This is a genomic window from Candidatus Phyllobacterium onerii, assembly GCF_028331445.1.
Classification (GTDB): domain Bacteria; phylum Pseudomonadota; class Alphaproteobacteria; order Rhizobiales; family Rhizobiaceae; genus Phyllobacterium; species Phyllobacterium onerii.
This window is the reverse complement of sequence record NZ_JAQMHX010000001.1, coordinates 1-56,059: the sequence shown is the minus strand read 5'-3', so window position 1 is coordinate 56,059 and position 56,059 is coordinate 1. Positions and strand designations below refer to the sequence as shown.

The following is a 56,059-nucleotide window of genomic DNA, read 5'->3' as shown; positions in this document are numbered from 1 at the left end:
ATTCACTGATGATAGGCTGCCATGCGGAGGCACTCTCCGACCAATTCACGCTCGACAAAGCCGAACTTGAAGACGGGCGCTGGTTCTCTCGCGAGGAAGTTGTCGCGATGCTCGATCGCAGCCATCCTGACGGGCTGATGACCCCGCCGCCAGGCGCCATCGCTGCGCACCTCATTCGCAGTTGGGTCCAGAGCGGAGTCTAGGTTCTATTCTTCTTTGCTCTGCGCACTGCGGAAAGTCGTATCGGCGGGATAGACACCGAGGATCCGCACTTCCTTGGAGAAGAATTCCAGCTCGTCCAGCGCATGCGCCACGTTCTTGTCGTCTGGATGGCCCTCGATGTCGGCATAAAACTGCGTTGCAGTGAACTTGCCATCGATCTGATAGCTTTCGAGCTTCGTCATGTTGACCATGTTGGTGGCAAAACCGCCCATCGCCTTGTAAAGCGCGGCAGGAACATTTCGAACGCGGAAGACGAAGGTGGTCATCATGAGTTCGTCGGACCTACGCGGCGCCCACTTCTTGGTCTTGGTCAAAACCACGAAGCGCGTCACATTGTTTTCAGTGTCCTCCACGTCCTCTTCGAGGATATCGAGGCCGTATAAACTGGATGCAAGCCGCGGCGCCAGTGCAGCCATCGTCTTGTCCTTGACCTCCGCAACGAGGCGCGCCGCTCCCGCCGTATCACCGGCAATCACCGGCTTCCAGCCGTTCTGACGAATATACTTGCGGCATTGGCCGAGTGCATGAATATGGCTGTGGACCGAGGTGATCTCGTTACGTTTCGTTCCCGGTAACACCATCAGCTGAAAATGGATCGGCAGGAAGTATTCGCCGACAATGTGCAGGCGAGATTCCGGCAGCAGATGGTGGATGTCTGCGACGCGACCGGCGATCGTATTCTCGATAGGGATCATTGCGAGATCTGCCGCACCGCTTTCAACCGCGTTGAACGCATCCTCGAATGTCGGGCACGGCATCGGCTCCATATCCGGGAACATGTCGCGACACGCCGTATCGGAGTTCGCGCCAGGTTCACCCTGGAAAGAGATGCGGTTGGTCTTTGCCATGATAGACTGCCTTATATAGAAGTGAGAATGTCTCGTGCGCGTTCGAGGTCTTCGGCCGTATCGACGCCCAGCGGCACCGAATCGACGATTTCCACATCGATCCGCATGCCAGCCTCTAGCGCGCGCAACTGTTCAAGCCGCTCGCGGCGTTCCAGAGGCGAAGGTCCGAGGCCTACAAAACGTTCGAGAGCGGCGCGGCGATAGGCGTAAAGCCCGATATGGTGGTAGAGCGGCCCCTCGCCCCAAGGCGCGGTCGCGCGGGTAAAATACAGCGCGCGCAGTTGGTCTTTCCCCGTGGGCGAGCCAATGATCTTCACTACGTTGGGATTGGTCTTCTCATCCTCGCGCCTTATTTCGACACCGAGCGTGCCTATGTCGGCGGGTCCGTTCTGCAGCGGTAGCAGTGCACGCTTTATGATTTCCGTCTCGATGGTCGGCAGGTCACCCTGAACATTGACCACCGCGTCGACATTGCCGTCGGGATCAAGGGCCAGCAATGCTTCATAAATGCGGTCGGAACCGGATTCGTGATCATTGCGCGTCATCACCGCCTCAAGCCCGTGCGCTTCGACCGCCGCTTTGACGTCGAGATTATCCGTTGCGACCACGGTGCGGCCAAGTCCCGCAGCCCGCGCTCGTTCCGCCACATGCACGATCATCGGCTTGCCGGCGATATCAGCCAGTGGCTTGTCCGGGAGCCGGGTCGAAGCCATTCTCGCCGGGATAAGTGTCAGTATTTTCATCATCGCAAACACGCCTACGGTGTCAAAAAGTCTCAGGCAGAACCGCCCTTATATGTGTTGCAAGTCTTGAGTAAAAGACCTAGTTTCCGCGCGATCACGAGGGGACTCTTGTCGAAAAATGCAGCGATCTGCATTGACCAGATATTGAGAACCTAAGCAAGTGTGCTGAACACAAAGCTCCGGCACTGCACAGCAAGCGCCGCTATCGACTTTGTATTCAGTGTACTTGAACAGGACACAAGTGGAGCAATGATCGACGATGGAATCGAGCGCATTCAACAAATATGCCATGGCGTTTCTGGCAACCGTTTTCGTTGTCATGTCGGCAGGCATCCTGTCCGATGCTTTTTTCGATTCTCACGCACCTGAAAAGCCCGGTTATATCATCCAGGCCGCTGAGCCCGAAGCTGGCGGCGCAGGCGGTGAAGCCGCCCCTGCGGCAGCTGTGCCGATTGCAACGCTTCTCGCTTCTGCCGATGCGACACGCGGCGAAGCGGTCTTCAAGCGCTGCCAGGCTTGCCACACCGGTGAGAAGGATGGCCCGAACAAGGTTGGTCCCAATCTCTGGGATATTGTCGACCGTCCGATCGCAACCCATCCGGGCTTCGGCTATTCGGGCGCCATCAAGGATTTCTCCAAGGGCGGCCAGGAGAAGTGGACCTATGACCACCTCAACCACTTCCTGACTTCTCCGAAGGGCTACATCAAGGGCACAGCCATGGGCTTCGCCGGCGACAAGAAGGACAATGAACGCGCCGATCTGATCGCTTATCTGCGCACGCTGTCCGATAGTCCTAAGCCGCTGCCGACTGCCGATGCAGCTGCGGCGCCAGCAGGCGATGCGGCAAAGCCCGCAGATGCGGCGGCGAAGCCGGCTGAGGGTGCCGCTCCCGCTGCGCCAGCAGGTGAGAAGCCAGCCGATGGGGCTGCACCTGCTGCTCCGGCTCAGCCAGCACCCGCCAACTGAGTTCGATAGCCATTTCGCAAAAGCCGGGCCCAGCGCCCGGCTTTTGCGTTCTGGTTGGGTTTTTTCGGTGAAGGCCTGTTCTCTGCCGCATTTTCTCTTAGACTACCGGCAAAGAGAACCTGTGGAGATTTGATTTGCGATTTCGCCCCTTCGTTGCCAGCCTCGCTCTCCTTGCCATCGCTACCGCTGGCACCGTTCAGATAGCTCAAGCCGCAGAGCCGGAATGGCGGACAGGGACAAGTCTTCTGGGCGAGCTGAAATACGGCGCCGATTTCAAGCACTATGATTATGTCAATCCGGATGCACCCAAGGGCGGAACACTCAACCAGACCAGCGAGGGTAGTTTCGACAGCCTCAATCCTTACGTCGTCCAGGGTACGCCCGCTTCAGGATTGGGTGCATTGGGAGGCGGCCAACTCTACGATACACTGATGAGCCAATCCCTTGATCAGGTCGGAACAAACTACCCACTGATCGCTCAATCCCTCGCTTATCCCGACGACTTTTCCTGGGTCAAGTTCAAGCTCAATCCCGCCGCGAAATGGCACGATGGCGAGCCCATTACAGTCGACGACGTGATCTGGTCCTTCAACGTCTTGAAGGCGCAGAGCCCGCTTTACAACAAGTATTACCACGACGTTGAAAAGGCCGAAAAAACCGGCGACGGCGAGGTAACCTTCACTTTTACCAGCGGCGGCAACAGGGAACTGCCGAATATCATGGGCGATCTTGTCGTCTTGCCCAAACATTGGTGGGAAGGGACAGACGCCTCCGGCAAGAAGCGCGATATTACCAAGCCGACAATGGAGATCCCGCTTGGATCCTCGGCCTACAAGATCGAGAGCGTCGTTCCGGGTAAAACGATTGTCTGGGCTCGTGTCGAAAACTATTGGGGCAAAGACCTCCCGGTCAATGTCGGTCGCAATAATTTCGACCATATCCGCTATGAATATTTTCGCGACCAGAATGCCTCCTGGGAGGCCTTCAAGAAGGGCGGCTTTGAGGATTATCGAGGCGAAGCGAGCATTGGCCGCTGGATGCGCGGTTATGATTTTCCGGCTGTTGCGCGTGGCGACGTTATCAAGGCGATGTTTCCGCTCCGCTCATCGGGCCGCATGCAGGGATTCCTGATCAATACGAGGCGCGACAAGTTCAAGGACCCGAGAGTACGCGAGGCCTTGAACTGGGCCTACGATTTTGAAAGCATGAGCAAGAACCTGTTCTTTGGCCAGTACAAGCGCATTAACAGCTATTTTGCCGGGTCCGAGCTCGCTTCCAACGGATTGCCGAGCGGCAAGGAGCTCGAAATCCTGGAGACTGTAAAGCGGCAAGTGCCCGAAGGAGTCTTCACCAAGGAATTCAAGCTCCCGGTCTACGACACGCCGCAATCGCAGCGGGATAATCTGCGCCATGCCGTTCAGCTTCTGAAAGCGGCCGGTTACGACCAAAAGAATGGAAAGCTCGTCAATACCCAAACGGGACAGCCATTGACCATCGAGTTTCTGGCAGATGATCCATCAGCTGAGCGCTTTATCGGGCCGTTCATGGCAAATCTGCGCAAGCTCGGTATCGACGCACAGATTCGCGTCGTGGATAGCGCACAATACACGTCCCGGCTCAACGACTTCGATTTTGATATCACCACACCAAACGTCGTCATGGCCCAAAGTCTGTCGCCAGGCAACGAGCAACGCGACTTCTGGAGTTCGGCCGCAGCAGACACGCCGGGAAGCCGTAATTACATGGGTATCAAGAACCCGGCTGTCGACAAGCTGGTCGATCGGGTGATTTTCGCAAAGGATCGTGATGAGCTTGTTGCAGCGACGCATGCGCTCGACCGGGTGTTGCTCTGGAATTATTACGTGGTTCCGCAATGGTATGATGACAGAATCAAAATTGCGTACTGGAACAAGTTCGGCATTCCGGAGAAGCAACCCGAATACACGGGAATCGACCCATTCTCCTGGTGGATCGATACTGCCAAGGAACAGGCTCTGAAGGCGCGCGCCGAATGACGCGACCTACCCGCCGCGATGTTCTGAAAATATCAAGCGCGACGATCCTGACGGCATTGGCGCCGCGCCTTGCGCTGTCGGAAGTCGCGACCGGTGTGCCTCTGCATGGGCTTTCAGCATTTGGCGAGCTGAAATATCCCAAGGATTTCACACATTTCGACTACGCCAGTCCCGATGCCCCCAAAGGCGGCACCTTCGCCTTCTCGCCATGGAGCTGGTTTTTCAACCAGTCAACGCAGACCTTCAATACGCTGAACAGCTTCTCGCCCAAGGGCGATGCGCCGCCGCGCATGGAGCTATGTTTTGATACGTTGATGGAAACCGCACTGGACGAGCCAGACTCCATATATGGGCTGGTGGCGGAAACAGTGACTGTCTCCGGCGACCGCAATACATTCACCTTCAAACTACGCCACGAAGCCCGGTTCCACGATGGCTCGCCCCTCACCGCGCATGATGTGGTTTTCAGCTATCAGACGATACAGAAGAAGGGGCACCCTTCGCTTTTGTTATTGCTGACCGAGATGAAGGAGATCGTCGCAGTCGACGATCACACCCTGCGTATCAGCTTTAGCGGCAAGCATTCCGACCGCGCCATTCTCGACATCGCCAGTATCATGCCAATTCTCTCAAAAACCTGGTACGACACGCGCGATTTCGATGCCTCGACGCTCGAGTCGCCCCTGGCCTCGGGACCTTACCGGGTTGGCAGCGTTTCGGTCGGCCAGCGCATCGAATATGAGCGCGTCGAGGACTATTGGGGACGAGACCTGCCGGTCATGCGCGGTTTCAACCATTTCAGCCGGATCCGCATCGATTTCTACCGCGACCGCCAGCCGGAGTTCGAAGCCTTCAAGAAAGGCGATATCTTCTTCCGTCTGGAATCCACCGCCAAGACATGGGCGACGGAATATGATTTTCCTGCAATCCAGCAAAAGCGCGTTATCAAGCGGGACTTTTCCGGTGAAAAACGCCCGCAAATGCAGGCCTGGGCCTTGAACCAGCGCCGCGAACATTTCCGCGACCCACGTGTTCGCGAAGCCATCGCCTTGTGTTTCGATTTCGAATGGACACAGAAAAACCTGTTCTATGGTCGCTACGACCGTTCACAATCGCTGTTCGAACAGTCGGATTTTCGTGCCACGGGAAAGCCTTCGCCAGAAGAACTGGCACTCATGGAGCCGTTTCGGGACAAGTTACCCGAAGCCATCTTCAACGAGGCGCTATTGCAAGCGCCGTCCGACGGTTCAGGCCGCGACCGCAAGAACTTGCGCCGCGCTTCCGAGCTTCTGGGCCAGGCCGGCTTCAAGCGAGAGGGCAATCAGTTGGTCGATGCTGGAGGCAAACCGCTCAACGTTGAAATGCTTATTCAGGCCGAGGTTTTCACGCGAGTCTATTCGCCCTTCATCAACAATCTCAAGGCAATAGGCATCAATGCCTTTTTGCGCCTTGTCGATCCCTCGCAATATCAACTGCGCCTGCAGGATTTTGATTTCGACATGATGGGCATCGCCTATATGCTCGATGCTACCCCAACGCGTGAATCTCTGGAGATCATGTTCGGCTCGAAGGCCGCCAGCATACCCGGCTCGTGGAATTTTCCCGGCACTGCCGACCCGGTTATCGATGCGCTTATCGCGAAAGTCAGCGAGGCGCACTCCCGTACGGAATTGATTTCAATCTTGCGTGTTCTTGATCGACTCTTGCGTATAAGACGCGACTGGATTCCAAATTGGTATGCAGCGAATCATCCGATCGCCTATTGGGACATGTTCGGCTTCAAGGAGCCGAAACCCGATTACGGTTTTCCGGTTGAGACGTTGTGGTGGCTCGACGAAGCAAAGGCGAAGGCAATTGGCAAGATTTGATATTTTAGCGATGTTGAGAGGGAGCTCCTGATGGGAGCCTATATCCTTCGCCGTCTCGTTTTGATGGTTCCGACACTGTTCGGGGTTTTGCTTGTCTGCTTCGTCATCGTACAATTTGTCCCAGGCGGCCCGGTACAGCGCATTATCGGACAACTTACCGGCCAGGGCGGCAATGCCATGGACCGCATCGGCGGCGGCGGTGCGGATTTCGGCCAGAGCCAGGATCAGCTTGGCCTTGGCGAGGGCAATTCAAAATATCGCGGTGCACAGGGCCTCGACCCGGCATTCATCGCCAGTCTGGAAAAGCAATTCGGCCTCGACAAGCCTCCGCTGGAGCGCTTCGGTCTTCTCATGTGGAATTATGTGCGCTTCGATTTCGGCAAGAGCTATTTCCGCGATATCAGTGTCATTGATCTCATCAAGGAAAAGCTCCCTGTCTCCATATCGCTTGGCCTGTGGATGACGCTCCTCTCCTATATGATCTCGATTCCACTCGGCATACGCAAGGCGATCAAGGACGGCTCGACCTTCGATATTTGGACCAGCGGTGTCATCATCGTTGGCTATGCGATCCCGGGCTTTCTCTTCGGTATCATGCTGATCGTGTTCTTCGCAGGTGGCTCGTTCTTCGACTGGTTTCCGTTGCGCGGGCTGACCTCGAACAATTTCTCGCAGCTCTCGTTTTTCGGCAAGATCGTCGACTATGCATGGCATCTCGCGCTGCCGCTGACCGCCATGCTGCTTTCCGCCTTCGCGACGACGACACTGCTCACGAAGAATTCGTTCCTCGACGAGATTCGCAAGCAGTATGTAACCACAGCGCGCGCCAAGGGGCTCAGCGAGCGCAAAATCCTCTACGGACACGTCTTCCGCAACGCTATGCTGATCGTGATTTCCGGCTTTCCGAGCGCCTTCATTTCGATTTTCTTTACGGGCCAGCTTTTGATCGAGGCGATTTTCTCGCTCGATGGCCTGGGGTTGCTGGGCTATGAATCGATCATCAACCGCGATTATCCGGTAGTGATTGCCACCGTCTATATCTTCGCACTTGTCGGCGTCGTCGTCAGTCTCCTCTCCGATCTTCTCTATACGTGGATCGATCCGCGGATCGATTTTGAACGGAGGGATGTCTGATGGCGAGCGAGGTTTTACGCGCCCCCGCCATCCCGGTTCGGCGTCCACGCCTGTCGCCGCTCAACGCTCGTCGCTGGCAGAATTTCAAGGCCAACCGCCGCGGCTGGTGGGCGTTGTGGATATTCCTGTTCCTGTTCATTGCCTCGCTGTTCGCCGAGTTCATTGCCAACGACAGGCCAATCCTCGTCTCCTACAAGGGCGAAATCCTCTTTCCGGTTCTGGTCGATTACCCTGAGGAAAAGTTCGGCGGCTTCTATGCGGTTACTGACTATCGTGATCCGGTGATTCAGGACGAAATCAATGCCAATGGCTGGGCGATTTGGCCGCCGGTTCGCTATTCCTATCGCACGGTCAACAATGAGTTGCCCGATACGGCACCCTCCAAACCCTTTTGGCTATTTACGCCCGAAGAGCGCTGCGCCCGTTATCCGCAAGGGGTCAACGATCCGAACTGCACCTTTGGCAATTTGAACATTCTTGGCACCGACGATCAGGCACGCGATGTTTTCGCCCGTGCGCTTTATGGCTTCCGCATCTCGGTGTTGTTTGGCCTCATCCTGACTGCCGCTTCGGCGGTCATTGGCGTTACCGCCGGCGCCTTGCAAGGCTATTTCGGCGGCTGGCTCGACCTTATCGCCCAGCGCTTTATCGAAATCTGGTCCTCTGTTCCAACTCTTTATCTGCTTCTGATCATGGCCTCGATCCTGCCGCCGGGCTTCTGGATTCTACTTTGCATCATGCTGTTGTTCTCGTGGGTGAGCTTCGTCGGCATCGTGCGGGCCGAATTCCTGCGCGCCCGCAATTTTGAATACGTCAATGCAGCTCGCGCGCTCGGTGTGCGCGACCGCACGATTATGTTCCGGCATCTGCTGCCCAACGCGATGGTGACCACCTTGACGTTCCTCCCCTTCATTCTCAATGGATCGATCACCACGCTGACATCGCTTGATTTCCTCGGTTTTGGCCTTCCGCCGGGATCGCCATCGCTTGGCGAGTTGCTGGCGCAAGGTAAGAACAATCTTCAAGCGCCATGGCTCGGCCTCACCGGTTTCATCGTCATATCGCTGATGCTATCGCTGCTGATTTTCGTCGGTGAAGCGACCCGTGACGCATTCGATCCGCGCAAGGCTTTCAAATGAACGCTCTACTTTCAGTACGCGATTTGTCAGTCGCCTTCACCCAGAACGGCAAAGAGTCGCTTGCCGTCGATCGCATCTCTTTCGATATCGCTCAGGGCGAGACAGTCGCGCTGGTCGGAGAATCCGGTTCCGGTAAGTCTGTAACTGCCCTGTCGATCCTTAAGCTGCTGCCCTATCCGCCCGCATCACATCCATCGGGCCAGATCCTGTTCAATGGTGAGGACCTCCTGGACAAGGATGAAAATGATCTGCGCCGAGTCCGCGGCAATGACATCACCATGATCTTCCAGGAGCCGATGACTTCGCTCAATCCGCTGCATCCGATTGAAAAGCAGATCAGTGAAGTGCTGAAGTTGCATCAGGGCATGGGCGACAAGGCGGCGCGTCAGCGCACTCTGGCACTGCTGGAGGAAGTTGGCATTCGCGAGCCGGAAAAACGCATGAACGCTTACCCGCACCAGCTTTCCGGCGGGCAGCGCCAGCGCGTGATGATCGCCATGGCGCTTGCCAACAAGCCGAAACTGCTGATTGCCGACGAGCCGACCACTGCGCTCGATGTGACAGTGCAGGCGCAGATTCTGAAACTGCTTGCGGAGTTGAAAGCCGCACAGGGCATGTCGATGCTCTTCATCACCCATGACCTCGGCATTGTGCGCAAAATAGCCGACCGCGTCTGCGTGATGACAGGCGGCAAGATCGTCGAAACCGGTCCAACGAAGCAGATATTCGACAATCCGCAGCACGAATATACGAAGCATCTGCTCGCGGCAGAACCGAAGGGCAATCCGCCATCTGCAGACCTTTCGGCTGAACCGGTAATGCGCGGCGAGAACCTCAAGGTCTGGTTCCCGATCAAACAGGGCTTTCTGCGCAAAACCGTTGATTACGTGAAGGCGGTCGATGGCATCGACGTCACGATCCGGGCTGGGCAGACGCTTGGTGTCGTCGGCGAATCCGGTTCGGGCAAGACGACGCTTGGTCTCGCCCTGTCGCGCATGATTTCGTCCGAGGGCGTAATCCGTTTCGGGACCAAGGACATCAACCAATATTCGTTCAAACAGATGCGGCCACTGCGCCGCGAACTGCAGATTGTGTTTCAGGATCCCTACGGCTCTCTCTCTCCGCGCATGTCGGTTACCGACATTATTGCCGAAGGTTTGCAGGTGCATGAGCCGAAGCTTTCAGTGGGTGAACGGGATGCGCGCGTCGTCGCCGCGCTTAAAGAAGTCAATCTTGATCCGGAAAACCGTTTCCGTTACCCGCACGAGTTCTCCGGTGGTCAACGTCAACGCATCGCAATCGCACGCGCCATGGTGCTCAACCCGCGTTTTGTCATGCTCGATGAGCCGACGTCCGCGCTTGACATGAGCGTGCAAGCGCAGGTCGTCGACCTTTTGCGCTCGTTGCAGCAAAAGCATAATCTGGCTTACCTTTTCATCAGCCACGACTTGAAGGTGGTCAAGGCACTTGCCAATGACGTGCTGGTGATGCGCAATGGGAAGGCAGTGGAATATGGCCCTTCGGAGGAAATCTTCGCACGGCCCAAGAGCGATTATACAAAAGCCCTGATGGCTGCGGCCTTCAGGATAGAAACGGCCGAACAGGGAGCGGTGAGCGAATGACTGGGAATGCGGATGACACAATCTTGTTGGCGGTGACGGGCTGGGACCCGGATGTCTGGCAAACCGAATTTGCCAAGGCCGCGCCAGTGCGCAAGCTTGTGCTCGATGCCGACACGGCCAAGGACAAGATTCGTTACGCGTTGGTGTGGAAACAGCGGCCGGGATCTCTTATGGACCTGCCTAATCTTGAGGTCATCTTCTCGCTCGGCGCCGGTGTCGATCATATCTTCCATGATCACCAGATTCCGGATGTTCCCATCGTGCGCATCGTTTCGCCGGACCTCACCATGCGCATGAGCGAATATGTCGTATGGCAGGTGCTCGACCATCACAGGCTCGGCCTCCGCTATCGCCAGCAGCAGACCCAGAAGGTCTGGCATGAGGATCGACGCCAGCCCGCTGCACATGAAGTGACGGTTGGCATTCTCGGCCTCGGTGTGCTTGGACGTGATGCTGCGCAGAAATTGCGCAATCTCGGCTTCCGCGTCAGCGGATGGAGCCGCCGCCTGCAAACCATCGAGGGCGTCACGAGCCACTTCGGCAAGGATGGACTGAAGGATTTCCTCAAGGATGTGGACATCGTGGTTTGTCTGCTGCCTTTGACGCCAGAGACTAAAGGGATTTTGTCGATGAGCATGTTCGCACAGATGAAGGCCGAGGGTCCGCTTGGTGCGCCGGTATTGATCAACGCCGGTCGCGGCGGCTTGCAGAACGAACCCGATATCCTTGCCGCGCTTGATCGAGGCATGCTGTCAGCTGTGACGCTCGACGTGTTCAAAACCGAGCCATTGCCTAAGGGTAGCCCGCTGTGGGCACATCCGCAGGTCGTCATCACGCCGCATGCAGCTGCAAGTTCCAGCCCCCAAGCGTTGGTTCCGGAAGTCATAGCGCAGCTTGAGTCTTATGAGCGTGGCGAACCGCTCAAAAATATCGTGGACAAGACCGCGCAATATTAGATGCCGATTATCTCTCCCCTTGAGAGAGATCAGACTAAAGCCGGCGCACCGCCGTCGGCTTGCCGTAGAGATATGCGATGCGTTCGATGGCCTCGCGCAACGGTTCGAGGGTAACACTCATCGTATGGCCACTCGCGTGTAGCACCATGGAGTGACTCGCCATCATCGCGGCGTGGCCAGTCCAGAACAAGAAGTCGCCGCGCTGCAGATTATGATAGTCTTTATCCGGTTCGATCAACTCGCCGATCGAAGCTGCCTGCATATCGGAATCGCGCAACACGCCCTGGCCGGTCATCAGCAGTGAAAGCTGGATCAGGCCTGAACAATCAATGCCAAATCCCGAAACGCCGCCCCAGAGATAGGGCGTGTGCATAAGCGTTTCCGCGACGGCGACGTGATCATCTGTCACCTCGTCTATGGGCACGAGATGTTTGGCGATGATCGCCTCGCCGCTCGGCAGCATGGCATAGAGCGTGCCGCGCCTCTCCTGCCCGCCGGTTACCGTAACCAGCGACCCCATCGACAGCGCCTTGGTCTGTGGGAACTTCAGGTCCGAACCCGGATATACAAAGGTCCGTGGTGCGATGACGATATGGGTCGGTTCATCCGTGCGCAGATCCAGCGTCGTATCCACCACATAGCCGACATAGCCATCGCGCTCGTTCTGGACCCAGCACCAGCCATTGTCGTCTTCGAAGACGAGTACATCGTCGCCGTAGAGAAACTGTGTGGTGATACCGGCGTCGCCTCGCGGTTCGGAGCGCACGTCGACCACTGGATCGGCGATGCGCATCGGCATGCCGGTGGTGAACCGCTCTGCTTCAACCAGACCGCGCAAGCTTTCGTCGGCAAGATCGGGGCGGAATGCGTTCAGCCGCTTGTCGAGATTTACAGTTTCAGCTTTCAAAGCGGCAATCCTCTTGCTTTGGCGATAATCAGGTCGCCGAGCCGTTCAACATACAGCGCACCTTTTACCGTTCTCTTGACGAGAACATTGCGCTTGTCCTTCTCATCGCGGTGTCGATCGACCAAACCGTAGGATCCCATTGTGTCGAGAGCGCGCGTGATGACGGGTTTTGTTACGCCGAGCTTTGCCGCCATCCCCCGTATCGTGTGCGGCGGCGGTTCCAGGTAGACCGTAAGAAGCACAGCCAGCTGCCGCATCGTGAGATCGTGGGCATCGTCGCGCACTTCCGTCAGCGCAATTTCCTTCCACAACGTCAATGCCTGGAGCGGTCTCAGCTCTATATTCATGAACGTTACCCGCGATCATTTCGGCTCCGTTCCATTCTAACTGTTGCATCAAGGCGCGCAAGCCAATCATTTGCTGGGGTAACGCTCTTTAAGAAGATGGTAAAGCGCGCGGATAGCCTGGGCCTCGCCTCCAATCGGAGCGTGCGGCTTCTCCACCGGGTTCCAGCCGAAAATATCGAAATGCGCCCAGATTTTCGCCTTGCCGACGAAGCGTTGCAGGAATAGCGCCGCAGTGATCGATCCGGCAAACCCATCGGACGTGACATTGTTGAGATCGGCGACACGGGATGAAAGTTTAGCGTCATAGGGTTGCCAAAGGGGCATGCGCCAGACGGGATCGGCAACCGCGTATGCGGAGGCTGCGACCTCTGAAGCAAATCCATCATCATTGGTGTAGAATGGCGGTAATTCCGGGCCCAGCGCGACGCGTGCTGCGCCCGTCAGGGTAGCCATATCGATGAGGATTTCCGGCTCGTCATCATCGGCCAGTGCGAGTGCGTCCGCTAGGATCAAACGCCCTTCCGCATCGGTATTTCCGATCTCGACAGTCAGGCCCTTGCGGCTGGTCAATATATCTCCAGGGCGAAATGCATTGGCCGAAATCGAATTTTCGACCGCCGGTATCAGTACCCGCAACCTGACCGGCAGCCTTGCATCCATGATCAGTACAGCCAGCGCCAGCACGTTGGCCGCGCCGCCCATATCCTTTTTCATCAGGAGCATGCCGCTCGAAGGCTTTATATCCAAACCGCCTGTGTCGAAGCAAACGCCTTTGCCGACCAGTGTCACCTTTGGTGCATTTTTCTTGCCCCATGCAAAATCGATCAGGCGAGGTTCTTGGCTTCCTGCCCGTCCGACCGCGTGGATCATGGGGAAATTCTTCTTCAATAGATCATCGCCCTTGATAACGCTGAGCGTTGCCTTGTGTTCCTCGGCAACGTTTCGCACCGCTGTTTCCAGCGCCACGGGCCCCATATCGTTGGTCGGCGTGTTAATAAGATCCCGCGCCAGCATAACGGCCTTGGCGAGCCGTCTCACATCCGTCTCATCGACGCCCTTGGGTGTCGAAAGCATGACTTCGGCATCTTCTTTTTTCGTGTAGCGCGTAAATTTGTAACCACCGAGGAGAAACGCCAAAGCAGTGAGATCCGGCTCGCTCACTCGGCTCGCAATGTGCCAATCACCTTTTGGCAACGCACTGGCCAGCTTGCCGGCAACGAGCCGAACGTCGTCCTTGCCAATGCCGAACAGAGCACCCGAAACGGCTCCGTTTTTCCCCGGAACAACAAGAACACGGGCAGCCTGGCCATCAAACCCATTGGCTTTCGCCCATGCAAGGGCAGTACTATCGAGGCCGGCATCTTCCAATTCGCCTTTTTTCACGAACCAGATCGGCTTGCTGCCTGCCACTGTTCCAACTTTGATATCACTAGCCATAACGTTCTCTTTTCGCTCGTACTTTTGTGCCGCGCCCTCAGGTCATTAACCGTCCGTTAGGGTTAACAGAATATTTCTAAGCCAAGGAAATGGTTAACGCACAGGTGATTTGTGCTGCGGATGGGGCAAACTATGACAAGCGTTGGCATTATTCAATGTAATCGCCGCTTCATTTATGCTGTTGCAATTGTCGCGTTGGCCTCCGGAATTTCCGGCTGCACAACCACCGACAAGACGACGACAGGATCGATCACCCCGGCCGCTACTACCACCGACACGCTTCCCGCTGGCAATTTCGATCAGATGAACCAGGAACAACTGATGCAGGCTTCGTCCAGCCTCGGCAAGCGCTACGAAGCAAATCCCAAAGACAGATCTGCGGCGCTGAATTTTTCCACTGTCTTGCGCATGACTGGTCGCAGCGACCAGGCTCTTGCCGTGATGCGAAGCCTCGCCATTGCCTACCCGAAAGATCGCCAGGTGCTTGCCGCCTATGGTAAGGCGCTCGCCAGCACAGGCGAGTTCGACGCGGCTCTCGACGCGCTGCGCCGCGCCCAGACGCCTGAATACCCGGATTGGAAACTGCTCTCCGCGGAAGGCGCTATTCTCGACCAAATGGGCAAGACGGGTGAAGCTCGTGATCTCTACAAGCAGGCACTGATCATCAATCCAAACGAAGCTTCGATCCTGTCCAACATGGGCATGTCCTACGTCCTCTCGGGGGAACTGGCCACTGCCGAACAATATATGCGCAAGGCCGTGAATGCGAAGGGCTCTGACAGCCGCGTGCGGCAGAACCTTGCGCTTGTCGTTGGGCTGCAAGGGCGTTTTGACGAGGCAGAGAATATCGCCAAACAGGAACTCTCGCCTCAACAGGCACAGACCAATGTGCAATATCTACGGTCGATATTGTCGCAACAAAATTCATGGAACATGCTGAAAGACAAGAAGCAGCCCAAGAGCTGATCGTTCAGTCCGACAGAATGACAAAGCCGCCAGTCAGGCGGCTTTTTTCGTGACCGAACGATGATGTATTTATTTTGGCGTTGCGGGGCCGAATATGCCACCCTGAGCCTGTATTTGAATGGCAGCGGGTCCGAGGATGACGCAGAACAACACGGGAAGCAGAAAGAGGATCATCGGCACTGTCAGTTTTGGCGGCAGTGCTGCAGCCTTCTTCTCAGCCGCCATCAAACGCATTTCGCGGCTCTCGTCGGATAGAACGCGCAAGGCGGTGCCGATCGACGTACCATACCGCTCCGATTGAACCAGCGCCTGTACCACGGACTTTACGGTTTCGAGCCCTGTGCGGATCGCAAGATTGTCATAGGCTTGGCGGCGTTCCGGCAAGAACGAAAGTTCCGCATTTGTCAGCACCAGCTCCTCAGCCAGCTCGCCCGACTGGACGCCGATCTCTTCCGATACCTTCTTGAAAGCGGCTTCGATCGACATTCCCGACTCCACACAGATCAACAACAGGTCCAGAGCATCGGGCCATGCCATTTGTATGGATTGCTTTCGCTTGCCAGCAACATTTCTCACATAGAGATTTGGCAGATAGAAGCCAACATACGCGCCGGCAAAGCAGGCCGCCAACCGGATAAGCGTCGATTTATCCGCAAGGCCGCCCAAGCCGAAAACATAGAGAACCGCGAGAGCGAGCGTAATAAACGGGAGGCCAAAACGTGCTGCCAGAAAGATATTGAGAGCGTTCTGTCCACGAAAGCCGGCCATGCGCAGCGCGGCGAGCGTCTTTTCGTCAGCGAGTGCCCGTTGCAAATCCAATCTTTCAACAAACTGGCGTACGCCTTGCCGTTCGGTTAGCCGCAGGGACTTGCCGTTCTTACGTCTGCTATCGCTTTCCGAAGCAAGACGTGACCTTTCGCGCGATCTGATCTGGTCGCGCTCAAGAGCAACCGATTTCATGCGCGTTTTAAGCCCCGCCCCCGACAGCATGGGCATGAGAAATGTGACGAGCGTGGCGAAAATCGATACCCCGACCAGAATAGCGAAAATGAATGCCGGGTCCTGGATGGCTTTAGCAAAGGCGTTTACCATGCATCTCTCGCTAGAATTTGAAGTTGATCATCTTCTTCATCACCAGGATGCCGATCGACATCCACGTCCCGGCGCAAGCAAGAATGAAATTGCCGGTGTTGGTATTGAAAAGAATCATGATGTATTGCGGGCTTGTCAGGTAAACCAAAAAGGCAACGATAAAGGGCAGTGCGCCGATGATATAGGCCGAAGCCTTTGCTTCCATGGACAGCGCCTGAACCTTGGCCGCCATCTTTTTCCGGTCACGCAAGACACGCGACAGATTGCCCAAGGCTTCCGAAAGATTACCGCCCGCCTGAGCCTGTATCTGGATGACGATGCCAAAGAAACTGGCTTCTGAGCAGGGCATGAATTCGGACATGCGCATAGCGCCTTCCGGGATACTGACACCGACCTGTTGAGCATCGACGATGCGGCGGAATTCTCCACGCACGGGCTCCTGCGCTTCGTGCGCTATGAGCCGGATTCCATCGTTCAACGGAAGACCCGAACGGATGGCGCGGACAATCACATCGATGGCATTCGGGAACTCGTTCAGGAAAGCCTTGATGCGGCGGCGGCGGCGGAAATAGACGAACCAACGCGGCAGGCCAAGGGCTCCCGCCAAGAATAAACCCGGCGCAAGATAAAGCGGCGATCCGAACATCAGGCCGACCACAGTAACCACGATGCCTGTAATAACCGAATAGAGATAGAATCGCGGCATGGTGACCTTCATGCCCGCTTGCTGAATGAGCATTTTCAACGGCGGCGACTTGATATTCTTGTCACGCAGCTTCTGGCGCTGTTCAAGATCCTTCAACGTATCGTGAACCGACTTGCGACGCTTGACGGCCTCGGCCTGCTTGTCGCGAATCGTGAATTTGCCAAGGCTATCCGTTGCGGCGAGCTTGACCTCTTTCAGTCGTTCGTCGGCCTTTTTCTGCCACGCAATAGAATCAAAAAAGAATACGTAGGCCAATGCGGCGACGGCGAGCACAACCAGTACGATGAAACCCAGCTGCGCGAGGTCAAGCCCGAACATTTTTGCGCTCCGATGCCACCATCATAGCTTCGCCGCTTCCATGGAATCGAGCGCATTGGCGAGCCGCCGGTCCTCATTGTAATAACGCGCCCGCTCCCACATGTGCGGGCGGCCAATGCCCGTGGAGACGTGCTTTCCGATGAGACGGCCATTGGCGTCCTCACCGGTGATTTCATAGACGACGAGGTCCTGCGTAATGACAACTTCGCCTTCCATGCCGATCACCTCGGTGATGTGGGTGATGCGCCGCGAACCATCGCGAAGGCGTGCCGCCTGAATGATGATGTCCACCGAACCGACGATGATTTCGCGCACGGTCTTTTGCGGCAAGGCAAAACCGCCCATGGCAATCATGGATTCCATACGGCTGAGACACTCCCTCGGGCTGTTCGAGTGGATCGTGCCCATGGAACCATCGTGGCCGGTGTTCATCGCAGAAAGCAGATCGAAGACTTCGGGTCCGCGCACTTCGCCGACGATGATCCGTTCAGGGCGCATACGTAGGCAGTTCTTGACGAGATCACGCATGGTGACCTCGCCCTCACCTTCGAGGTTCGCCGGCCTTGTTTCAAGCCGCACCACATGCGGCTGCTGAAGCTGGAGTTCCGCAGAATCTTCGCAAGTGATGATGCGCTCATCCTTGTCGATATAATTGGTCAAGCAGTTAAGGAGCGTCGTCTTGCCAGAGCCGGTACCTCCGGAGATGACGATATTGCAACGAACGCGGCCAATGATTTGCAGGAGTTCGGCGCCGGCAGGAGAAATGGCGCCGAAACGGACAAGCTGGTCTAGTGTCAGCTTGTCCTTCTTGAATTTACGAATGGTCAAGACCGGTCCGTCGATCGCAAGCGGCGGTGCGATAACATTGACACGCGAGCCATCGGGTAGACGTGCGTCACAGATGGGACTGGACTCGTCGACGCGCCTTCCAACCTGGCTGACTATGCGCTGGCAGATGTTGAGTAGCTGCTGGTTGTCGCGGAAACGAACACCGGATTCCTGTACCTTGCCGAGTACTTCGATGTACGTCTTGCGCGCGCCATTGACCATGATGTCGGCAATGTCATCGCGCGCCAGTAAAGGCTCCAGTGGGCCATAGCCCAAAACGTCATTGCAGATATCGTCGAGCAGCTCTTCCTGCTCCGAGATTGACATGGCGAAATTCTTGATCGCGATGATGTCGTTGACGATATCGCGGATTTCTTCGCGTGCCACTTCCGGGTCGAGTTTCGACAATTGCGCGAGGTCGATCGTATCGATCAGAGCGGCGAAAACCTGCGACTTCGTATCGTAATAAGCTTCGTTTTTCTCGCGCAACGGCACGACAGGCTTCGGCGTTTCAACGGGCGAACGCTTGGGCTCCAATATATCCCGCGGCAGTCCGGCCGGCGCGATGACGCCTCCGCCAAGAGGTAGCGCCGTCTCCAGAGCTGGCGCCCGGAACTCCTGAACCTGGCTTCCACCGGCCCCGCCTGATTGGGGATTACCGCGTTTACCGAACATGATTTCTCTTTACTGTTTCTTTCGCTTCAACCGGGAGAGTACCGACGACAATCCGGGCTTCTTCTTGGGTTTCAGTGTCATGCGACCAGTCAGGATATGCGCGATTTCGTTAATGCTTTGAACAATGGGATTAGCCCCATCCGTTTCCGCCAACATCCGGCCATTGTTCGCCGCGCTCCCGAACAGTGCAGGCTCGAAGGGGATCTTGGCGATCGGTAGAATTCCAAGCGGACTGCAGAAATCGAGGGGGGCAATTTCAGGGCGTTTGGGCACGCCGACCTGGTTGAGGATCAGTCGTGGCGGGGCGTCATTGGGGCGAAGTTGCTTCAGGGTGTCGAGCAGGTTTTTTGTATTGCGCAGATTTGCCAATTCCGGTGACGCAACGATAACGACTTCATCGGCCCGGGCCAGCGTTGTGCGCGTCCAGCCATTCCACGTGTGCGGCACGTCCAGAACGACGTGGGGAACGGATCTCTGCGCCACGTCTATCAGGTGTGCAAAAGAATCGTCGCGGAAATCAAAAACGCGATCAAGCGTCGATGGGGCCGCAAGCAGCGAGAGATGTTCAGCGCATTGTGCCAACAGACGGTCGAGATAGACATCGTCAATGCGTTCCGGCGAAAAGACCGCTTCGGCAATTCCCTGCGCCGGGTCCTGGTCGAAGTTGATATTCGCCGTGCCATAAGGCAGATCCATGTCGGCGATAACCACCTCATTCTTGAAGAGCGACGAGATGGCCCAGGCAATATTGTGCGCCATTGTGGAAGCGCCGACACCGCCTTTGGCGCCAATGAAGGCAATCGAATGGCCGAGCGGCTTTGCTTCCGGATCGACGAACAGGCCGCCTATGACGCCGACAATCTCCGACAGATCGATCGGGGCAACCATATATTCCGATATGCCGTTGCGGATCAGTTCGCGGTAGAGCCAGACATCATTGAAATGTCCGATGATCACGACCTTGGTCGAAGGGTCGCACACCTCGGATAAAGCCGCCAAATTCTGCAGCATGTCGCGCGGGGCCGCCGACGTCTCAAGCAGAATGAGATTGGGTGTCGGCACGGTCTGGAACAGTTCAACGGCAGTATCTACGCCGCCCATATGGACCTGAACGTGGGTTTTGGCCATGCGCCGGTCTTCGCTGGCACGAGCTATCTGCTTCGCAACGCCATCGCTTTCGCAAAATGCCTGAATCGATATGCGGGGTATCGGCCGGTGCGCGTGCAAGCCTATACCGGGCGATCGCTCGCCACCATCTCCTGGCGGGTTTTCTGTTTCGAAGGCCACTTGACTCATTTTAGCATTCCGCTTTTCAAAGAGAGTTGGTTGCTCAAGACCAAGCCTAGTACTCAACTTCCTGTGCCGAGGACGATACGGGCGTGGGGGCATTGCGGTAATCATCGATTATGACAATTCGCCGTTCCGCATCGATCGGAGAGGTTGCGCGCGGTCCGAGCAAATCGGCCGGATTGGCAAGTTGTGCGGCAAAGTTATTTTGACTGGCGCAACCGAAATTGGCGTAGTGTTTGTTCTCGGCTGTCTCGAGAAGGTCCTTTGGCCATTGGCCGCACGTATTGGTCGATGCTGTCATGGCCGAAAAGGACAGCCTGATCGGAGCGGATTCTTCTGGACCAGCCCGATAACGTTCACTGGAGATATTGAAGGGCTTCACGCCATTCCTCCGCAACGTCGCGGCGATATCCCCGCGCAACCTCGCTGCAGCACGTTCATTGGGCGAACCGTCGGGAATGAGAATGTGGATAACGCCGGATCCGTTTGCCCGGTAGTTGGCTGCAGCATGATCGACAATGCTACGCTGGGTTATCGAAAGTTTAGTATCGGCGTGGCCAACCGGTATGTCGGCGACCTGCTCTTTCTCTGAAATGACGATCGGATGATTGGTCCGGTAATCATCCGGAATGCTTCCCGTCACATCGCGTTGCTGGGCGCATCCTGCAAGCAGGGTTACGGCCAGCAATGCCAGGACCGGCTTCATGCGGAGTTTTTTGTTCACGTTCGACATGATCCGTTCCTCGTTCATTTGTAGATGTACCCGACGGTGCCTTCGTAGCGACCTGCAGGCAGACTTGCTTCCTTGGTGCCGTAGACGCGATTGACCTTGCCGAGGAATATCCCGGCAGCATCGCTGGCCGCGTTCAGATTGTCGTCAGGGCGTGCCAGTGCAGTGCGTGCGACCGGGCGGACGAGGTATGGCGTGATGATGATCACGAGTTCGCTTTCGTTCCTGACGAAATCGCGACTGCGGAACAATGTACCGAGGATAGGCACCTTCGAGAGGCCCGGGAGGCCGGAAATAGCTTGCCGCGTGTCGTCACGCATCAGGCCGGCAATCATCATCGATCCGCCCGATGGCAATTCGACCGTAGTATCTGCAAGACGCTTGCGTATGGAGAGGATGTTCGGTGCTCCCCGGCCGGTAACACCCGGCGCTTTGAGTGAGCCTTCCAGGGTAGGCTCGGAAACGGACGTGCGAACTTTGAGGCTGATCCGGCCCGGAGAGAGAACGACCGGCACGAACTCAAGACCAATGCCGTAATCTACGGTCTTGTGGTCCGTGGTTACCGAGTTGCCGTTTTCGTCTTCGGTGACTTGCTGACCCGTGAAGATATTGTATTCGCCGCCTACCTTGAACGTTGCCTTCTCGCCGGAAATTGCTGTCAGGGAGGGTTCGGCCAATGTCTTCATGACACCAGCCAGTTCCATTGCATTCAGATACGCAGCAATCGTGGTGTTTCCGATCGAACCTATTGCACCGAGATGTGAATTAGAGAGTGGCGTCCCTAAGCCTGTGAGGTTTTCGCTCGCAAAGCTTATTCCGTTGCCGCTGTTGCTGGACGCAATCAAATTGACGCCGAGCTGCTTCATCACTGTCCGGCTGACTTCCGCCACTGTCACCTTCAGCGTGACTTGATCTTCACCCGCGATTTGAATGAGGTTCACGATCTTGCTCTTCTGACGCGCCTCATCCTGGTCGCCGATGACGACACTGGTGCCACCAGCTCCGCCGCTCACGGCAGTCTGCTGATATTGTCCCGTCGTTGCCTCACCGCCTGAAACGAGCAATGTGGCAAGATCAGTAGCTCTCTTCGCATCGAGCGGCGTCTGCACTGATCCTGTCAGAATGACGTTGTCATTCATCAGCTCGACTTTGATGTTCGAGTCCGGAATATATTTTTTCAAAGCGTCTTCAAGACCGGCGACATCGCGTTCGATCATCAGATCGAAGCTGGCGAGTTGCTCGCCATTTGGCCCAAAAACGAAAATGTTCGTTTGCCCGACCTGCTTGCCAAAGAGATAAATGCGGCGTGCCGTGCGGGTCACGGCATCGGCAACGCTCGGATTGGCCACGAGGATATCATAGGCGTCCGCTGGAAGATCGACGACCAGGGATTTGTTCAGGCCAAGATTGATGCGCTTGTTCATGCCCTGGCCCTGGTTGAGCCTTACGACATTGCTTTCGGCAATCGCCGTGCTTTGTATTGCAGGAACCGCGAGAGCGCAGCCAAGGGCAACAGCCATTGCCATCGATGGAAGCCGGAAACCGTATTTGATCATCTTTGTCTCGCTTCCCATTTTATTATTTCCGCCCCAGGATTTCGGTCACGGTCCCGGACTTGATCAACTTCACGTTGCCTGCCCTGCCGGGTGAGTTGACGAGATATTCGGCGCCGGGTCCCGTCTGTTCCTGCGCGTCCTGTACGGAGCGCAGAACCAGCGACAGACGAGCGGCCATCTGCTGAGCTACGGTCAGAATTTCAGCTTGCTCCGGCGTGAGTTCGAGCGTGGCAGTGGAACCAACCTTGGTCTTGTCACCCTTTTCGTCCTCTTGAATTGTTTGATCGATCGCCAACACGCGAATGTTGCTGAGAATGGTTTCCGTGGCGTACTGCTTCTGCTCGCCTTCCATCTGCCGGATCATGATTACATCGACGTAGTCATCCGGCAGGATAAACCCGCCAGCGCTGGTCTCGGCTGCAATCTGTGTCGCAACGGCGCGCATGCCTGCCGGGAGCTGTGCGGACATGAAGCTCTGGCCCTTGCCGATCAATTTGGCTTCACGGATCGGCTCTCCGGGGAAGATCTGCAAGCGGACTGTTGAACCTTTCAGTTCTTCTTCCGCATTGGGTCGTTCGGAACGTTTGATGTATCCATCAGCGACCGCTTCCTCTGGCCATTGCTGCCAACGCATTTGCCCTTGCACCTCGGCACCGACGCCGAGATTTTCGGTGGCGACCAGAACGTCCTGCAGCTTGATCTGCGGACCGGCATCGGCGACAACAGTAACATTGGGCTTCATATGCGTGGCGATGTAGCCAGCCGCACCGGCAGCAGCGACCGCTACGACTAATATGACCAGACGAGCTTTTTGCATTGATGTGCCCCACTAGACTTTCGTCTTAGATACTTTGGTCGCACATTGACGTGTTAATCGTGTAATTAAGGTTAACGTATTGCTTAAAAGTATGATTAACGGCGCTTAACGTTTACTATTTAAGCTATTGCTTGGCGCGGAGACTGCGCTTCGGGATCAATCCCAAACATTACTCAACTATGAGCAAGACGATCGATAACCCACACGCCGAGGGGTGACGATGGAAAGGCCAGTAGTCCGGCCAATCCGAGCGCTATTCCATAAGGCACGCCTTCTCCTTTTTGTGCGAGGCGACGCATGAATTCAAACCGCTCCGTATATACCCGTGCAACAAACGAGCCGCGGTAATGCAGGATCAACATGGTCAACATCCCGCCAAACAGCGATAGCGTTACCAAGTACTGCACCAGTTCCAAATTCCAGCCCAACCAGAGCGACGTGGCGGCCATGAGCTTCGCGTCACCGCCCCCCATTGTTCCCGTGGCAAACAAGGCAAAAGTGGCTGCAAGCACTGTCACAGCCGCAACAAAGTGCATCCCATAGACATCCCAGGCCATGCCGGTCAAAGGTGCAAGGACGATGAAGGATCCTATCAGAATAAGTGGAACCCTGTTCTGTATGGTCATCGACAACAGGTCGGATGTGGCGGCAAACACCATGGCAAACGGAAAGATGACGAGTATAGCTGCTTCAACCATGGTTGTGTTCCGGCGAAAAAGTGATCGATTCCTGTCGGGTCATCTGTTGGCGGCTTCCGTCACGTCATTGGTGAAACTCGCATACAGATCCTTCAACGACGTGCCGAGCGTACCTGCACCAACCATAATTCCTATGCTGATGATTGAGGCGATCAACGTGTATTCGATGGCTGTTGTGCCCGATCTATCTCGCAAGAAATCGGCGAAGACGTCGAAGATGATCTTTACGGGTCGTCTCATGTCGAACTCGCTCGTGCCTCTGGCGTCACTGAATACTCATGGAAATTAGGTGCCGCTCATTGCATTCGGCTTAAGAAATACCGTTACGAAAATGTAAACCACCATGAAACCTTAAATCACGTCACCAGAGGATGAAAAAAACCGGTCCGATTTGGTATAAATTCTAACTATACTGTTCCCACAAATTTAACCGCCCTGGCGAGTCTCGTCGGCGAAGGCTCAGCGGAACGGCTGCCTCGCATATACTTTTATTATCTATTTGAAGATTTAAGCTTTCCTTCACCAATCCCCGCCATGGTTAACCGAACAATTTTCGAAGGGCTATCCTATGGTTCACGTCAGAAGCCGAAGCATCCGTTCCCGTGTCCTCACAACGGTGCTGACTCTGGCTGCAGTTTTGTCGGTTGCGCCGGCAACGCAGGCCGATACCGGCATCCACATCGTGATGAATCAGGCAAGAATCCTCAAGCTCGCCCGTCCAGCCGATACGGTGGTCGTTGGAGACCCGGAGATTGCCGATGCGGTGGTCAAGGATTCGCGTACGGTCGTTCTGACGGGCAAGGGTTTTGGCATCACCAATATCGTCATCATCGATGCGGACGGCGCTGCAATCGTCGATGACCAGGTCATGGTCAGCCGTAGTGTCGCCAATACGACCCGCGTCTATCGCCGGGCCTATGTCCAGACGCTTTCGTGCACGCCCTATTGCGAGACCGCGCAGAAAACCGATGCCGAGAAGGCATCCGACGCGCAAATCGGCGGCGGCGGCTAGCTCGACGCGGGATAGGGTTGAGAAAAAGTAAATCCATTGCCAGCAATTTGCCGTTGTCTCCAAACGAGATTCTAATATCTGACGTGTAAGAGTTGTCTTCGGGCTAATTGCGCGGGGAAACCATGTTCGGGAAAATCCATAAACTCTTTGGAAATCGACACGCTGCCGAAGCAACTGATCGGCAGAGGAGCACGCGACGGTCTACCGCGGCGCGGTTCTTCGCTAACAAGCGCGGAACGGTTGCAATCGAATTCGCGATGATAGCGTTGCCCTTCTTCCTGCTGATCTTCGCTATGATTGAGGTGAGCCTGAGTTTTACAGCCCAGCAAGTCATGGCGAACGCGACGGACGATATTGCACGCCAGTTGCGCACCGGTGAGATCAAGACCCTCACTCTGGCACAGCTGAAGCAGATGGTTTGCTCGAGACTGCTGATGCCGGCAGCGAACTGTCCCGACCTGGTTGTGGATTTGCGCACCTACACCACCTTCGCCCTCGTTCCGAAAACGATCCCGCTCAAGACAGGCGGCGATGTCAATTCAACTGGATTCACGAGCGCACCGGGCGGCGCCAGCACCATCAACCAGCTGCGGGTCTTTTATCGCTGGCCGATTTTTACCGATCTCATGAAACCGCGCATCGCCACCATCGACGGAACAGGAAAGATACTGCTTTTCTCATCCGCGACCTGGAGAAACGAGCCTTATCTCTGAACCGGCACCGTCAAACAAGCATTCCTTGCATTCTTCTGAAAGTGTGACTCATGGAAGCCTATAACAAACAAAAACCGACCGCAGTCTCGTTGCTGAAACGGATGAGCAGCTTTCTTGGAGATCGTCGCGGTGTCGCGGCGTTGGAATTCGCGCTGATCGCGCCTGTCATGATTGCGCTCTATATGGGCAGCGTGGAGGCTACAGCGGGACTCGACGTTAACAAGAACCTTGGCCGTGCCACCAGCATGGTCGCAGATCTGGTTACCCAGCAACAGACCATCACCAAAGCGAATATCAAGGATATCATGGATATCGGAACGGCGACGCTTCTGCCCTATACGCGCGACACGCCGCAGATCACCATCACCGCCATCGACATATCTGCAGCCAACGTCGCGACGGTTGCGTGGTCAAGGCGCAAGGTCAATCTTATCTACTCGAAACCCTATGTGGCCGGGAGTGCAGTCGCTCTTGATGCGAATCTTCTGGTGCCCAGCACGTCGGTGATCCGGGTCGAGACGTCGATAGGCTATGTGCCGCTCATGGCATTCTACATGAAAAATGTAATCACGACAGCAAACGGCACTTCGGCGACCGGGATAACCATGTCAAAGATCTCATACGGACGCATCCGGCAAGGTACATCGGTCACCTGTTCTGACTGCTAGTTGTCCACAAGCCGCAGACATTTGTCATTACGCAAAGTTTCACCTATCTGTGGGGAACAACCTTTTCGGAGTGAGGCATGTCTCGCGCTTTCCTTTTTGTACTCGATTCCTTTGGTATCGGCGGGGCGCCGGATGCAAAGGCGTTCGGGGATGAAGGTTCAAATACATTCGGTCATATTGTCGAAGCCTGCGCAGCCGGGGCCGGCGATCGAGCCGGACTGCGTTCCGGTCCACTCCACCTGCCGAACCTGAAGGCACTCGGTCTCTTCCACGCCGCCAATCTCGCGTCAGATCTTCCGTTCCCTTCGGAGCCGCTCGCTCCATCCGCACTTTGGGGTGCAGCGGAAGAAGTATCCAGAGGCAAGGACACGCCGTCCGGCCATTGGGAGATTGCCGGCGTGCCGGTTACGTTCAACTGGGGCTATTTCCCCCAGAAAATCCCGACATTTCCCGACAGTCTCGTTGCAGATGCCATGCGCCGTGCACACATTCCCGGAATCCTCGGCAACAAGCACGCGTCCGGGACGGACATTATCGATGAATATGGTGAGGAGCATATCCGCACGGGCAAGCCCATGTTCTACACATCGACCGATTCCGTCATCCAGATTGCCGCGCATGAGGTGCATTTCGGTTTGGACCGGCTCTATGAACTTTGCGCTATTCTTCGCGAGCTTGTCGATCCGCTCAATATTGGCCGCGTCATCGCAAGGCCTTTTATAGGCGAAACCCGGGAAACCTTCACGCGAACCGGCAATCGCCGCGATTATTCTGTGCCGCCCCCGGAGCCGACACTGCTGGACCGGCTGACAGACGCCGGCCGCATGGTGATCGCCATCGGCAAGATCGGTGATATCTATGCTCATCGGGGTGTTGGCCAGGTGCGCAAGGCCAATGGCAATATGGCGCTCTTCGATGAAACGCTGGTCGCCATGGACGACGCCCAGGACGGCGATCTGGTCTTTACCAATTTCGTCGATTTCGACATGCTCTATGGCCATAGGCGTGACGTGCCCGGATACGCGGCCGCGCTGGAAGCCTTCGACCGGCGGCTGCCGGAGGCATTGGCCAAACTGCGTCCGGGCGATCTTATCGTTCTCACTGCAGATCACGGCTGCGACCCAACCTACAAGGGAACTGATCATACGCGCGAACGTGTGCCTGTCCTCTGCTACGGTCCAGACCTTCCCCACGCCTCATTCGGTATTCGCCCAACCTTCGCCGATATTGGAGAAACGGTCGCCGCCCATCTTGGTATCGCGCCGGGCTTGCATGGCAAGAGTTTCCTGAAGGGAACCGGAGACCTGTCTCCAAATGCCTGAGCTACCAGAAGTTGAGACGGTCAAACGTGGACTGCAGCCGGTCATGGAGGGCTCGACGATCCTTGCCGTCGATCAAAATCGTCCCGATCTGCGCTTTCCTTTCCCCGAACAGTTTGCCAAGCGGCTGACAGGTCGTCACATCGTGGCGCTCGAACGACGCGCCAAATATCTGATTGCGCATCTCGATGACGGCCTTGGCCTGATCAGCCATCTCGGCATGTCCGGCTCCTACCGTATTGAACACGAAGACGGTAGTGATATGCCCGGTGTCTTTCATCATGACCGATCGAAAAGCGTTGCACACGATCATGTCGTGCTGCACCTGGACACGAAAGACGGCAAGCGACGCATCATCTACAACGACCCGCGACGCTTCGGGTTTATGTTGTTCTCCGAACCCGGCAAGCTCAATGCGCATCCGCTAATCAAGGATCTCGGCACCGAACCTACGGGCAACCGTCTGGACGGGTCGCTTCTGGCGAAGTTATTTGCAAACAAGGCCGCTCCATTGAAAGCCGCACTACTCGATCAGAAGCTCATAGCCGGTCTCGGCAATATATATGTCTGTGAGGCCCTGTGGCGGGCTGAACTTTCGCCGTCGCGTGCAGCCGGGAGCATATCAGGCAAGGACGGCATCGCCACGGACATGTCGAGGCGGCTTGCCACTTCGATTCGCTCTGTCATCGGCGACGCGATCAAGGCGGGTGGATCGAGCCTCAAGGATTATCGGCAAGCCGACGGCGCGCTCGGCTACTTCCAGCATTCCTTTTCCGTCTATGACCGGGAAGGTCAGCCTTGCCCGCGCAAGGGCTGCCATGGCACGGTGGCGCGCATGGTTCAGAGTGGGCGTTCAACGTTTTATTGTCCCGTCTGTCAGCAATGATTTGGAGGAGTTCGGATGGCTTACGAAAATATCATCGTCGAGACGCGCGAAAAGGTGGGATTCATTCAACTCAATCGCCCCAAAGCGCTCAACGCCTTGAACTCAGCGTTGTTGGCCGAACTTGCCGAAGCGCTTGAGGCTTTTGACAAGGACAATACCGTCGGCGCCATAGTGCTCACCGGTTCGGAAAAGGCCTTTGCAGCGGGCGCAGATATAAAGGAGATGCAAACGCTGGAGTTCGCCGACGCCTATCTTGGCGATTATTTCAGCGAATGGGAACGGGTGACGCGGTTGCGCAAGCCACTGATCGCCGCCGTCGCCGGCTATGCGCTCGGGGGCGGTTGCGAGCTCGCCATGATGTGCGATTTTATTATTGCCGCCGATAGCGCAAAATTCGGCCAACCGGAAATCACACTCGGCGTCATGCCCGGCATGGGTGGTTCGCAGCGACTCACCCGTTTTGTTGGCAAGTCAAAATCCATGGACATGTGTCTGACCGGGCGCATGATGGATGCCAACGAGGCAGAGCGCAGCGGGTTGGTCTCGCGTGTGGTGCCCGCTGGTGAACTGATCGACGAAGCCATGAAGGCCGCAGGGAAAATTGCATCTTTCTCCTTGCCCGTCGTCATGATGACCAAGGAGACCATTAACCGTGCCTATGAAACGACGCTCGCAGAAGGCTTAAGGTTCGAACGGCGTGTGTTTCATTCCATGTTCGCGCTTGAGGATCAACGCGAGGGAATGAACGCCTTTGCGGAAAAACGCACGCCGGATTTCAAAAACCGGTAAGGGCAAAATCGCGTAGATTCCAAGTTGACGCAAAAGCAAACGTCATCTATAAGCCCGACAACGTTCGGTGGCCTCTTGGCCGCCCTATTATTTTGTGACGGCCGCTTTAACGCTGCCGATTAGCTGACAGAAAAGAGAGGCAACATGGCCAACACTCCTTCGGCCAAAAAAGCGGCGCGTAAGATCGAAGCCCGCACCGAAGTAAACAAGTCCCGCCGCTCCCGCGTGCGCACCTTCCTTCGCAAGTTCGAAGATGCAGTAGCAAGCGGTGATCAGGCAGCCGCTTCCATCGCCTTCAAGGCGGTTGAACCGGAAGTGATGCGTGCTGCATCGAAGGGTGTCTTTCACAAGAATACCGCTTCCCGCAAGGTGTCCCGCCTGTCGGCTCGCCTGAAGAGCATGTCAGCCTGATTAAACGTGTCATTTTTATATATGAAGACCCGGCTGCTAGTTAGCCGGGTTTTTTGTTTTGAGTGATTCTGTGGGAATAAATTCGTTTCCCAAGGAAAAGATCGTGGCTTATCAAAACCATGACATATGGCGGTCACAAACTTACTAGGACAAAAAGCGTCAATCATCAATTTGCCTTTGTTTTCAACGACTTATAGAAGGTAGTCGTTGTGGCGTGTAGCGGGCGCGAAGAATCTCTCGCCTCAGCCTCTGTCAAGCGATAATTTAATATTTTTTTTTGCCAACAAGAGTCCGCACTGCAACAAAATGTACAGCCCAAAAAAGGCTTTGAATCAGAACGATTTTTCCTCTTTGTCTCAAAGACTGTTAAAAAAAAAGCAAAATCGTTAACCTTTAATTCATCAAAAAACCCTTGGGGCGCACTTGCCCTTCCTGCAAAGGTTTTTGTAAGGTCCAGACATCGAAGGGGTGGGCAAAAACCCATTTAACAGGCTTAGTAAATGTAGGGTCGGGCGCAGATGTTATTGTTTGCGTGACGGGTAGATTTTGTCAGTATTCAAATCTTGCGATTTGAGTTGTTTCAAAAACAAGAGCGAGTCGACGACGCTGGCGAGAGCCGGGCGGGAGTCTTATTGCGCCTAAACTGAGAGGGATGCGAACGTGGTAGTTATACATATTCTGGACCAGACTTATTCAGTCCGGCACTGCGTTATCGCTGAGACCTCTACCCTTTAGCTTTTAGAGTGTTCGGGCTGACCACTGGGGCGGTTGGCCAGAATTCATTTTGCAAAATACGGGCGTGACCCGAACGACAATATCAGGATGAGGCGATGACAATGACCAGCGGAATAATGGAGAACGGCTCAAAGGCAGCCATGGTCCCGCTCCATATGGAAGGGGATAAAATGGACACGGCCAGCAGCCAGGGGGAGCTGATTTTTGAGCGCGTCAAGCTCAAGCTGAAAGCGAAACTCGGAAGCGAGGTTTATTCGAGCTGGTTCGGCCGCCTGAAACTGGATGAGACATCAAAGAGCATCGTTCGCCTGTCGGTTCCGACCGCCTTCCTGCGTTCGTGGATCAACAATCACTACTGCGACATGATCACTGCCCTCTGGCGTGAAGAAGATGAGCAGACGCTCAAGGTTGAGATCGTTTTCCGCAGCGCCAGCCGTGCCACCCGCCCGGCTTGCGATACGGAAACCACGGTGCGCGCCGACAGCCGTGCCCTCCTCCGCGAAAAGCCCGTATTTCCAGTTGGCAACACCACGCAGGACAAGAAGGCGCCTACGCATTTTGTCGACCGCGCCCAGAATTCCGTCTTCGGTTCGCCGCTCGACCCGCGCTATACATTCGACACTTTTGTCGATGGCACACCCAACCGCGTTGCGCTTGCTGCTGCACGCACGATCGCTGACGCAGGCGCCAGTGCTGTCCGCTTCAATCCGCTGTTCATTCACGCCTCTGTCGGTCTCGGCAAGACACACCTCTTGCAGGCAATTGCCGCTGAAGCGTTGAAGCGTCCAGAACGTGCCCGTGTCGTCTATCTCACTGCCGAATATTTCATGTGGCGCTTTGCAACCGCCATCCGCGACAACAACGCATTATCGTTCAAGGAACAGCTCCGCGACATCGATCTGCTGATCATCGACGACATGCAGTTTCTGCAGGGCAAGTCGATCCAGCATGAATTCTGCCATCTGATCAATACGCTGCTCGACAGCGCCAAGCAGGTCGTCGTGGCTGCGGATCGCCCGCCGTCGGAATTGGAATCGCTTGATCCACGGGTGCGTTCGCGGCTCCAAGGCGGTGTCGCGCTTGAAATGATCTCGCCGGACTATGCGATGCGCCTCGAAATCCTGAAGCGCCGCCTTGTCGCCGCTCAAACGGAAGACCATTCGCTCGACATCTCGCCGGAAATTCTCGATCACGTTGCCCAGTCCGTCACCGGCAGCGGCCGCGAACTCGAAGGTGCATTCAATCAGCTCCTCTTCCGGCAGACATTCGAGCCTAATCTGTCAGTCGATCGCGTCGATGAACTCCTGAGCCATCTGATGCGCGGCGGCGAAGCCAAGCGTATCCGCATAGAGGAGATCCAACGGATCGTTGCTCGGCACTACAACGTGTCAAAGCAGGACCTTCTATCGAACCGGCGCACGCGCACGATCGTCAAACCCCGTCAAATCGCTATGTATCTCGCCAAGACACTGACACCCCGTTCGTTGCCGGAAATTGGCCGTCGCTTCGGTGGCCGCGATCACACGACGGTTCTTCATGCGGTCCGCAAGATCGAGGATATCGTCGGCAAGGACCAGAAATTGTCGCAAGAGCTGGAGTTGCTCAAGCGTTTGATCAACGACCAAGCGCAATAGTTTATCAACAGAAAGCCTGCGGTATGGCACACTGTTGCCAGCCGCAGACTTGCTTTTTGCGGTAAATATCTGCCAATTTGCCTGACCTTGGGAAAATTGCGTTTCCCTCACCAGAAAAGTGCGGCAAACCCGCGGTGCTTTGGCTGGAATTGAAGTCAGCGAGACCGGTTTATCATGCGTGTAACTCTTGAACGTTCCAATCTTCTGAAGTCGCTCAACCATGTGCATCGAGTGGTCGAACGGCGCAACACCATTCCGATCCTGTCGAATGTTCTGTTGAACGCGGATGGCGCCAGCCTCGCCCTCAAGGCCACCGACCTCGATCTCGAAGTGACGGAAGCGACGGCGGCGCAGGTGGACCAGGCTGGCGCGACAACAGTTCCGGCGCATCTTCTTTACGATATCGTCCGCAAACTGCCTGACGGCGCGGAAGTCTTGCTTGCAACCAATACCGACGGCAATTCCATGGCGGTTACCTCGGGCCGGTCGAGCTTCCGCCTGCAGTGTCTGCCGCAATCGGATTTTCCCGAGCTTACAGCCGGCTCTTTCACGCACACATTCCGCATGCCAGCAACCGCGCTGAAAGGCTTGATCGACCGGACCCAATTCGCCATTTCCACCGAAGAGACACGCTATTATCTCAACGGCATCTATTTGCATGCCATCGAGAGCGAGGGCGTGTTGAAGTTGCGGGCAGTTGCCACTGACGGCCACCGCCTTGCCCGTGCCGAGCTTGAAGCCCCGTCGGGTGCTGAAGGCATGCCCGGCATCATCATTCCGCGCAAGACCGTCGCTGAACTGCAAAAACTTGTCGATGATCCGGATATCGTCGTGACCGTCGAACTCTCGGAGACGAAGATCCGCTTCACGATTGGCTCGGTCGTCCTCACCTCCAAGTTGATCGACGGCACCTTCCCTGACTACCAGCGCGTCATTCCCTCCGGCAATGACAAGAAGCTGACGATCGATCGCCAAAGCTTTGCTTCGGCTGTCGATCGCGTCTCGACGATTTCGAGCGAGCGCGGCCGGGCCGTCAAATTGACTATCGCTGATGGCCAGTTGACTCTCACCGTCAACAATCCTGATTCCGGCAGTGCCACGGACGAGCTTGCCGCGGATTATGATTCAGATCCGATCGAGATCGGCTTCAATGCCAAATATTTGCTCGACATTACGGCCCAGTTGACGGGATCTGAGGCGATCTTCATGCTGGCCGATGCAGGTTCGCCCACGCTGGTGCGCGATACGGGCGACGAAAATGCGCTTTATGTGCTCATGCCAATGCGGGTATAGCACCGCCAAGCACGCTGATGACCGATGATCCGAATAGGGACACGGGCAAACCGGCCCGCGTTTCGATTAGCCGGCTGAAGCTTGCCAATTTCCGCAATTATGAAAACCTGTCGCTGCGGCTGGCGCCTTCGCATGTGGTGCTGACCGGCGAGAACGGTGCGGGCAAGACCAATTTGCTCGAGGCGATTTCGTTCCTGTCGCCAGGCCGGGGTTTGCGCCGCGCAACCTATACCGATGTCACCCGCAACAATGCAGCCGACGGGTTTGCCATTCACGCCGCCATCGAAACAGCCGAGGGTACCGTCGAAGTCGGCACGGGGCTTGCCGGCAATGCGCCTGGCGACAATGCTCGGCGCGTCCGCATCAATGGCGTAACGGCGGCGGGCGCCGACGAACTCCTGGAATACTCCCGCATACTCTGGCTGGTTCCAGCCATGGATGGGTTGTTCACAGGCCCGGCCGCTGATCGCCGCCGCTTCCTTGACCGTATGGTCCTCGCCATTGACCCGGCGCACGGCAGGCGCGTCCTCGACTACGAGAAAGCAATGCGCAGCCGTAACCGCTTGCTTACGGAAGAGCGCGGCAACGATGCCTGGCTCGATGCGATCGAGACGCCGATGGCCGAGCTTGGCATCGCTATTGCGGCAGCGCGAGCCGAGCTCATGCGCCTGATCAATGGTATGATCGAGCGCTTGCCCGATAACACCCCCTTCCCCAAAGCCGATTGCCTGCTCGAAGGCGAACTCGAGCAGCGTATCGGTATCGAAGCGGCAACCGATGTGGAAGAGACGTTTCGGCGTGCTCTGCATGACGGACGAAGCCGTGATCGTGCCGCAGGGCGCACGCTCGATGGCCCGCATCGCTCCGATCTGCTCGTCCGCCATCGGCCAAAGGCGATGCCGGCGGAACTCTGTTCGACCGGCGAGCAGAAGGCATTGCTCATCGGCCTCATTCTTTCCCATGCGCGGTTGACGGGCGAACTTGCTGGCATGGCGCCAATCCTTCTTCTGGACGAGATCGCCGCGCATCTGGATGAGGGCCGAAGGGCGGCGTTATTTGACATCATAGAAGAACTTGGCGGCCAAGCGTTCATGACCGGTACGGACAAGGCCCTGTTCAGAAGCCTGGAAGGACGAGCTCAGTTCTTTGATGTTTCGCACGGTGCGGTAGTACCGGGCTGAGCATATCAAAAGACGGTCGATACGATCATTCCGTTGGTTCATGAGTTGGCGGTGGTTGCACTTTCCGGGAGTCGTGACCAAGCACAAAGTGCGACAGGATCAATACCGGCTCAAGAATGACAATGCCGATCAGGATTCCCGCCAATCGGTCGATGCCTGGATCGACGACGGCATTGGAATAGCTATCCGGCACCAGCACCACGAGGAAAGCCAAAACGAACTGTGTGCCGATATAGCTGGTTGCCGCGTTACCGTTTTCGATATGCCGCCCCACCAGAACGCCGAGGCATACGGCCAGCGTCATGAGCACCGGTGAGTGGTGACTTCCTAAAAGGATTGCAATCGCCAACAGACCGCCGGCACTGCAGCCGACGAAGCGAAGCGCGAGCTTGGAGGTCACTGGATTGAGCGGGTCTGCGCCAAGGCTCGCCACCGGAATCATCATTACCGCCATGATTGTCACACTTGATTGCGCCAGCGATGGGATGCCCATCCACGCCCATATCCAAGGGATGAACGCCAGAGCGATCGCCGCCTCGACCGAATGCCTGACTGCGCCCGAATGCCAGAGGGACGAATGCCGTACTGCGGTCTGCACGGCAGTTTCGCCGCCTTGCACATTCAACCTGCGCCGAACGAAAAATGTCGAGGCGGCACTCACCAGAACGCAAGCGACGGTGCCCGCGACGATCTCAAGAAGGCGCGATTGCGCAAAGGGCAGCACGCTCTCCGTTGGATGTTTCATACCTTCGATGACGATCATGCAGAATGTGAGCCCTGTGAACAACCAGGCGTAACTGCGCCGGCCAACCAGTGCGAAATAGAGGGTGACGCCGCCGAATACAGCTAGCGCGACGCTCATGACCGCAGGTGACTTAACGGCCATCGGTGCGACCAGCAGCGCCACAGCGGCGCCAGCTGCAGTCCCGACCAGACGCAGAATTCCGCGCATCAGGCTCTGCGATACATGCGAGCGCATGACCATATAGCCGCTGAACGCCGCCCAGCCGACATTCTGAGCCCCAAGTGCATGGGCAAAGACGATGGCGAGCAAGACCGATATCACGCACTCGAACTCGTCGATCATGCGCGGTCCAGGATGATGTATCGAGCGCAACTCGCCAATAAGTGCCGGCCACAGACCGGGGATATCACGAAAAATGCGCTGGACGTAACTCATGCCAGACTATTAGCAGAACCTTCGCGCTATTGCGCAATGACCTGTTGAAGCACCGGAACCATCACCACCGGGGGCGGATTCCATTTCCCTGTCAGCGCGTCCATTTCCGGCCCGTAAAGCCTCATGGTCAGGTTGAACGGTCCCGCCGGTGCAGGCAGCCAGTTGGCCTCCTTATCCTTGCCAGGGCTCTTTTCCTGGAAGTGGATATCAAGCGAACCATCGGCATTGTACTCAAACGGCATCCAACTGCTTACGGCGAACCGATTGATGCCGTTGGCAACCTGGAAGCCCTGATGATCATAAAGCGTAATGGACCAGAACGCCTTGACTGGCGGAAGCGACGTCTTATCGAAATGAATTGTGTAATTGTTCGCTCCGTTCAGCGGGCTGCCCTTTTCGTCGCCGAGATTGAGCGGGTAGATGGCGTCTTCAGGAAGATTGGCGCCGAGCCCTACCTGCGCGACGATGGCACGCTTCAGATAGTAATTGCCGTAGACACCCATTGTGTCGGTATTCATCGACCAATTGTTCGCGACCCGGGCCAAGGTCGCCATCTTCCATTCCATCAGTTTGCTCGCCTCCGCCGGCACACCTTCGAGCGCCTTGGCGACGGCGGGATCGAGCTTGGCAATGTCGAAGCTCTGACCGGGCTCTATGCCGATCCGTCTCATCTGGGCGATGATGGGCTGATCGGTCAGGTGGGGCGGATTGATTTTCAGGATGTCTGCGGCTCGCGCGAAAAATTCACCGGCCGACATTCCGTCCACAGTGGCCTTCGGCGATGTCTTCATGTCAACTGCCGGGTCGATCGTGACTTTGACCGGCTCCGGCGTTTTGCCCCATTGCGACAGCGGCGTTACCTTGTAGCCGGCCTGTATCTTGTGGACAGCATCATAGTCCGGCGGGCCGTCGGTCTTGGTGCGCCCGATTATCCAGACGAAGGGTGTCGGCGCGTCTATACGCTGCGTTCCCTCGGGCAATTCTCCGCCCTCCCACTTTGGTGGAACGAGAGCAAAATCGGCTTTGGCGGTGCCCGTCGTCCGCCAGCCGGGTGAGGCAAAGACGTCCGACCACATGTCGAGCATTGGCAGCAGATAAAACCGCCCATTCGTGTCCGGAACCGAAACAATCATCGGCTCCTTGCTCATGTCCACCCAAGCAACGGAATATAGCGTGTCGAAATTGACGCGAACGACGTCGCGCATATCGGCTGTCGGGAATTCCGGCACGTTGGTGAACTGATTGGCCGGACCACGTCCCATCACCTTGCCAGCTTCGATATTGGTGGCCTGTTTACGAGTGACGTCCATTGTGACCAACGGATAAAAATACACATAGGCGTCCAAGCCTATGGAGTGCGCTTCCTGCTCGGTAATGGCATCGGCGGCGCTATGCGGCACGGCCGACGCACTGAACAAAATCATACAGGTGATAAGTGTGAACAGTTTTGCCTTCATGATTGTACCCCCGTTTTAAAAAGGCCATTTTTGCTTGATCGGCTGGCGAGTGCGAGCAACTTGGATTTCAATTGTTCATGGCTGCAGGCAAAGGCGATCAGCTAGGCACCGGGTCAGTTTGCAATATGTGGGCGGCGCGCGCTGAAGTCAGCGGATATTTTGTCCGACAAGCGTTGTCCGGCAGCATACAAAGAAACAAGTACGTTACTGTAACACTGCCGCCGAGGTTGGGTCGACTGACCTTGGAACAACGAGCGGCTTTCCAGAAATTTGCTTCATTTTGGTGAGACTTATCAAAAGGTTTCTCGCCACTATCCCTTGCATTCTCCGCTCAGCGCGTCACAAATAGGAGAATCTGACACATATACTAGTATGGTGGAGCACGCTGCTATGTGGAATCAGGTCTATAATCCCTTCGACAATGCTGTTCTTTCGACACTGGCCGCGGCGATACCCGTCGTGGCCCTGTTAGCTATGATCGCCTCCAACAAGGTCAAGGTGCACATAGCGGCAATTATTGCACTTGTTCTGGCAAATCTGGTGGCGATCTTCATCTTCACCATGCCTGCCGGATTATCGATCCGCGCATCGTTGCTCGGTGTAGTCACCGGCTTCTTTCCAATCGGCTGGATCGTCCTCAACGTTATTTTTCTTTATCGCCTCACGGTGGAGCGGGGCGTATTCGAAACGCTGCAGAATACGATTGGCGGCGTAACCCGCGACCGCCGCCTGCAGATCCTGCTCATCGCGTTTTCGTTCGGCGCGTTCTTCGAAGGTGCTTCCGGGTTCGGTACACCAGTTGCGGTTACCGCCGCGATCCTGATCGGCCTCGGATTTTCGCCGCTCGCAGCGTCTGGCCTTTCCCTGATCGCCAACACCGCGCCCGTTGCCTATGGTGCGTTGGGCACGCCCATCGCCGGTCTGTCGAGCGTTACCGGCATCGACCCCTTCCTCCTCGGCGCCATGGTAGGGCGCCAGTTGCCGTTCTTCTCGCTTATCGTGCCATTCTGGGTCGTCTGGGCGTTTGCCGGATACAGGGGCATGAAGGAAGTCTGGCCGGCAATACTCGTGACCGGCGTTTCCTTTGCCGTGCCGCAGTTCTTGATCTCCAACTTCGTTAATCCATGGATCGTCGATATCGGCGCATCGCTCATCTCGATGGCATGCCTCATCGGGTTCCTGCGCATCTGGCAACCGCAGGTCATCTGGACATCCGCCAAGTTGCGCATCCGCGATGATTCCGCCAGCCAGGTTCCCCAATTGAAAGCCTCGAAACGCGAGCCGACGAGAGCTGAAGTCTGGGCCTCGCTGACACCATGGATCATCGTTTGCGCTGTCCTGCTTCTCTGGGGGACAGACTGGTTCAAGGGAATGGTCAATCCATGGGCAACGCTGAGCTTCGAGGTACCTGGCCTGAACAATATGATAGCCAAGGTTGCTCCGATTGCCGCTACCCCGACCCCGGAAAAGGCTGTCTTTGCCTTCACGTGGTTGTCCTATACGGGTTCTGGCATGCTCATTGCCGCAATAATCTCCGGCTTCATCATGGGCTACTCGCCGCTGGAATTGATCCGCAGTTATGGGCGGACCCTCAAGCTCTGCGCCTATTCCCTCATCACCATCTCGGCCATGCTGGCGATCGGGACACTTACCCGGCTCTCGGGCATCGACGCTACACTCGGCTTGGCCTTTGCGGCAACAGGCGTGCTCTACCCGTTCTTTGGGACATTGCTTGGCTGGCTCGGCGTGGCGCTGACGGGCTCGGATACGGCTTCGAACGTGCTCTTCGGCAATCTGCAGAAAATTACATCGGAACAGCTCGGCCTGTCACCCATTCTCATGGCTGCCGCCAACTCCTCTGGCGGCGTCATGGGCAAGATGATCGACGCACAGTCCATCGTCGTCGCCTCGACGGCTACCAACTGGTACGGGCACGAAGGCACGATCCTGCGCTTCGTCTTCAAGCATTCGATTGTATTGGCGTGTCTCGTAGGCATCCTGGTGATGCTGCAGGCTTACGTCTTTACCTGGATGATCGTCACACCACCCTGATCTGGACAATAGCAGCTCAATAAAACAAGGGGGCCACAAGCCCCCTTCCTTATCAGGTCCGGGTAATTGAAACGCCGCCATCCGCCAGTGATGCCGTTCCCGTTACAAATGATGCGTCGTCCGATGCGAGATACAGTACCGATCGCGCCAGTTCCTCCGACGTGGCGACGCGCTTCAAGGCATGCAGGTTGGTGATGAATCCCTGCTTTTCAGCCGTATCATTCATTTCACGGTACATATCCGTATCGACTGCACCCGGCAGAATGGCATTAACCCGTATACCCTGTGGACCGTATTCAGCCGCAAGCGCCTGTGTCAGCCCTATTAGGCCGGCCTTGCTCGCCGCATAGGCGGCAACGCCCGGAAAGGCAAAACTGTAGCCGACAAAGGTCGAGGTGAAGATAACCGAACCGCTGCCATGTTTGACCATTTCGCCAATCTGGTGTTTCGCGCCGAGAAATGACCCGGTGAGGTTGATTGCGATGGCATCATTCCAGCCAGCCTCGGATACACCTGTGCTTGGCCCGGCTTCGCCCAGCGTGCCGGCGTTGTTGAAGGCGATATCAAGCTTGCCATACCGCTCGACGGCCAGCGCAACCAATGCCTTCGCGTATTCTTCGGAGCGCACGTCCCCGGCCAGGGCGGCGGCTTCACCGCCATCGGCTTCGATTTCTGCGACCAGCGCATCGAGTTCTTCCCTGCGGCGCGCAGCCACAACCAGCTTGGCGCCTTCTTGCGCAAAAAGTTTCGTTGTCGCGCGGCCAATGCCGGCGCTGGCGCCGGTTACGATTGCAACTTTTCCAGATAGGCGATCCATTTTGATTCTCCAGTTGGGCGGGAACGGCGGCGTTCCGTTGCTGCCATAGATATCGTGTTGCACGTCTGTTCGGATAAGTCAGCGAATGCCGGAACGCGGATTTCGCATAAAGCACACAATCTCGATAAAATGCTGGCGTGCAAGCTGATTCATTCCCATGTTACCGTCATCCAAAGAATCACCCCCCATTCAGATTATGGAGTTTTCATGCCTGATCTATCCGCCTTCCCTATTGCCAAACGATGGCCGGCAGAACACCCAGACCGCCTGCAACTCTATTCGTTTCCGACACCGAACGGTGTGAAGGTTTCAATCGCCCTCGAAGAACTTGGGCTTCCCTACGAGGCACATGCGGTAGATATAGGCAAAAATGAGAGCTGGACATCCGAATTCCTGTCGTTGAACCCGAACGGCAAGATTCCTGCGATTGTTGATCCAAACGGACCCGGCGGAAAGCCTCTGGGTCTGTTCGAGTCTGGCGCCATTCTGATTTACCTTGCGGAGAAGACTGGCATGCTCATGCCAACTGACCCGGCACTGCGTTATGAAACTATCCAGTGGGTGTTTTTCCAGATGGCGGCAATCGGCCCAATGTTCGGTCAGGTCGGTTTTTTCTATAAATTTGCAGGCCGGGAATACGAGGACAAACGGCCGCTGGCGCGCTACCGGGACGAGTCGAAACGTCTCTTGGGCGTGCTTGAAACGCGGCTTGATGGCCGTGACTGGATCATGGGCGACTACAGCATCGCAGACATTTCAATGCTTGGCTGGGTTCGCAATCTCGTTGGTTTCTATGGCGCTCGCGATATCGTAGAGTTCGACAGCCTGAAACGCGTGCCCGCATGGCTGGAGCGTGGCCTCGCGCGACCGGCGGTGCAGCGCGGACTCGATATTCCAAAGCGACCCAGCTAACGCGGAAGACCCCGACTCACGTCGAATTTGGCAGGTCTCAGTGGATGGAGATAATCCCGTCCACAGCCCGCCATTCGCGCGGCTCGATCAGGCGCTGGTGAACGATGCGAATTGAGTGGAGTGGCCCCTCGAGGTCTTTTTGCCAGAAATCAAGAAAGCCTTTCAATTCCGGGAAGTTCGGCGCAAGATCGTATTCTTGCCATATGTAAAGCTGAAGAAATTTGGGGTAGTCGGGAAGACGATAATGTATTTCGGCCGTGGTCAGGCCATAGCCCTTCAACTGAAGTTCGAATGCTCTGCCGCTCATGATATCATCCTTATGGAACAACTCATGTATTGCAGTGAATCTTGCCAGATTCTGTATTGCTTTCAAGGGGAAAATAAAGCCCCACGAACCAGGGAGTGAACGACGATGGCTGCAAAAGAAGTCAAATTCGGCTCTGAGGCTCGCGATCGAATGCTGCAGGGCGTCGACATCCTCGCCAATGCCGTCAAGGTTACGCTAGGACCCAAGGGCCGCAACGTCGTCATAGAGAAGTCCTATGGCGCGCCGCGGATCACCAAGGACGGCGTAACGGTCGCCAAGGAAATCGAACTCGAGGACAAGTTCGAGAATATGGGCGCGCAGATGCTGCGCGAGGTCGCATCGAGAACCAGCGATGTTGCCGGGGATGGCACGACGACGGCGACAGTGCTTGCCCAGGCGATAGTCCGTGAAGGCGCCAAGGCCGAAGCGGCCGGCATGAACCCGATGGATCTGAAGCGCGGAATCGACATTGCAGTTGCGGCAATTGTCGAGGAACTGAAGCGCAACGCCCGCAAGATTTCGAACAATTCCGAAATCGCGCAGGTCGGCACCATTTCTGCCAATGGTGATACGGAAATCGGACAATATCTGGCCGATGCCATGGGAAAGGTCGGGCACGAAGGCGTCATCACCGTTGAGGAAGCCAAGACGGCCGATACCGAACTCGAAATCGTCGAGGGCATGCAGTTCGACCGCGGTTACCTCTCCCCATACTTCGTCACCAATCAGGAGAAAATGCGGGTCGATTTTGAGGATCCCTATATCCTCATCCACGAAAAAAAGCTCTCCAATCTCCAGGCTATGCTTCCTATCCTCGAAGCAGTCATGCAATCCGGCAGATCACTGCTCATCATAGCCGAAGATATCGAGGGCGAAGCTCTGGCTACCCTCATCGTCAACAAGTTGCGCGGTGGTCTGAAAGTCGCCGCCGTCAAGGCCCCAGGATTTGGTGACCGCCGCAAGGCCATGCTTGAGGATATCGCAATCCTCACCGGAGGAACGGCGATCAGCGAGGATTTGGGGATCAAGCTTGAAGGCGTGACACTTGAAATGTTGGGCAAGGCCAAAAAGGTGGTGATCGACAAGGAGACCACGACGATTGTCGATGGTGCTGGCTCGAAGGCGGACATCCAAGTGCGCGTCGCCCAGATCAAGGCGCAGATCGAAGACACTACATCCGACTATGACCGCGAGAAACTGCAGGAACGCCTGGCAAAACTCTCCGGAGGTGTTGCGGTTATTCGCGTCGGTGGTTCAACGGAAGTCGAAGTCAGGGAGAGGAAGGACCGCGTCGATGACGCCCTGCATGCGACGCGAGCAGCCGTCGAAGAGGGCGTCCTTCCAGGCGGTGGCGTAGCGCTCTTGCGTGCAGCCAAGGCACTTGACGGGCTACAGGGTGCAAATGCCGATCAGCGTGTTGGTATCGATATCGTACGCCGTGCCACCGAGGCGCCGGTTCGTCAGATTGCCGAGAACGCGGGTGCCGAGGGATCGCTCATCGTCGGCAAGCTGCGCGAGAATGCCAATTTCTCTTTCGGCTGGAATGCCCAGACGGGAGAATACGGCAATCTTTTCGACATGGGCGTCATCGACCCCGTCAAGGTTGTCCGAAGCGCGCTGCAGGGTGCTGCGTCCGTCGCCGGCCTGCTGGTGACGACCGAGGCCATGATTGCCGAACGCTCGAAGAAAGATGCGGTGCCGTTGCCACCAAGCGCAGCAATGGATTACTAAGCGCTGTAGAATGCAGCGGATTGCATTCCATTCGCTTCGCGCCATTGCCCTGGCGAGCGGCCGAGGTATCGCCGGAACGCCCGGCTGAATGCCTCTTCGGACCCGTAGCCTGCCTGTTCGGCAACCGCAGCGAGAGTCAGGCGCGTTGCCCGAAGCAAGCCCGCCGCCCGCTGCATGCGCCATTCGGCCAGATAGTGAATTGGCGGTTGGCCAAGCAGATTGCGAAACCGCTCGTCAAGAACCGAACGCGATGTGGCGGCGGCGCGGGCGAGGGTTTCAACCGTCCACTTGCGCGCGGGCTCTGCATGCAAGAACGCCAGGGCACGCCCGACCACGGGGTCGCTGATTGCCGCCAGCCAACCGGTATCGGGTGGGGTCTGCTCACAGTAGAGCCTGAGCGCCTCCATCAGTAGCAATTCGGGCAAGCGCGCCCTTAGTGTTGCGCCGCCCTGGCGCGAATGCATGCTTTCGTCGAGCGCATACGTTACGCAAGCCTGCATCCATTCCTTTGCTGGACCAGGCGTTGGCCTGACACGAAAAATCGGCGGCAGGCGGCGTAGAAACGAATTGAATAGGAGTTCTTCGCAACGGAGATAGCCGCAGACGATGCCCGTCCTCTGGCCGCCTCCGTCCAATCGGCAGAAAGGCACGCCCTCCCATGGCGGCGGTGGCAGCAGATCTGCGATTGTAACCGGCTTGGCTGGCTCGGCACTTCCCATCAGATGACGGTGCGCATGCGGCAGCACGACTATGTCCCCCGCCTCTGCTTCGACACGCTCGCCGCCAGCACTAACCCACACACTTCCTTCATTGATAATGTGAAACAGGATCAGACGTTCCGCCCCTGGCGCAAGCAATGCGACGAGGTCCGCAGCGTCGGGTGAATCCAGCGACCACGGCGCTGAGTATTCGCCGCGCAGGAACATGGCACCGGCAAGCCTGACATGCGAAAGCACATCCGACAGCAGATCCGCCTTGTCCGTCACGAGTGGCGATGGCGGCGTTTCAGTCATTGGCTCCGGCGTTTTGATCATGGTCATTCGCGCGCATGAAGCAGATGCTCCCCGTCCCTCGCGAGGTAAAATCGCACTGCGCGGGTAAATGGTCAACAAGGAGGTTAGAATGCCAAAATTTGTAATCGAGCGCGACATGCCGGGTGTCGGCAAGCTGACACAGCCGGACCTCAAGGGCGCCTCGCAGACATCCTGCGCAGTGCTCCGCGATCTCGGAACAGATATCCAGTGGATCCACAGCTATGTAACGGATGACAAGATTTATTGTGTGTATCAATCGACCAGTGAGGAACTGATCCGCGAGCATGCCAAAAAAGCCGGCTTCCCGGCTAACAAGATCTCGCAGGTGCGCAACATCATCGAGCCAGCCACGGCCGAATAACACGCTACTTTTGGGTTGCACTTTGTGACTGACGTGGCATAGTAAGGGCAACCCGGAGGTTGCCCTTATGTCTGATCGTATCGAAAAAAGCGTTGAGTTGAATGCGCCGGTCGAGCGGGTCTGGCGCGCGTTGACAGATCATGTTGAGTTTGGTGAATGGTTTCGCGTCAAGCTCGAAGCACCGTTCAAGCCCGGCGAAGTTGCCAGGGGCCGGATCACCTATCCCGGCTACGAGCACCTCAAATGGGAGGTGACGATAAAGACGATGGACGAGCCTCGGCTCTTTTCCTTTACCTGGCATCCTTATGCGGTCGAACCCGGATTCGACTACTCCAAAGAACCGCCAACGCTGGTCGAATTCAAACTCAAGCCCAAGGGCAAAGGCACAAAGCTGACTATTGTCGAATCCGGTTTCGATGGCTTGCCGGCGCAGCGTCGACCGGATGCCATGCGGATGAATGAAGGCGGCTGGGCCGAGCAGATCAAGAACATCAAAAAGCATGTTGATTGAAGCGACTGGGCGCGATACCGCGTCACTTTTTGCAGCCTTGGGCGACCGCACCCGCCTGTCATTGCTGACGAAGCTCAGCGACGGGAAAACACGTTCGATCGCCGGACTGTCCGCCGGTACGGATCTGACCCGTCAGGCCGTCACCAAGCATCTGCGCGTTCTCGAAGAGGCGGGGCTGGTCATAAGCAGCAAGGTTGGACGGGAAAGCCAGTTCGCATTCCGGCCCGAGCCTATCGACGAGATCCGCGCCTATCTTGACAGCGTCTCGCAACAATGGGGCGACGCCCTTTCGCGTCTTCAAGCTTTTGTAGAAACGTAAGCATTTACTTACCTAGTGCGCTTGACATGGAATGACGCGCATCATCAACAGGCATAAAATCATTAGTGTTGACTAATCAATGAGTATCTACTAATGTATTTTCATGATTGAAGCCACCGCCATCGACGCTGTCCTGCGCACGCTTGCTGACCCCACCCGGCGAGCCATATTCGAGCGGGTCGTCAGTTCCGACGAGATTACCGTCGTGGAGTTGACACGGGGTAGCAGCGTGACACAGGGCGCCATCTCCCAACATCTCAAGTCGCTGAAACAGGCCGGTTTGGTCGCCGAACGCCCTGAGGGTCGCAACGTCTATTATCGCGCCCAGCCCGAGGGCCTTGTGCCGCTTGCCGACTGGATGAGCCATTATGGCGTCTTCTGGCGCGAACGCTTTGCAAATCTCAAAACGCTCCTGAAGGAGATCGATCCATGAAAGACGCCGCACCGAAGTCCGACACGCAAGACATCGTGGTCGACGAGGTCTTGCCGCATGCGCCGGAGACAATCTGGAACGCTTTGACACAAGGCGAACTGATTACTCGCTGGCTTGGTATGCCGACAAGCGGGTTCGAGCCTGTCGTGGGCAAGCGCTTCACATTCAAAACGACGCCGGCCGGCGCGTGGGACGGTTTCATCCAATGCCAGGTGTTGGAGGCAGTGCCGAATGAACGGCTCGTTTATACCTGGCAAGGCGGGCATGAGGGAAATGTCGGCTATGGCTCGCGCTTGGAAACTGTGGTCACGTGGGTTCTTTCCAAGGCCGAAAATGGCACCCGCCTTCGCCTTGTTCATTCAGGTTTCGTGCTGCCGCAGAACGATACGGCTTTCAGGAACATGAGTTCAGGCTGGAAGAAGGTCGTTCCCGGTATCGGCGCCATCGCGGGGGAAAAACTGCGCTGAGGCAACGATCGATTGCACCAAACGTTGGAGAGGCATCTCAACTCGCAGGAGGTAGTTATGAAGAATCCAGTCGTTTCGCGCGAAGAGTGGCTTGCAGCCCGGCTTGCGCTGCTCGAGGAGGAAAAGCAGCTGACGCGCCGCAGTGACGAGATCGCACGGCGAAGGCAGGCTCTGCCATGGGTCAAAATCGACAAGGACTATCAATTCGAAACAGAGGAAGGCCGTGCGTCGCTGGCAGATCTCTTCAAAGGGCGCTCGCAACTGCTGATCTATCACTTCATGTTCGGGCCCGACTACAAAGCGGGATGTCCTTCCTGTTCGGCGATCGCCGATGGCTTTAATGGCTCCGTTGTGCACCTCGCCAATCACGATGTAACGCTCATCGCGGTGTCGCGGGCGCCGCTTGCCAAGTTGCAGGCATTCAAACAGCGTATGGGGTGGACTTTCCCCTGGGCATCATCATTCGGCAGCGACTTCAACCCGGACTTCCATGTCACATTCACCGAAGAGCAACAGCGCAAAGGCACTATCGAATACAACTACGTGCACGAGGAGCTCCCACCATCCGGCGAGGTTGTGTCTGAAGGGGCCAAGGAATTTGCGAGCATGGCAGGTACAGACCCAGCTTCATACGCACGCGAGAGGCCGGGCATAAGTGCATTCGTGCTCGAAGACGGCATCGTTTATCACACCTATTCCGCCTATGCGCGCGGGGTCGACGGCATCTGGGCCATGTATCAATGGCTCGACCGCGCACCCAAGGGACGAAACGAAAAAGACGACGTCTGGTGGCGTCGCCACGACGAATACAACAACTGAGCAAAGTTCGTGCCTGTGGCGGTAGCGCGGGCACGGCCGATCCCAGAATTCATCAAAGGAGCTTAGAATGAGCCAGGCCTACACGGGCGGATGCGCATGCGGCGCGATCCGTTATCAAATTTCCGCCGAACCGGTTGTCATGCTCGATTGCCAGTGCCGCCAATGCCAGCATGAAAGCGGCACCGGCCACGCCTCCCATCTGACCTTCCCGCGTGCCGGGGTAAAGGTTGAAGGAGAAGCGACGCTCTGGAACGCGACTGGCGATAACGGAACTGTCAAATCCCGCGCATTCTGTCCTACCTGTGGATCGCCGGTCTATATGACATTTCCAGATATGCCGGACTATTTCGTCGTGCGTGCGGGGAGCCTCGATGATCCTGGTCGATACAGGCCACAGTTGGTTTCCTGGGCCGCCGCCGGGTACGCATGGGACCACCTCGACCCAGCCCTGCCGAAATTCGAAAAGATGCCGCCGACATAACGGTTTGATTGTTGGCCAACAGCAACAGGCGTATAGTCGCTGCAGGCGGAGGGCGGATCAGTTCGCGGCCTCCGGCGTGAGCCGGGCCGCGCGGGAGGTTTGCCATGACCACTTACGTAATGTTGATCAACTGGACCGAGCTTGGCGTAAAAAATATACGCGATTCGCCGGCAAGGCTCGATCAGCCAGAAAGCTGCTCGGCGAGATGGGCGGTTCCTTCAAGGAATTCTATCTCACCATGGGAGAATACGATATGGTCGTCATCGGCGAGGCGTCCGATGATGCCGTCATGGCGCGGTTTGCTCTTTCCCTTGGCATGAAAGGCAATGTGCGCACGAAGACCCTGAAGGCCTTCCCCGAAGCAGCCTATCGCGAGATCATCGCCTCACTCGGCTAGAGCAATTCCAGGAAAAGTGGGAACCGGTTTTCCGTCCGGGATTGCGAAGGATGCATGTAGATTATCTGGAGGCGATACGCGACGACCCGCCGGGCATGCGCGCGACCACGACAAGCTGCGTGACCTCGCCCCGTTTGAAGGCGGCGAGGAAGCGGCGATAGTCCTTGAAGGACACACAGCCGTTAGAATCCCCGCGCGGCCCGAGCATATAGGTATGCGCCAGAAGCCCGTCGCGCCCGAAGATCTTGCCCGGTTCGACAGGGTTCAGCCTGATTGCCTGGACGCCATGGAAAAGCTGCTCGCGCATCGTGAGATTATAGGTGTGCGGCGGCGTGGCGCCACGCATCCTCTTGTGGACATAGCGCGGATTGTCGAGCATCGGCCCGAGGCCGGAATGCGCTTCCAGCCGCTCGCCATTCGGCATGTAGACGGTTTTCGCCTCGATACTGTAGATCGCAGTGCGGCTGCGTGAAGCAAACAGCGGCGCTGGCCTGTAGCTCGGCGCATTGTCCTGAATGGCATTGTCCTGCGGAGCATAGGCCAGCATTTGCGGAGCGGCTCGCTTCAAGGCCTTCGTCGAAGGCAAGAGCACACCGTCTGCCGGCCGGCGCGGCCTTATCCCAGGTAGCGGCACCGCAGCGATATCATCCTCGGCGGCCGGTTCCTCCTCGGCGAGCACGAGGCTGAACGGCCCCTGCGGCGAGGTTCCGACCGGCGGTGGCGCGTCCTGCAAGGCAGCCACTGCAATTGCTGGCGCTGGCGCTGGCGCTGAGGGCGCAGCAACAGGTGGCTCTGCGTCAAACGCGGTGTATGTCTGGATCGAGGCGACTTGCGTCGTATCGATGCCGGAAGCGCGGGCGCCAAAGGCATCTTCGGCCAAGGGTCCGGCCCGCACCACATCAAAACGCGCACCGAAAGACTCGGCGGCCAAAGGATGATGCACGGCCGCCACCACTTTGGACTTTGGCTGCGCGATGACGCTGATCTCTCCGGTCGGCAAGATCACCGAACCTTCGTCCATGATGCTGACCTGCCAGGCCGTGTGTTTCAGCTCCGGCACGCGCGGGAATTTCGAGGTTTTGGGTAAAGTATCTAAAGAACTGACGAGCGCGATGGAAGGCGCCGAAAACGCCCGCTCTGCCTGACTGAAGGCGCCGCTACCCGCGGCATGGGAGCCGAAAGCGCCTTGCATGGTTGCTACCGCGGCGAGCGCGCCAAGCGAAGCCACGGCACTGACGCCCGCAAGCAAGCTAGCGGACAGCAACCGTCGGCCACGAAAACGGCCCCTCTCGCCAGAAGGCGCAAAGCCCTTGGCGGATCTGACTGCAAACCCCATGATACACGCAACCCACGCTTGGACACCAACGCGTCAGCCTGCGCAAAACCCTATTCCCGTGGCAAAACTGAGGCCACGAGACGTAAAACCTGGCTCACGCCATCATGCTGACTTTATGGACAATGAAGAATGTTGGTTACCAACCCGTTTATGCCGCGACGAATGTTTGAATGAATTTCGGCAAGGAGAGCAGCGGGAGCAGCCCACCACTCCCTCGTGGTGGGCACCCCATTCAAGCCTCGACTTCGACGACGAGTTCAATCTCGATCGGCAGACCGAGGGGCAGGCTGGCAACGCCGAGCACGACGCGGCCGGAGAGTTTATCCTCTCCGAAGACCTTCAGCAGAAGCTCGGACGCTCCGTCCGCGACTTTCGGATGGTCTCTGAAATCGCCTTCGGTGGCGATATAGACGCCAAGCTTCGCGACGGTCTTTACCTTGTCGAGTGAGCCAAGATGCTCTCGCATGGCCGACAGTGCGCTCAGCGTCGCCGCTTCCGCGGCCTTGCGGCCGTCCTCGGCGGTGAGTTCACCGCCAACCCGTCCGATGAACTGGGGCTTGCGGTCGATGACGGGCAGCATTCCGCTGAAGAAGACGAGGTTGCCGATCGTCACGGCCTCCAGATAGGCGCCGAACGGCGTCGGCGGTGGTGGAAGCGTGATGCCCAATTCCTGCAGCCGCTGTTCTGCCCCGGCTGCCGATGCTTTCGCGTGGTTTACCATTTGCCCAGATGTGCGCCGCCATCGACGTGCAGCACCTCCCCGGTTATGTGCGGAGCTTCCGTCAGGAAGACGACCGCATCGACGATTTCCTTGACGGTGGAAATGCTCGCCATCGGCGACAGGGTCCGAAGGAAGTCCTTCGGATTGTCCTTGTGCAAGGGCGTGTCGACCACGCCGGGAGCGACAGTGTTAACCCGGATACCATCGCTTGCATATTCCATTGCGATGTTCTTGGAGATCGCGTCGATCCCGCCCTTGGTCATCATGGGGACCGAGGCGGAAAGGCCGGCAATCGGATGATCGATCAACGGCGTCGTGATGCTGACGATGCTGCCGCCGGACTTCTGCGCCAGCATTTGCCTTACGGCCCGTTGGGTCAGGTGGATGAAGCCTTCGAGATTGGTCGAGGACAGCTTCCTGAAATCGTCCATCGTATAGTCGATGAACGGCTTGGTGTAGAAGATGCCGGCATTGTTGACCAAGGCATCGATCGAGCCGAACCGGCTGATTGCGGTCTCTGCGACGCGCCTTGCTGTTTCGGGGTCACCGATGTCGCCATCGACGACAGCGATCTGATCTGAAGCCCGGAAAGCATCTGACGAGGTTACCTGGCGAGACGTCGCGACGACATTGTAGCCACGCTCGGCAAAGGCGTTGACGATGCCTGCGCCGATACCCTGGGAGGCGCCTGTGACGATAACAGTTTTAGGTGTTGGCATTTTAGTCTCCATCGGTTGCTAGCGCAGCAATTGCGCTTGTTGACGATGAATATGGCCGAGACCCCATTGCGTGATTAGATGGAAATATCTGGAATCTATTTTCCATCTATGCAAAAATCCTGTCATGACGGATTTGAACGATATCGCGGTTTTCGTGAAGGTTGCGCAGTTCGAAAGCTTCAGCCGCGCCGCCCGCTCGCTCGGGATGCCGGTATCGACCGTCAGCCGCAAGGTCTCTGCTCTCGAAGACCAGCTCGGGGTCACCTTGATCCAGCGCACAACCCGCAAACTGACGCTGACGCTACAGGGTCGTGCCTACTACAGTCAGTGCAGCGAGCCTCTCAGCGACCTGTTCGATGCCGAGCAGGTTCTGACCCAAACGCAAAAACAGCCGGAGGGCCTGCTGAAAATCTCGGTGCCCGTGCTCATGGGGCAGGAACCATTTTATGAGTTTCTCTCTGCTTTCCTGAAAAGACACTCGCGCATCGAGGTCGACCTCTTCATCACAAACCTCTTCGTCGATCTGATTGCGGAGAATGTCGACGTCGGCATTCGCTTCGGAGAGCTGCGCGATTCAACCATCGTCACGCAAAGGATCGGCAAAAGCGTCCGCTATGTCGTCGCGGCACCGGACTATCTCGAAGGCCGGACCACCCCGGAAAAACCGGACGATTTGAAGGACCATCGGTGCATCCTGCTCAACGGCCGTAACAACGAGGCGGAATGGCATCTGGTCAACGGCCGTAGATCCCTCAAGCAGCATGTGTCAGGACCGCTATCGAGCAGGGATTTCCAGTCGGTCGCCGCGTTCACCTATCGTGGCCACGGGATCGGCCTTTTGCCGTCGACCTATTGCGACGAACAGATAAAGCGCGGCGAACTCATCCGCCTGCTGCCGGACTGGTCATCGCCGGAGATCTTCGTGCATGCGGTCTATCCGACCCGCCGGTATCTGCCGGCAAAACTGCTGGTCTTTCTCGATGAGCTGAAGTCGTGGAAGAGCCCACTGTGGATTCCATTGCACTGACAGCCATGTAGTCTGGCCAGTAGCATACATCGAACTACTTAGAGAGACCGACCACAGCAAAGTAAAAATTCAGGCATCCGAGCTCAAAGCTTGCCGTTATGAATGATCTCGGCTACTTTTAGTAACTGCTGCAAGTTAGTCGGGGACGGCTGTCAGCCGGGTTTCACATGTCACATAATCTTATGGTCAATGGCAATGACTATGCCGTCGATGTGGATGACGACATTCCGCTTCTATGGGTTCTTCGCGACACCATAGGTCTTACCGGCACGAAATTCGGCTGTGGCATTGCCATGTGCGGTGCCTGCACGGTGCATGTGGATGGTATGCCGATGCGGTCGTGCGTCATGCCGGTCGCAGAGGCGGTAGGCAAGACCGTCACCACGATCGAGGCGATTGGCGATACTGCCGAAGGCGCGCGAATACAGAAGGCCTGGCTCGACATCGATGTCGTCCAGTGCGGTTACTGTCAGTCCGGACAGATCATGTCCGCGACTGCCCTCCTTGCTGCCAATCCATCGCCGAGCGACGACGATATTGACGCGGTCATGGCGGGAAACATCTGTCGGTGCGGCACGTATCCGCGCATTCGGGCGGCCATCAAGCAGGCGGCGAAGGCGGGGTGATGCGATGTCCATTCACGACAAAGTCAACGTTTCCGTCTCACGCCGCCACTTCCTCATCGGCGCATCGCTAACAGGAGCTGGCCTCGTTTTCGGGTTGCGGCCGTCGATGTCTTCAGCTGCCGCAGCGGGGTTTGAACCAAACCCCTTCATTCGCATTCCTGCCGATGGCAAAATTATTCTCATCATGCCAGCCGCGGAGATGGGGCAAGGCATCTATACGTCGATAGCGATGCTGCTCGCCGAAGAACTGGAAGTCCCCCTCGACCAGGTAGCGCTGGAGCATGCACCCGCCGATCCTGCCCGTTACGCAAACCCGTTGCTGGGCGACCAGATCACCGGCGGTTCACTCTCCATTCGCGGCGTTTACGAGCAGATGCGCAAGGCCGGTGCCAGCGCCCGCATGGTGCTGATCAACACCGCAGCGCGCGGCTGGGACGTTGCGCCGGATACGTGCACGGCCGAGGCCGGGGAGGTCGTTCACGCCGCAAGCGGACGCACCGCGGCCTATGGCAGCCTCATTCGGGCCGCTGCAGCCGAGACCGTTCCACAGGACGTGCCACTGAAACCTGCAACGAGCTTCAAGGTTATCGGCCAGGCCATCCGGCGCCTTGATAGCCCGCAGAAAGTGAATGGCACTGCAAAATTCGGCATCGACGCCCGTCCGGAAGGCGTGTCCTACGCCGCAATCGCGATTTGTCCGCACTTCGGCGGCAAGCTGCGCAGCGTCGACAACAAGCCGGCAATGGCGATCAAGGGCGTCAAGCAGGTGGTCCGCATCGAGGACGCGGTTGCGGTCGTGGCCGATAATACAGGTGCCGCCCGCAAGGGGCTTGCGGCGCTTTCCATCGAGTGGGATCCGGGTCCGAGCGGCGATCTCACCTCGGCCGAGCTTGAGAAGCGCGTGGAGGGTGCGACGAACGATGGCAAGGCACTGCCTCATATAAATGAAGGCGATGTCGTCAAGGCCGAGGCCGAACACGGGCCGGTCCATGAATTCGTCTACCGGATGCCGATCCTCACACACTCGGCAATGGAGCCGATGAACTGCACCCTTCACGTTCGCAAGGACGGCTGCGACGTGTGGACCGGCACGCAGGTGGCGGGGCGTGCGCGGCAGGCCGTAGCGGACGTCACGGGCCTGCCTTTGGACAAGGTGATGGTTCACAACCAGCTTCTCGGTGGCGGTTTCGGCCGAAGGCTCGACGTCGACGGCGTCATTCTGGCGGCGAAGATCGCAAAACAGGTGGATGGCCCGGTGAAGATCACCTGGAGCCGCGAGGAAGACATCCGCCACGACTGTTATCGCTATCTGAATTACAGCAAGGTCACCGCGACGCTCGGCCCGGACGGCATGCCCGTCTCATGGCGTCACCGCGTGATCGGTCCCGCCGTCATGGCACGCTGGCTGCCGGCCTTTACCAAGGATGGCATCGATCTCGACATCATGGGCGGCGCAGAGTCGTCCTACGCGATCCCGAACAAATTTACCGAGTTCGTGCGCCATGAAGCCCCAGACGGAATGTTGACGGGCAACTGGCGCGGCGTCGGCGCCACGCGCAACATCTTTCCGATCGAAGGCAGCATCGACGAACTGGCCAGCGCCGCGAAGATCGACCCACTCGAGTACCGCAAGCGTCTGCTCCAGCATAAGCCGCGTCTCCTTGCCGCTCTTGAGCTGGCCGCCGAAAAGGCCGGCTGGTCAAATGCCCTGCCCCAGGGCAAAGGACGGGGCATCGCCCTTTCGGAGGATTTCGGCAGCTTTGCCGCAATGATCTCTGAAGTCAGCGTCAGCGACGACGGAAAACCCAAGGTCGAGCGCATCGTCTGCGCAGTCGACTGTGGCCAGGTTGTCAATCCTGACACGGTGGACGCCCAGATATTGAGCGGCATCGTCTATGGGCTCAGTGCTGCACTCTACGGACGCATCACCGTCCAGAACGGAGCCGTTGTCGAGAGCAACTTCGACGACTCCCCCGTGTTGCGCATCCATGAGACACCGAAGATCGAGGTCTACATCGTTCCGAGTTCGGAAGCGCCAGGCGGCATAGGCGAGGTCGGCACGCCCGGCGTCGCCCCGTCGCTGTTCAACGCGATCTTTGCGGCGACGGGCAAGCGGCTGCGGTCGCTGCCGATCGACCAGCACGAATTCCAGAGGGTGTGATCATGGCCATGCGTTTTGCCGCCATCGCGATCGCATCCATTCTCGCGACAGCCGGAACATTTGTCGTTCTTGGACCCTTGCAAGGCAACGCCGAAACACCGAGTGCCGGGGCGCTCAAGGCGGTCTCCGATTTCGATGCGATAACGGACACCAGCGCACGCTCGAAGGCCATCTTCGAAGAGGCAAGCCGCGTCCTGACGCATCCGCGCTGCATCAACTGTCACCCGGCGACCCGCAGCCCGACGCAGGGCGAAGACAAGCATCCGCACGTACCGTTGATGATCGCCAGCAACAGCTCGATGGGCCCGCTAGGCGTTTCATGCAACGCCTGCCACGGCGCGGAAAACCGTCCGATCGTCGGAAGCCGCATGAAATCCATCCCAGGCAACGCCCACTGGCAATTGGCTCCGGCGAGCATGGCCTGGCAAGGGCTGACGGTCAGCGAAATATGCCAGCAGGTGAAGGATCCGGACCGGAACGGTAATCGCTCCCACGAGGATCTCATAAAACATATGGGCGAGGATCATCTGGTTGGCTGGGCGTGGCACCCGGGCGATGGACGGACCGCCCCTCCCGGATCGCAGGAGACATTCGCCGCGCTGATCGCCGCCTGGGTCAAGACCGGAGCCGACTGTCCCGATTGATCAACCGCGTCCGGCCGGACCCAACAAAACTGTGATTTTGCCGAAATAGAATTAGCGGTTACGCTGCCAGCGCATCACAGAAAAGCTCAGGAGTTAGACGATGAAGACAATCCTCGTACTTGCCGCTGCTTTCGGTCTTACCGTGTCGGCCGCCTCGGCCGATTGTGCGGGACATAATAGTGCCTCGGTCGATAAAGAAACGACGACGGCAAGTATTTCGCAAGACCAGACACCCATTCCGGCTGAGAACCAATCAGTCAAACAGGAAAAGCCCCAACAGGAAGCCGAATAATCCGAGCTTTCAGGGGATTTGATCGGCGATTGGTGAGCTGAGCTCCCTCGCCAGTAAAGTTGCGCGTGCGCCCCGTGTGGCGGTGCCCACTGGCAAACCACATCCCTCATGGTGAGCTTGTCGAACCACGCACAGCTATTTCGCGGCCCTGAGTTCCGAGGCGCTCTTCAGGACCCTCCCGCCATCATCCTGCTCGATCATATAGGCGGGTTCTTCGTTCGAAGCCTTGCGCGTCACCTCGACGCCCTTGATCCTCCGCGTCACCGATTTGGTGAACGTCTCGACGACCTTGCCAGCGCCAACGCCCTTGGCCCAGTTCCATTCAACACGCGCGCCTTTGTGGTAGTGTGTCATGGGGGTGGGTTCCGTCTTGGGACTAGGACAAGAATTGTTGGCGGCGAAAGAAAGGTTCCGACAATGCGAGTTTCGTTTGAATTACACAACACTCTGCTTGGTGCGAAGTGCTACCACCTTTCCGTCATCCTCGGGTTTAACCCGAGGACCCACTCAAGAGGCCTCACCGTTGATCCCGTTGATTCGCAATGTCCATCACTGACCAACGATTTAACTGGAATGCCTCGGTTGCACCGAACCACTGCACTCCCTTGCTATGAGTCCTCTTGTCAAGCCCGAGGATTGTTTGTTTGGGATGAGGTATTTTGTTGATGCGGCTGCGGGCTCATTCACAGCCCGCAGCCGCTGCGGCAAGCGACCGTCCGAGGTTTGGGCAACA

The 56,059-nt window shown here is 57.0% G+C and carries 57 protein-coding genes and 1 pseudogene (1 of these 58 cut by a window edge); 35 read left to right on the top strand and 23 right to left on the bottom strand.

The window, feature by feature from the left end; translation table 11 throughout:
• A protein-coding gene (gene nudC / locus PHA01_RS00290) for an NAD(+) diphosphatase (RefSeq protein ID WP_271892483.1) crosses the window boundary here: on the top strand, positions 1-203 show its end. Its footprint begins 739 nt before the window's first position; 203 of the gene's 942 nt are visible here — the last part of the coding sequence; its start codon lies off the left edge, out of view; the stop codon is at positions 201-203.
• 3 nt (positions 204-206) lie between these two features.
• On the opposite strand, the gene PHA01_RS00285 is transcribed toward nudC, so the two are convergent.
• Both PHA01_RS00285 and PHA01_RS00280 read right to left on the bottom strand, forming a co-directional pair.
• On the bottom strand, positions 207-1,070 hold the full coding sequence (locus PHA01_RS00285; protein ID WP_271892481.1) for a prephenate dehydratase: 864 nt from the start codon (positions 1,068-1,070) through the stop codon (positions 207-209).
• An 11-nt stretch (positions 1,071-1,081) separates the two neighbouring features.
• On the bottom strand, positions 1,082-1,813 hold the full coding sequence (locus PHA01_RS00280) for a 3-deoxy-manno-octulosonate cytidylyltransferase (RefSeq protein ID WP_210283330.1): 732 nt from the start codon (positions 1,811-1,813) through the stop codon (positions 1,082-1,084).
• A gap of 259 nt (positions 1,814-2,072) precedes the next feature.
• Between PHA01_RS00280 and PHA01_RS00275 the strand changes: the two genes are divergently transcribed.
• The 7 genes from PHA01_RS00275 (at position 2,073) to PHA01_RS00245 (ending at position 11,514) form a co-directional block, all read left to right on the top strand.
• On the top strand, positions 2,073-2,780 hold the full coding sequence (locus PHA01_RS00275; protein WP_209998094.1) for a c-type cytochrome: 708 nt from the start codon (positions 2,073-2,075) through the stop codon (positions 2,778-2,780).
• A gap of 134 nt (positions 2,781-2,914) precedes the next feature.
• The gene (locus PHA01_RS00270; protein ID WP_417020883.1) at positions 2,915-4,795 is read left to right on the top strand and encodes an extracellular solute-binding protein; all 1,881 of its coding nucleotides are present in this window, start codon (positions 2,915-2,917) and stop codon (positions 4,793-4,795) included.
• A complete protein-coding gene (locus PHA01_RS00265) occupies positions 4,792-6,663 on the top strand; it encodes an extracellular solute-binding protein (RefSeq protein ID WP_271892477.1) in 1,872 nt (623 codons plus the stop codon). Before PHA01_RS00270 ends, PHA01_RS00265 begins: the two co-directional genes overlap by 4 nt.
• A 30-nt stretch (positions 6,664-6,693) precedes the next feature.
• Positions 6,694-7,797 carry a microcin C ABC transporter permease YejB gene (locus PHA01_RS00260; RefSeq protein ID WP_224513359.1) on the top strand — a complete coding sequence of 368 codons (1,104 nt, stop codon included), beginning with the start codon at positions 6,694-6,696 and terminating at the stop codon, positions 7,795-7,797.
• A complete protein-coding gene (locus PHA01_RS00255; protein ID WP_271892472.1) occupies positions 7,797-8,936 on the top strand; it encodes an ABC transporter permease in 1,140 nt (379 codons plus the stop codon). Before PHA01_RS00260 ends, PHA01_RS00255 begins: the two co-directional genes overlap by 1 nt.
• A complete protein-coding gene (locus PHA01_RS00250; protein ID WP_271892470.1) occupies positions 8,933-10,558 on the top strand; it encodes an ABC transporter ATP-binding protein in 1,626 nt (541 codons plus the stop codon). Before PHA01_RS00255 ends, PHA01_RS00250 begins: the two co-directional genes overlap by 4 nt.
• Positions 10,555-11,514, top strand: coding sequence for a 2-hydroxyacid dehydrogenase (locus PHA01_RS00245; protein WP_271892468.1), 960 nt, complete (start codon positions 10,555-10,557; stop codon positions 11,512-11,514). Before PHA01_RS00250 ends, PHA01_RS00245 begins: the two co-directional genes overlap by 4 nt.
• A 34-nt stretch (positions 11,515-11,548) precedes the next feature.
• Here PHA01_RS00245 and PHA01_RS00240 read toward each other — a convergent pair whose 3' ends face one another.
• The 3 genes from PHA01_RS00240 to PHA01_RS00230 form a co-directional block, all read right to left on the bottom strand.
• On the bottom strand, positions 11,549-12,421 hold the full coding sequence (locus tag PHA01_RS00240) for a C40 family peptidase (protein ID WP_271892466.1): 873 nt from the start codon (positions 12,419-12,421) through the stop codon (positions 11,549-11,551).
• Positions 12,418-12,768, bottom strand: coding sequence for a MarR family transcriptional regulator (locus PHA01_RS00235; protein WP_271892464.1), 351 nt, complete (start codon positions 12,766-12,768; stop codon positions 12,418-12,420). The genes PHA01_RS00240 and PHA01_RS00235 overlap by 4 nt, the downstream gene beginning before the upstream one ends.
• Positions 12,769-12,834: 66 nt before the next feature.
• The gene (locus PHA01_RS00230) at positions 12,835-14,205 is read right to left on the bottom strand and encodes a leucyl aminopeptidase family protein (protein ID WP_271892462.1); all 1,371 of its coding nucleotides are present in this window, start codon (positions 14,203-14,205) and stop codon (positions 12,835-12,837) included.
• Between the two features lie 132 nt (positions 14,206-14,337).
• Here PHA01_RS00230 and PHA01_RS00225 point away from each other — a divergent pair, with 132 nt between their 5' ends.
• Complete coding sequence (locus tag PHA01_RS00225) at positions 14,338-15,171, top strand: tetratricopeptide repeat protein (protein WP_271892460.1); 834 nt, start codon at positions 14,338-14,340, stop codon at positions 15,169-15,171.
• Between the two features lie 69 nt (positions 15,172-15,240).
• On the opposite strand, the gene PHA01_RS00220 is transcribed toward PHA01_RS00225, so the two are convergent.
• The 9 genes from PHA01_RS00220 to PHA01_RS00180 all read right to left on the bottom strand — a co-directional run bounded on the left by PHA01_RS00220 (position 15,241) and on the right by PHA01_RS00180 (position 24,121).
• Positions 15,241-16,263, bottom strand: coding sequence for a type II secretion system F family protein (locus tag PHA01_RS00220; protein WP_271892458.1), 1,023 nt, complete (start codon positions 16,261-16,263; stop codon positions 15,241-15,243).
• A gap of 10 nt (positions 16,264-16,273) precedes the next feature.
• Positions 16,274-17,287 carry a type II secretion system F family protein gene (locus PHA01_RS00215; protein ID WP_271892457.1) on the bottom strand — a complete coding sequence of 338 codons (1,014 nt, stop codon included), beginning with the start codon at positions 17,285-17,287 and terminating at the stop codon, positions 16,274-16,276.
• Between the two features lie 21 nt (positions 17,288-17,308).
• Positions 17,309-18,790 carry a CpaF family protein gene (locus PHA01_RS00210; RefSeq protein WP_271892455.1) on the bottom strand — a complete coding sequence of 494 codons (1,482 nt, stop codon included), beginning with the start codon at positions 18,788-18,790 and terminating at the stop codon, positions 17,309-17,311.
• Positions 18,791-18,799: 9 nt separating this feature from the next.
• On the bottom strand, positions 18,800-20,086 hold the full coding sequence (locus PHA01_RS00205) for an AAA family ATPase (protein WP_271892453.1): 1,287 nt from the start codon (positions 20,084-20,086) through the stop codon (positions 18,800-18,802).
• 46 nt (positions 20,087-20,132) lie between these two features.
• Entirely contained in the window at positions 20,133-20,813 is a 681-nt protein-coding gene (locus PHA01_RS00200; protein WP_271892451.1) for a CpaD family pilus assembly protein, read from the bottom strand.
• Positions 20,814-20,827: 14 nt separating this feature from the next.
• Positions 20,828-22,384, bottom strand: coding sequence for a type II and III secretion system protein family protein (locus PHA01_RS00195; RefSeq protein WP_271892449.1), 1,557 nt, complete (start codon positions 22,382-22,384; stop codon positions 20,828-20,830).
• Between the two features lie 4 nt (positions 22,385-22,388).
• Entirely contained in the window at positions 22,389-23,183 is a 795-nt protein-coding gene (cpaB, locus tag PHA01_RS00190) for a Flp pilus assembly protein CpaB (RefSeq protein ID WP_209998118.1), read from the bottom strand.
• A 173-nt stretch (positions 23,184-23,356) separates the two neighbouring features.
• Complete coding sequence (locus tag PHA01_RS00185) at positions 23,357-23,881, bottom strand: A24 family peptidase (protein ID WP_271892445.1); 525 nt, start codon at positions 23,879-23,881, stop codon at positions 23,357-23,359.
• A gap of 39 nt (positions 23,882-23,920) precedes the next feature.
• The gene (locus tag PHA01_RS00180; RefSeq protein ID WP_271892443.1) at positions 23,921-24,121 is read right to left on the bottom strand and encodes a Flp family type IVb pilin; all 201 of its coding nucleotides are present in this window, start codon (positions 24,119-24,121) and stop codon (positions 23,921-23,923) included.
• A gap of 328 nt (positions 24,122-24,449) precedes the next feature.
• On the opposite strand from PHA01_RS00180, the gene PHA01_RS00175 reads away from it, so the two are divergent.
• The 10 genes from PHA01_RS00175 to recF all read left to right on the top strand — a co-directional run bounded on the left by PHA01_RS00175 (position 24,450) and on the right by recF (position 34,522).
• Positions 24,450-24,893 carry a pilus assembly protein N-terminal domain-containing protein gene (locus tag PHA01_RS00175; protein ID WP_271892441.1) on the top strand — a complete coding sequence of 148 codons (444 nt, stop codon included), beginning with the start codon at positions 24,450-24,452 and terminating at the stop codon, positions 24,891-24,893.
• A 122-nt stretch (positions 24,894-25,015) separates the two neighbouring features.
• Positions 25,016-25,606, top strand: coding sequence for a TadE/TadG family type IV pilus assembly protein (locus PHA01_RS00170; RefSeq protein WP_417020882.1), 591 nt, complete (start codon positions 25,016-25,018; stop codon positions 25,604-25,606).
• 50 nt (positions 25,607-25,656) lie between these two features.
• Positions 25,657-26,274 (top strand): TadE/TadG family type IV pilus assembly protein, encoded by a 618-nt coding sequence (locus PHA01_RS00165; RefSeq protein WP_271892440.1) that lies wholly within the window; start codon positions 25,657-25,659, stop codon positions 26,272-26,274.
• Positions 26,275-26,351: 77 nt separating this feature from the next.
• The gene (locus PHA01_RS00160) at positions 26,352-27,596 is read left to right on the top strand and encodes a phosphopentomutase (RefSeq protein WP_271892438.1); all 1,245 of its coding nucleotides are present in this window, start codon (positions 26,352-26,354) and stop codon (positions 27,594-27,596) included.
• Positions 27,589-28,479, top strand: coding sequence for a bifunctional DNA-formamidopyrimidine glycosylase/DNA-(apurinic or apyrimidinic site) lyase (gene mutM / locus PHA01_RS00155; protein WP_271892436.1), 891 nt, complete (start codon positions 27,589-27,591; stop codon positions 28,477-28,479). The genes PHA01_RS00160 and mutM overlap by 8 nt, the downstream gene beginning before the upstream one ends.
• Positions 28,480-28,494: 15 nt before the next feature.
• Positions 28,495-29,268, top strand: a complete 774-nt coding sequence (locus PHA01_RS00150) for an enoyl-CoA hydratase (RefSeq protein WP_271892433.1) — start codon at positions 28,495-28,497, stop codon at positions 29,266-29,268.
• Between the two features lie 144 nt (positions 29,269-29,412).
• On the top strand, positions 29,413-29,679 hold the full coding sequence (rpsT, locus tag PHA01_RS00145; protein ID WP_112526460.1) for a 30S ribosomal protein S20: 267 nt from the start codon (positions 29,413-29,415) through the stop codon (positions 29,677-29,679).
• A gap of 875 nt (positions 29,680-30,554) precedes the next feature.
• Positions 30,555-32,048 (top strand): chromosomal replication initiator protein DnaA, encoded by a 1,494-nt coding sequence (dnaA, locus tag PHA01_RS00140; RefSeq protein WP_162701841.1) that lies wholly within the window; start codon positions 30,555-30,557, stop codon positions 32,046-32,048.
• A 174-nt stretch (positions 32,049-32,222) separates the two neighbouring features.
• Positions 32,223-33,341, top strand: a complete 1,119-nt coding sequence (gene dnaN, locus PHA01_RS00135; protein ID WP_271892430.1) for a DNA polymerase III subunit beta — start codon at positions 32,223-32,225, stop codon at positions 33,339-33,341.
• A gap of 17 nt (positions 33,342-33,358) precedes the next feature.
• Positions 33,359-34,522, top strand: a complete 1,164-nt coding sequence (gene recF / locus PHA01_RS00130) for a DNA replication/repair protein RecF (protein ID WP_271892428.1) — start codon at positions 33,359-33,361, stop codon at positions 34,520-34,522.
• Positions 34,523-34,547: 25 nt separating this feature from the next.
• On the opposite strand, the gene PHA01_RS00125 is transcribed toward recF, so the two are convergent.
• Together PHA01_RS00125 and PHA01_RS00120 are read right to left on the bottom strand one after the other, a co-directional pair.
• Positions 34,548-35,702: an FUSC family protein gene (locus PHA01_RS00125; RefSeq protein WP_271892426.1), complete on the bottom strand. Its 1,155-nt coding sequence runs from the start codon at positions 35,700-35,702 to the stop codon at positions 34,548-34,550.
• A 26-nt stretch (positions 35,703-35,728) separates the two neighbouring features.
• The gene (locus PHA01_RS00120; RefSeq protein ID WP_417020881.1) at positions 35,729-37,159 is read right to left on the bottom strand and encodes a DUF1254 domain-containing protein; all 1,431 of its coding nucleotides are present in this window, start codon (positions 37,157-37,159) and stop codon (positions 35,729-35,731) included.
• 390 nt (positions 37,160-37,549) lie between these two features.
• On the opposite strand from PHA01_RS00120, the gene PHA01_RS00115 reads away from it, so the two are divergent.
• Positions 37,550-39,211 (top strand): L-lactate permease, encoded by a 1,662-nt coding sequence (locus PHA01_RS00115; RefSeq protein ID WP_271892424.1) that lies wholly within the window; start codon positions 37,550-37,552, stop codon positions 39,209-39,211.
• Positions 39,212-39,263: 52 nt separating this feature from the next.
• Here the strand turns inward: PHA01_RS00115 and PHA01_RS00110 are convergent, their stop codons facing one another.
• Positions 39,264-40,028: an SDR family oxidoreductase gene (locus PHA01_RS00110; protein WP_271892422.1), complete on the bottom strand. Its 765-nt coding sequence runs from the start codon at positions 40,026-40,028 to the stop codon at positions 39,264-39,266.
• A 207-nt stretch (positions 40,029-40,235) separates the two neighbouring features.
• Between PHA01_RS00110 and PHA01_RS00105 the strand changes: the two genes are divergently transcribed.
• Positions 40,236-40,940: a glutathione S-transferase N-terminal domain-containing protein gene (locus tag PHA01_RS00105; protein ID WP_271892420.1), complete on the top strand. Its 705-nt coding sequence runs from the start codon at positions 40,236-40,238 to the stop codon at positions 40,938-40,940.
• Between the two features lie 37 nt (positions 40,941-40,977).
• On the opposite strand, the gene PHA01_RS00100 is transcribed toward PHA01_RS00105, so the two are convergent.
• Positions 40,978-41,247, bottom strand: a complete 270-nt coding sequence (locus tag PHA01_RS00100; protein ID WP_112526476.1) for an usg protein — start codon at positions 41,245-41,247, stop codon at positions 40,978-40,980.
• 105 nt (positions 41,248-41,352) lie between these two features.
• Here PHA01_RS00100 and groL point away from each other — a divergent pair, with 105 nt between their 5' ends.
• A complete protein-coding gene (gene groL, locus PHA01_RS00095; RefSeq protein ID WP_271892417.1) occupies positions 41,353-42,978 on the top strand; it encodes a chaperonin GroEL in 1,626 nt (541 codons plus the stop codon).
• Here the strand turns inward: groL and PHA01_RS00090 are convergent.
• A complete protein-coding gene (locus PHA01_RS00090; RefSeq protein WP_271892414.1) occupies positions 42,975-44,018 on the bottom strand; it encodes an AraC family transcriptional regulator in 1,044 nt (347 codons plus the stop codon). The two genes, groL and PHA01_RS00090, sit on opposite strands and share 4 nt — an antisense overlap.
• Before the next feature lie 82 nt (positions 44,019-44,100).
• Between PHA01_RS00090 and PHA01_RS00085 the strand changes: the two genes are divergently transcribed.
• The 8 genes and pseudogenes from PHA01_RS00085 to PHA01_RS00050 all read left to right on the top strand — a co-directional run bounded on the left by PHA01_RS00085 (position 44,101) and on the right by PHA01_RS00050 (position 47,800).
• Entirely contained in the window at positions 44,101-44,373 is a 273-nt protein-coding gene (locus PHA01_RS00085; RefSeq protein WP_271892413.1) for a DUF4242 domain-containing protein, read from the top strand.
• Between the two features lie 67 nt (positions 44,374-44,440).
• Positions 44,441-44,884, top strand: coding sequence for an SRPBCC family protein (locus tag PHA01_RS00080; RefSeq protein WP_271892411.1), 444 nt, complete (start codon positions 44,441-44,443; stop codon positions 44,882-44,884).
• Positions 44,874-45,203: an ArsR/SmtB family transcription factor gene (locus PHA01_RS00075; protein ID WP_271892410.1), complete on the top strand. Its 330-nt coding sequence runs from the start codon at positions 44,874-44,876 to the stop codon at positions 45,201-45,203. The genes PHA01_RS00080 and PHA01_RS00075 overlap by 11 nt, the downstream gene beginning before the upstream one ends.
• A gap of 103 nt (positions 45,204-45,306) precedes the next feature.
• Positions 45,307-45,636, top strand: a complete 330-nt coding sequence (locus PHA01_RS00070; RefSeq protein WP_271892408.1) for an ArsR/SmtB family transcription factor — start codon at positions 45,307-45,309, stop codon at positions 45,634-45,636.
• Complete coding sequence (locus tag PHA01_RS00065; protein ID WP_271892406.1) at positions 45,633-46,103, top strand: SRPBCC family protein; 471 nt, start codon at positions 45,633-45,635, stop codon at positions 46,101-46,103. Before PHA01_RS00070 ends, PHA01_RS00065 begins: the two co-directional genes overlap by 4 nt.
• Before the next feature lie 57 nt (positions 46,104-46,160).
• Positions 46,161-46,922 (top strand): DUF899 domain-containing protein, encoded by a 762-nt coding sequence (locus tag PHA01_RS00060; protein WP_271892405.1) that lies wholly within the window; start codon positions 46,161-46,163, stop codon positions 46,920-46,922.
• A 67-nt stretch (positions 46,923-46,989) separates the two neighbouring features.
• Entirely contained in the window at positions 46,990-47,403 is a 414-nt protein-coding gene (locus PHA01_RS00055) for a GFA family protein (RefSeq protein ID WP_271892404.1), read from the top strand.
• A 104-nt stretch (positions 47,404-47,507) separates the two neighbouring features.
• Positions 47,508-47,800: pseudogene (locus PHA01_RS00050) on the top strand (GYD domain-containing protein).
• A gap of 61 nt (positions 47,801-47,861) precedes the next feature.
• On the opposite strand, the gene PHA01_RS00045 reads toward PHA01_RS00050, so the two are convergent.
• The 3 genes from PHA01_RS00045 to PHA01_RS00035 form a co-directional block, all read right to left on the bottom strand.
• Positions 47,862-49,136 carry a DUF2778 domain-containing protein gene (locus PHA01_RS00045; protein WP_271892402.1) on the bottom strand — a complete coding sequence of 425 codons (1,275 nt, stop codon included), beginning with the start codon at positions 49,134-49,136 and terminating at the stop codon, positions 47,862-47,864.
• A 232-nt stretch (positions 49,137-49,368) separates the two neighbouring features.
• Positions 49,369-49,857 (bottom strand): RidA family protein, encoded by a 489-nt coding sequence (locus tag PHA01_RS00040; protein ID WP_271892399.1) that lies wholly within the window; start codon positions 49,855-49,857, stop codon positions 49,369-49,371.
• On the bottom strand, positions 49,851-50,576 hold the full coding sequence (locus tag PHA01_RS00035) for an SDR family NAD(P)-dependent oxidoreductase (RefSeq protein WP_271892396.1): 726 nt from the start codon (positions 50,574-50,576) through the stop codon (positions 49,851-49,853). The genes PHA01_RS00040 and PHA01_RS00035 overlap by 7 nt, the downstream gene beginning before the upstream one ends.
• Before the next feature lie 124 nt (positions 50,577-50,700).
• Here PHA01_RS00035 and PHA01_RS00030 point away from each other — a divergent pair, with 124 nt between their 5' ends.
• From PHA01_RS00030 to PHA01_RS00010, 5 genes are all read left to right on the top strand, one after another.
• On the top strand, positions 50,701-51,603 hold the full coding sequence (locus tag PHA01_RS00030) for a LysR family transcriptional regulator (RefSeq protein WP_271892393.1): 903 nt from the start codon (positions 50,701-50,703) through the stop codon (positions 51,601-51,603).
• A 167-nt stretch (positions 51,604-51,770) separates the two neighbouring features.
• Positions 51,771-52,229: a (2Fe-2S)-binding protein gene (locus PHA01_RS00025; RefSeq protein ID WP_271892390.1), complete on the top strand. Its 459-nt coding sequence runs from the start codon at positions 51,771-51,773 to the stop codon at positions 52,227-52,229.
• Between the two features lie 4 nt (positions 52,230-52,233).
• Positions 52,234-54,390: a xanthine dehydrogenase family protein molybdopterin-binding subunit gene (locus PHA01_RS00020; protein WP_271892388.1), complete on the top strand. Its 2,157-nt coding sequence runs from the start codon at positions 52,234-52,236 to the stop codon at positions 54,388-54,390.
• A gap of 2 nt (positions 54,391-54,392) precedes the next feature.
• Positions 54,393-55,034 (top strand): multiheme c-type cytochrome, encoded by a 642-nt coding sequence (locus tag PHA01_RS00015; protein ID WP_271892386.1) that lies wholly within the window; start codon positions 54,393-54,395, stop codon positions 55,032-55,034.
• Positions 55,035-55,134: 100 nt separating this feature from the next.
• The gene (locus PHA01_RS00010) at positions 55,135-55,326 is read left to right on the top strand and encodes a hypothetical protein (protein WP_262294323.1); all 192 of its coding nucleotides are present in this window, start codon (positions 55,135-55,137) and stop codon (positions 55,324-55,326) included.
• Between the two features lie 135 nt (positions 55,327-55,461).
• Here PHA01_RS00010 and PHA01_RS00005 read toward each other — a convergent pair whose 3' ends face one another.
• Entirely contained in the window at positions 55,462-55,680 is a 219-nt protein-coding gene (locus PHA01_RS00005; protein WP_271892382.1) for a hypervirulence associated TUDOR domain-containing protein, read from the bottom strand.
• Positions 55,681-56,059 lie beyond the last annotated feature (379 nt).

Excerpts from the sequence above, each read along its gene's own strand:
- PHA01_RS00225 (WP_271892460.1), top strand. The coding sequence starts at position 14,338 with ATGACAAGCGTTGGCATTATTCAATGTAATCGCCGCTTCATTTATGCT.
- PHA01_RS00245 (WP_271892468.1), top strand. The coding sequence starts at position 10,555 with ATGACTGGGAATGCGGATGACACAATCTTGTTGGCGGTGACGGGCTGG.
- PHA01_RS00045 (WP_271892402.1), bottom strand. The coding sequence starts at position 49,136 with ATGGGGTTTGCAGTCAGATCCGCCAAGGGCTTTGCGCCTTCTGGCGAG.
- PHA01_RS00195 (WP_271892449.1), bottom strand. The coding sequence starts at position 22,384 with ATGGGAAGCGAGACAAAGATGATCAAATACGGTTTCCGGCTTCCATCG.
- PHA01_RS00160 (WP_271892438.1), top strand. The coding sequence starts at position 26,352 with ATGTCTCGCGCTTTCCTTTTTGTACTCGATTCCTTTGGTATCGGCGGG.
- dnaA (WP_162701841.1), top strand. The coding sequence starts at position 30,555 with ATGGTCCCGCTCCATATGGAAGGGGATAAAATGGACACGGCCAGCAGC.
- PHA01_RS00255 (WP_271892472.1), top strand. The coding sequence starts at position 7,797 with ATGGCGAGCGAGGTTTTACGCGCCCCCGCCATCCCGGTTCGGCGTCCA.
- dnaN (WP_271892430.1), top strand. The coding sequence starts at position 32,223 with ATGCGTGTAACTCTTGAACGTTCCAATCTTCTGAAGTCGCTCAACCAT.
- mutM (WP_271892436.1), top strand. The coding sequence starts at position 27,589 with ATGCCTGAGCTACCAGAAGTTGAGACGGTCAAACGTGGACTGCAGCCG.
- PHA01_RS00010 (WP_262294323.1), top strand. The coding sequence starts at position 55,135 with ATGAAGACAATCCTCGTACTTGCCGCTGCTTTCGGTCTTACCGTGTCG.
- PHA01_RS00150 (WP_271892433.1), top strand. The coding sequence starts at position 28,495 with ATGGCTTACGAAAATATCATCGTCGAGACGCGCGAAAAGGTGGGATTC.
- PHA01_RS00200 (WP_271892451.1), bottom strand. The coding sequence starts at position 20,813 with ATGTCGAACGTGAACAAAAAACTCCGCATGAAGCCGGTCCTGGCATTG.
- groL (WP_271892417.1), top strand. The coding sequence starts at position 41,353 with ATGGCTGCAAAAGAAGTCAAATTCGGCTCTGAGGCTCGCGATCGAATG.
- PHA01_RS00170 (WP_417020882.1), top strand. The coding sequence starts at position 25,016 with ATGTTCGGGAAAATCCATAAACTCTTTGGAAATCGACACGCTGCCGAA.
- PHA01_RS00280 (WP_210283330.1), bottom strand. The coding sequence starts at position 1,813 with ATGAAAATACTGACACTTATCCCGGCGAGAATGGCTTCGACCCGGCTC.
- recF (WP_271892428.1), top strand. The coding sequence starts at position 33,359 with ATGACCGATGATCCGAATAGGGACACGGGCAAACCGGCCCGCGTTTCG.
- PHA01_RS00075 (WP_271892410.1), top strand. The coding sequence starts at position 44,874 with ATGTTGATTGAAGCGACTGGGCGCGATACCGCGTCACTTTTTGCAGCC.
- PHA01_RS00220 (WP_271892458.1), bottom strand. The coding sequence starts at position 16,263 with ATGGTAAACGCCTTTGCTAAAGCCATCCAGGACCCGGCATTCATTTTC.
- PHA01_RS00115 (WP_271892424.1), top strand. The coding sequence starts at position 37,550 with ATGTGGAATCAGGTCTATAATCCCTTCGACAATGCTGTTCTTTCGACA.
- PHA01_RS00100 (WP_112526476.1), bottom strand. The coding sequence starts at position 41,247 with ATGAGCGGCAGAGCATTCGAACTTCAGTTGAAGGGCTATGGCCTGACC.
- PHA01_RS00265 (WP_271892477.1), top strand. The coding sequence starts at position 4,792 with ATGACGCGACCTACCCGCCGCGATGTTCTGAAAATATCAAGCGCGACG.
- PHA01_RS00065 (WP_271892406.1), top strand. The coding sequence starts at position 45,633 with ATGAAAGACGCCGCACCGAAGTCCGACACGCAAGACATCGTGGTCGAC.
- PHA01_RS00030 (WP_271892393.1), top strand. The coding sequence starts at position 50,701 with ATGACGGATTTGAACGATATCGCGGTTTTCGTGAAGGTTGCGCAGTTC.
- PHA01_RS00040 (WP_271892399.1), bottom strand. The coding sequence starts at position 49,857 with ATGGTAAACCACGCGAAAGCATCGGCAGCCGGGGCAGAACAGCGGCTG.
- PHA01_RS00215 (WP_271892457.1), bottom strand. The coding sequence starts at position 17,287 with ATGTTCGGGCTTGACCTCGCGCAGCTGGGTTTCATCGTACTGGTTGTG.
- PHA01_RS00275 (WP_209998094.1), top strand. The coding sequence starts at position 2,073 with ATGGAATCGAGCGCATTCAACAAATATGCCATGGCGTTTCTGGCAACC.
- PHA01_RS00180 (WP_271892443.1), bottom strand. The coding sequence starts at position 24,121 with ATGAGACGACCCGTAAAGATCATCTTCGACGTCTTCGCCGATTTCTTG.
- PHA01_RS00125 (WP_271892426.1), bottom strand. The coding sequence starts at position 35,702 with ATGAGTTACGTCCAGCGCATTTTTCGTGATATCCCCGGTCTGTGGCCG.
- PHA01_RS00060 (WP_271892405.1), top strand. The coding sequence starts at position 46,161 with ATGAAGAATCCAGTCGTTTCGCGCGAAGAGTGGCTTGCAGCCCGGCTT.
- PHA01_RS00055 (WP_271892404.1), top strand. The coding sequence starts at position 46,990 with ATGAGCCAGGCCTACACGGGCGGATGCGCATGCGGCGCGATCCGTTAT.
- PHA01_RS00235 (WP_271892464.1), bottom strand. The coding sequence starts at position 12,768 with ATGAATATAGAGCTGAGACCGCTCCAGGCATTGACGTTGTGGAAGGAA.
- PHA01_RS00230 (WP_271892462.1), bottom strand. The coding sequence starts at position 14,205 with ATGGCTAGTGATATCAAAGTTGGAACAGTGGCAGGCAGCAAGCCGATC.
- PHA01_RS00250 (WP_271892470.1), top strand. The coding sequence starts at position 8,933 with ATGAACGCTCTACTTTCAGTACGCGATTTGTCAGTCGCCTTCACCCAG.
- PHA01_RS00110 (WP_271892422.1), bottom strand. The coding sequence starts at position 40,028 with ATGGATCGCCTATCTGGAAAAGTTGCAATCGTAACCGGCGCCAGCGCC.
- PHA01_RS00105 (WP_271892420.1), top strand. The coding sequence starts at position 40,236 with ATGCCTGATCTATCCGCCTTCCCTATTGCCAAACGATGGCCGGCAGAA.
- PHA01_RS00035 (WP_271892396.1), bottom strand. The coding sequence starts at position 50,576 with ATGCCAACACCTAAAACTGTTATCGTCACAGGCGCCTCCCAGGGTATC.
- PHA01_RS00285 (WP_271892481.1), bottom strand. The coding sequence starts at position 1,070 with ATGGCAAAGACCAACCGCATCTCTTTCCAGGGTGAACCTGGCGCGAAC.
- PHA01_RS00175 (WP_271892441.1), top strand. The coding sequence starts at position 24,450 with ATGGTTCACGTCAGAAGCCGAAGCATCCGTTCCCGTGTCCTCACAACG.
- PHA01_RS00120 (WP_417020881.1), bottom strand. The coding sequence starts at position 37,159 with ATGAAGGCAAAACTGTTCACACTTATCACCTGTATGATTTTGTTCAGT.
- cpaB (WP_209998118.1), bottom strand. The coding sequence starts at position 23,183 with ATGCAAAAAGCTCGTCTGGTCATATTAGTCGTAGCGGTCGCTGCTGCC.
- PHA01_RS00165 (WP_271892440.1), top strand. The coding sequence starts at position 25,657 with ATGGAAGCCTATAACAAACAAAAACCGACCGCAGTCTCGTTGCTGAAA.
- PHA01_RS00085 (WP_271892413.1), top strand. The coding sequence starts at position 44,101 with ATGCCAAAATTTGTAATCGAGCGCGACATGCCGGGTGTCGGCAAGCTG.
- PHA01_RS00260 (WP_224513359.1), top strand. The coding sequence starts at position 6,694 with ATGGGAGCCTATATCCTTCGCCGTCTCGTTTTGATGGTTCCGACACTG.
- PHA01_RS00205 (WP_271892453.1), bottom strand. The coding sequence starts at position 20,086 with ATGAGTCAAGTGGCCTTCGAAACAGAAAACCCGCCAGGAGATGGTGGC.
- rpsT (WP_112526460.1), top strand. The coding sequence starts at position 29,413 with ATGGCCAACACTCCTTCGGCCAAAAAAGCGGCGCGTAAGATCGAAGCC.
- PHA01_RS00070 (WP_271892408.1), top strand. The coding sequence starts at position 45,307 with ATGATTGAAGCCACCGCCATCGACGCTGTCCTGCGCACGCTTGCTGAC.
- PHA01_RS00020 (WP_271892388.1), top strand. The coding sequence starts at position 52,234 with ATGTCCATTCACGACAAAGTCAACGTTTCCGTCTCACGCCGCCACTTC.
- PHA01_RS00090 (WP_271892414.1), bottom strand. The coding sequence starts at position 44,018 with ATGACCATGATCAAAACGCCGGAGCCAATGACTGAAACGCCGCCATCG.
- PHA01_RS00025 (WP_271892390.1), top strand. The coding sequence starts at position 51,771 with ATGTCACATAATCTTATGGTCAATGGCAATGACTATGCCGTCGATGTG.
- PHA01_RS00185 (WP_271892445.1), bottom strand. The coding sequence starts at position 23,881 with ATGGTTGAAGCAGCTATACTCGTCATCTTTCCGTTTGCCATGGTGTTT.
- PHA01_RS00015 (WP_271892386.1), top strand. The coding sequence starts at position 54,393 with ATGGCCATGCGTTTTGCCGCCATCGCGATCGCATCCATTCTCGCGACA.
- PHA01_RS00005 (WP_271892382.1), bottom strand. The coding sequence starts at position 55,680 with ATGACACACTACCACAAAGGCGCGCGTGTTGAATGGAACTGGGCCAAG.
- PHA01_RS00210 (WP_271892455.1), bottom strand. The coding sequence starts at position 18,790 with ATGTTCGGTAAACGCGGTAATCCCCAATCAGGCGGGGCCGGTGGAAGC.
- PHA01_RS00080 (WP_271892411.1), top strand. The coding sequence starts at position 44,441 with ATGTCTGATCGTATCGAAAAAAGCGTTGAGTTGAATGCGCCGGTCGAG.